This window comes from Stutzerimonas chloritidismutans AW-1, assembly GCF_000495915.1.
Classification (GTDB): Bacteria; Pseudomonadota; Gammaproteobacteria; order Pseudomonadales; family Pseudomonadaceae; genus Stutzerimonas; species Stutzerimonas chloritidismutans.
The window spans coordinates 57,473-115,143 of sequence record NZ_AOFQ01000032.1 but is presented as its reverse complement, the minus strand read 5'-3'; the positions used below and the strand labels follow the sequence as shown (position 1 = coordinate 115,143).

Genomic DNA, 57,671 nt, shown 5'->3' with positions numbered 1-57,671 from the left:
GAAGGCTGGAACGCGCGGAAGAAGGATGAGCCACGGTCATGAACGGGGTTCGCTTGAAAAGGAGCGTGAACCATAAGCAGTCGCGAACCGCTCGCAAAGTGCCTTTACGGCATTTTTACGTATCGGCATGTATGAAGAGCTCCAGACAGGCCGGTGCGCGTCGGAACCATGTGCCGGGTCTTAAGTCTATTTAGCGTTCTTCTCGGGCACCGGGCTGCGAGGGGAAGAGCTGTAAGCAGGCCGTATGGCCTGCCAGCACGTCGAATCGGACATTGTCGTGTCGCTAACGGGCCATCATCGATGGCCAGCAAGGATCAAGGAATGAATGTATCGCTGGTCATTCTGGCGTTGACCGTCGCCAGTTTTCTTCTCGGGTTTCTTCGCGATCTGTTCATCGCCCGCTCCTTCGGCCTCAGCTGGGAAGCGGACCTCATCTTCGTCGCCCTGATCCTGCCGCTGTTCTTCGAGAACTTCCTCGGCCTCGCCTTGCGCGACGCCATGATCCCTTACCTGCAGAAGCTGCGCAGCCAGTCGCAATCGCTGTTCGAGGCGGTCGCACGCTGGCTTTACTGGCGCATCATGCTGCTCGGTGGCGCGGCCTGCCTGCTGATACTGCTGACCAGCTACTGGGTGCTGAACGCCCTGGCACCGGGCTGGACACCGGAACAGGTCGCCAACGGACAACTGGTTTTCTGCGTCGGCGCGCTGCTGATCGGCGTACAGGCCGCGCTGTACTGCCAGGGCGCGTTGCTCAACATGGACAACGTGTTCGTCATGCCGATGACGCGAACCCTGCTGCTCAATGCCGGGGCCATCATCGGGATTCTGCTGTTCGAACCCAGCGGCATGGTGATCTTTCTCGGCATGCTGTTGCCGCAGTTGGCCCTGATCGTCGTGCAGCACCGCCGTATTCATTACCTGCGGGGAGAGGCGCAACCGCTGGAAAAAGGTCACGGCAGTCAGTTCGGCCTGGCATTCGCCCCGGTACTGATGGCCGCTGGCGCTCAGCAGGCGTGCATTTTGGCCGAGCGGATGTTCGCCTCATTCCTTGAGGAAGGCAGCATCACCATGCTGTCGTTCGCCTTCCGCATCGTCACCATCCCGCTGACGCTGTACGCGATGTCCGTGCTTTCCGTGCTCTTTCCGCAGTTCTCCTCCAGCTGGAACGAGCAGGATCACAGCGCTCATGCCGCGGTGATTCGCAAGGGGCTGCTGGCGACCTTGCTGTTCCTGGTGCCGGCCACCGTCGTGCTTTGCTCCTTCCCGGAAGCTGTGGTCGCGGTATTGCTTGAGCGCGGCGAGTTCGGCGCCACGCAAACCCAGGCAACCGCCTCGCTGATGGTCATCTACGCGCTTGGTCTGCCGTCGATGGGGCTCGCCCTGCTCTGGGGCCGCGCCCTGCTCGCCCAGCACCAGGTTCGCCTGTTTCTGGTGATCACGCTGATCAGCTCGGCCATGACCATCGCCCTGGATGCCGCGCTTTACAAGCACTATGGCGCCGCAGGCCTGGCACTGGCCTTCTCCAGCGGTGTCACGCTGCAGGCGCTGTTCATGGGTTTGTTCGTCTATCGCGCCTCGCCCAAGGGCGCCGGTGTGGCTGTGCTCGCGCGCTGGGCCGCGACAGCAGCGGTGCTGGCCGCCGCGCTGCACTTCGTGCCCCAGCCACAAGGCTTTATCGAACTCTGCGTCTATATCGGCCTGGTGCTGATCGGTTTCGCCGCCGGCGTGACCTTGCTCGGCGAGCGCGACCTGTTCAAGCCACGCTACTGGTCCATGCGCAAGGCCTGACGGCAACGCGGCGGTCCTGCATCGCCGCTCTTTCGATCATCACCGACAACAGAAACAAAGAGGCCGCTGACGTCAGACAGCGGCCTCTTTGTTTGAGCGTCGTTCAACCACCGAAGGCGAGCATTCCCATGGTGCTGATGCCAGGTGCGGTCCAGTCTGACGCTTTGCTCTCGACCTGGGTCATGCGCGGCTTGCGCTGCTCCAGCACGATATCCAGCGCGCGACTCGGCAAAATGTCGATGTCGTCGAAGGTGATGATCTGGCCAGGCTCGACGGCGCGTTTGAGCGCAGTCTTGCGCAGCAGACCGATCGGCACGTGATCCGGGTGCTCGGCCAGCTTGATCGCCTCGCCACGGAACTGGAAACCGCCGATGCCGCGCTCGATCAGCTCACCCGGCTTCATGGCGCGCTTGGCGATGGCCGCAACGCCGAGGGTCGGTTCGGTCGAGTTGTTGAGCAGCACACCACCGCCATTCAGCACGCGGCGCACGGTCTTGCCCACTTCCAGCGAGCAGAGGTGGAACGGACGCACCAGCGTGTAGAACGGCCCGCGGCCCAGCTTGAAGTACTCGATTGCCTGCGCCTGATCCTCGTCGTGCCTGCCCACCAGGAACACGCCGCCGGCCGGGTAGCCGGAAGGAATGACGTAGTCGACGATTGGCTGCCCTGCTCGCTCGGCCATCATGCCGAGCAGGCTGGCGCTGTCGTCCAGGTTGGTCGAGGCCAGCCCCTCCATGCCCTGGCGGGTAATGGTGGCGCCCAGGCCGTTACCGATGATCACCTGCTCGATCTGCACCTTGGTGCCGTCGGTGAAGGACGTGGTCTGGTCGACGCTGATCCCCTGTCGATTGGCCCAGTAGGCCATGTCTTCCGGCGACGGATCATGGTTCAGATAGCCCTTCATGTTGCCGTACACCAGCGGCTGAAAGCCCATCTGCAGCGCGTCTTCATGCAGGGCCGCAAGCGAACCTGGCTGGTCGCCTTCGGCTTCGGTGAGGAAACCCCTGCCAGCCAGGAAGGAGCCCGTGGTCACCTGCAGTTCGGCGTTGACCGTCACCACCTGCAAGCCCGCTTCGAAAGCGCGCTCGATGACTGAAGTCCCATGGAACACGTCACCGCTGCACTCGACAATCAGATCGGAATGATCGATCAGCTCGTCCAGCGAGTTGGTGAGGACGTCTGCCAACGGGAAGTCAGCCATCGTTGAGAGCGGCCGGCGTGTCAGGACGCGCGAGATTTCCATGTCCGGATAGTGTTTCTTGATTAGCCGCACGAAGCCGCGGGCGATCATTCCGGTTCCGGAAACACCGATTTTCTTGATCTCTGAGGTAGGCATAAACTGAATCCATTCAATGGGCATCAGCGCTATGACAGCAGCTGAGCGAAAAGATTTTTGAAAAGCTGCCTATTTGCCACTTTTGCAGACTTCTCCACACCCGCGACGCTGAAGCCGGGCGGCATGCCTGAAAGTAGTTGTCTCGGAGGGTTCACGCTAATTGACGACGACGGGCGGTTTCGCACCAACCGATGGATTTCTGTCGCCAGAAAACGAAACGGCGAGTGCTATTGAAAGCCACTCGCCGTTTCGTCGTAGCAAGGCAGATCAGCCAAGCGAGGCGATGGCTGCCTCATAGTTCGGTTCACTGCCGATCTCGTTGACCAGCTCGCTGTGCAGGACGCGATTCTGTTCGTCGAGCACGACTACCGCGCGAGCCGCGACCCCGGCCAGCGGGCCGCTGGCAATCGCTACGCCGTAATCCTTAAGGAACTCGGCACCGCGCATGGTGGACAGGTTGATGACATTCTCCAGCCCCTCGGCGCCGCAGAAGCGCTTCTGCGCGAACGGCAGGTCGGCGGAGATGCACAGCACCACGGTGTTTTCCAGGGCATTAGCCTGAGCATTGAACTTGCGCACCGAGGTGGCGCAGGTCGGTGTATCGATGCTCGGGAAGATGTTGAGAATCTTGCGCTTGCCGGCAAGGCTCGACAGCTCAACATCGGAAAGGTCAGCGCCCACCAAGCGGAACGCCTTGGCCTGCTGGCCGGCCTGGGGGAAGTCACCGGCCACTTGGATCGGTGTGCCTTTCAGGGTGATTTCAGTCATTTGCTTCGCTCCTCGATATGAACAGGCAATAAAAAAGGTCGTGGAACGCGCAGCTCCACGACCTGGGTGGTCGACACGGGCTTGTTCCTGTTGCACGACCGATGCAGCGCTGGTTGGCCTGCACCGGTCGCTATCGGACATCAGCTACGTGCGAAATATTCCTTGGTCAGCTTGACCACTACCGGACTCAGCAGCAACAGCGAAACCAGGTTGGGGATCGCCATCAGGCCGTTGAGGGTATCGGCCAACAACCAGGCGAAGTCGAGCTGGGCAATGGCGCCGAACGGCACTGCCAGAACCCAGATCACGCGGAACGGCCAGATGGCTCGCGTGCCGACCAGGAACTCCCAGCACTTCTCGCCGAAATAGCTCCAGCCAAGGATTGTGGTAAAGGCGAAGACCACCAGCGCGATAGTCAGGATGATGCCACCGATACCCGGCATGGCCGACTCGAAGGCTGCCGCGGACAGCGCCGCACCACTTTCGCCGCTGGTCCAGACCCCGGTGCAGATGATCGCCAGGCCGGTCATCGAGCAGACGATGATGGTGTCGATGAATGTACCCAGCATGCCGATCATGCCCGAGCGCACCGAGCTGGTGGTGGTTCCGGCCGCCTGAGCGATACCAGCGGTACCAAGGCCCGCCTCGTTGGAGAAGATGCCGCGGGCAACACCGAAGCGAATCGCCGCCATGACCGCGGCGCCGGCGAAGCCGCCAGTAGCGGCGATTGGCGTGAAGGCGTGGGTGAAGATCAGGTCGAATGCCGCCGGAATGGCCGAGGCATTGACTACCAGCACCACGGCAGCGGCGATCAGGTACGCCAGGCACATGAACGGTACGAGCGAGGCGGCGACCACACCGATGCGGCGAATACCGCCGAGGATCACCAGGCCGACGATCACCATTGTGATCAGGCCGGTCGCCCACAGCGGCACCGAGAAGGTGGTTTCCAGCGCGTGGGCCATGCTGTTGACCTGCACCATGTTGCCGATACCGAAACCGGCCAGGCCACCGAAAATGGCGAAGGCGGTACCCAGCCAGATCCACTTCTTGCCCAGGCCGTTCTTGATCGCGTACATCGGGCCGCCAACGTGCTCGCCGCGGTCGTCCTTCTCACGGTAGTGGACCGCCAGTACGACTTCGCAGTACTTGGTGGCCATACCCACCAGCGCGGTGCACCACATCCAGAACAGCGCACCCGGCCCGCCGAGGAAGATGGCCGTGGCCACGCCTGCGATGTTGCCGGTACCCACGGTCGCCGCCAGCGAGGTCATCAGCGCCTGGAAAGGGCTGATTTCGCCAGTGGCTTCGTCACCCTTGGTGCGTCCGCGCCACATCAGCGCAAAGCCGGTCGGGATGCGGGTCAGCGGCATGAACTTGAGGAAGATCATCAGGAACAGACCGGTACCAAGGATCAGCACCAGCATGGGTGGGCCCCAGACGAGGCCGTTGACGCTATTGACGAGGTTATTCAGAAATTCCATTCGAGCACCTTATTTCTTATAGGCGAGTTCCCTCGCGTTAGGGTCGCGCTACCGTGGAGCCGTTGAAAAACATGACGCTTGTGGCGGTGGTTTTTCAGCGACCAGGTAACGGCGATTCCGATACGCCTCTGGAGCTTGCGCTGCGCTGAGGTCCGCGAGCGCTTTGCAAGACTCGTGCTAGAGCGTTGCGCGGTTATGACCGCGACGTTCGGAAGCGTGGATGCTACCACTGCATTCGCCCATTGGGCTCGGGGCAATCGCGCCAGATTCGATGATCGAATCGACGCGAAAACCAGACCGAACGGTCAGACCCCGACAGCTCGACTGAGTCGAGCCAGGAATGGCATGGAAAGCGAAATCAGCGTAGCCCAGTCTGGTGCCCCCGCCAGTGCGGATTGATGCAGTTTGGTGCGCCCGACCGATGAGAGCGCGAATGCTTCATCATGCCTCTGCGCCTCCTCGATCATGGCGCACCAGCGGTGTTCCGGCGCCGCGCAATCGATCAGAAGTCGCGGCGATAGAACAGGTCCAACGAGCTGGCCAATCCGCTGGCGGCTTCGAGGAAGATTCGCCGCGTCAGCTGATAGCGCAGCGCAATGGTATTCGACGGCTCGAACACGCCGACGCCATAGCGCAATGCCAGCCGTTCCGTCAGCCGCCCGGTAGCGACCACGCTGGTGCCAACGCCGGTGCCTTCGGTGTCCAGCTGGAAGTCCTGTATGCCCAGGCGCTGCGCCAGACCACCGGTGATGGACGAGCTACCCGCCAGGCCAAGGCCCAGCGCCGCCTGTGCCAGCAGGTTGCTGTCCCCGGTATCGGCACCCAGCGGCCGCCCCAGTACCAGATACGCCAGTGCCTGCTCCTGACTCATGGCAGGCTCGGAAAACACGTCGATGCGTGGCTGCTCGGCGCTGCCGGTGATGCGCAGGCCGGCGATTACATTCTCCGCATCGATACGACGAATCGCCTCGATGTTGAGGAACGGCTGGCTGATCACGCCAGTGAACAGCAACTCGGCGCGGCGGATGGTCAGTCGCTGGCCGTAGGCTCGGTATCGGCCGTTCTTCAGCTGCAGCTCGCCACGTGCATCCAGGTTGTCGCCAATGTGCAGATAGCCGGCGAGATCGGCGGTCAGGCCGAAGCCGGAGAAGCGAAGGCGGTCCTGGCCCACCTCGACATCAATGTCCATCTTCACTGCCAGCGGGGTCGCCGGCTCCTCGGCTTCGCGGCCGATGATCACCGTGTCCTCGGAGACCTTGACCGTCGCCGGCGGTAGCTCGCGAACCGTGATCGCTCCTCGCGGCACTTCGACCCGACCGCTGACCGCCAGGTCCTGCCCGCTAAGCACGATGCGCAGGTCGGGCTCGACTTCCAGGTCGGCGTAAGGCTCGACCACCACCGGCAGGCGACTGCCCTTGATCGCCAGATCCAGATCCAGTTCGTTCCGCCAGTCCAGCGAGCCGGCCAGACTGCCGCGTCCCTGCTCGCCGGCACGCCAGTTGCCGTCGATGTCCAGCCGCTCACCCTCGATCAGCATGCGCACCCGCAGGTCTTCGAACGTCGTCGGCAATTCGCTGCCGGCGATCTCACCGTCACTCAACAGCAGTTGGCCGTTGAGTGACGGCTGCTGCAGGGTGCCGGCCAACTGGCCACTGCCGTTCAGTTCGCCGCGCAAACGCTCGACCATCGGCACGAATGGGCGCGCCACCGACAGATCGAGACCACTCAGGCGAAACTCGCCATCGATCGGCTTGGCCGCGGGCCGCGGATCGATCTGCAGCTGCACGTCAAGCTCGCCCAGCTCGCCGCCCAGAAAGCGCAGCTGGCTGTCGATCCGCTCCGGCAGCAGTCGGCTGTTCAGCACCAGGGTCTGATAGGGGAAGTCGTGCCACTCGTCCACATCGCGAATGCGCAGCACGCCGGGGCCGGCGTCGACCCGAACCCGGCCATTGGGCCCGCCAGCGGGAAGATCCAGTTCGATATCGGCATTCAGTTCGCCCTGCCAGCGGAAATCTTCGGGCAGATAGTCGGCCAGGGTCTGCAGTGAGAAATCGCGAAGGCGATAGCGAATCTGCGGTTCCGGCAGCAGACGCTGATTCTCCGCGCAGAGGCTGGCGGGCCCGGAACGCCAGCAATGCGCACCGAACTCCAGTCGGCCATCGGCGAAACGCTGCAGTGTGGCCGGCCGTTGCAGGGCCCAGTCTTGCTGCTGTGCGCTGAGCTCGCCGCGCGTCAGCCGGCCAAGCCAATCCTCACCGCGCAATCCACCATCGAAAGCCAGCGCCAGGTCGAGCAAGGGACCTTGCAGCTGCAGCTCGGCCTGATGCCGTTCCGCAGTGCCTTCGGCATCGATCCGCAGTGCGCCGAGGTCCGTCTCGCCTGCGCGGATTCGCTCGGCGTTCAGCGCCAGCCGACCACGTTCCCCATCGGATAGCTGACCCTGCAGGTTGAGGCGACGCAGCCGATTGTCCTCATAAGCGAGGTTGCGACCGTTCAGCTCGAGCTGCGCGCTCGGCGCCGCTGCGGTTCCCGCCAGCGTGACCTCACCGTTCAATCGCCCCCTGAGACCGGGCCACAGCTGCGCCAGGCGGCCCAGCTCCAGTTGCAGTCGACCATCCAGCGTCTGTGCCCAGGTGCCGTTGCCCTGTACGCGGTTATCGCCCATGCGCAGGTCGATGACCGGAAGATCCCAGCGCTCGCCCTCGCCGTTGGCTTGCAGCTGCAGACGAGTGTTCTGACCGCGCAGGCGCCCGGCGAGGTCGAGGCTCGCCTCGGCCTGCAGCTGCTCGTCACGCAAGGCGCCCTGGCTCTTCAGCGAACCGCCGAGATTGCCCGGCAGTTCGGCCAGCCAGTACGCCGGATCGAGCTCGCTCAGCGTCAGGTCGGTTTTCCAGTCGATGCCCGCGGCGAAGCCGACGCTCAACGAACCCGTCGCACTGCCCTGCCCGGCTTGCAGCTGCAGTTGCGGCAGATGCACCGCTTGGAGATTGCCGCTGACCGGGCTGTTCAGTGTGAAATCCCCGGCCGGGCCGGTCATGGCCGATTCGAAATTGCCGAGATAGCTGCCGTCGTCGTACTGAATCTGCGCCTGGAGCTCGCGCAGCGTCACCGGCGGCTCTTCGATCACCGGATAGAGCCGTCGCCAGGGAAAATCGCGCCAGAGCAGATCGGCATTCGCGGTCAGGCCATCCTGCCAGTCGACATCGCCACTCAGCCGCACATCGCGCTGCTGCCCCGCATCCAGCTCGAGCATCTCGATCTGCGCTCCGCTCGGACTGACGACGCCCTCCAGCGCCAGCCCCACTGCGCCGCCCTCGCCCGGCAGTTCGGTGGTACCGAGCAGCCGGTAGCCGTCCTGCAGGTTGCCACTCGCTGTCAGCTCCAGATCGTTCAGGCGCAGGGTGTCCGGCAGATCGGGCAGCGGCTTGAACCCGTCGGCGTTCAGCCGGAGCGTCGCCGGCAATTGCTCATCGAGGGCCCGCAGCTGCCCGCTGAGGGTGCCGTCGAGATAGCCCTGGCTTTGCACCTGCACCTGCAGCTGCTCGCGCAGATCGCCATCCACAGCGATCATCAGCGCCCACGGCTGCTCGTCCGGCGACTGCAACGCTGCCTGCCCGTCCAGCGTCAACGGCCAATCACCGCTGGGCTGCAGTCGGCCAGTCACTGACAGGTCCACATCCGCCCTGCGCAGGTCGAGGCGCTGGATATCCAGGCCATCCGCACGCCAATTTGCCTGCAGAGACAGGTTTCGCACCTGCTCGCTTTCATTGAGCGTCACCCGGCCGATTTCGATGCGTTCGACTTGCAGCGCCAGCGGTAGATCGAGCTCAGGCAAGCTGAAGGGCTCCGCCGCCGGGTCAGGCTCGCTGGGCGGGAAGCTGAGGTCGATGTCGCCGGTGACCAGCTCGTCGATGCAGAGCGTGCGCTTTAGCAGGCACGCCGGTGACCAGGCAAGACGGGGCTGTTGCACTTCGACACGACTGCCGTCCTGCTCCCAGATCAGCCGCTCGGCCTGCCAGCGCTGGCCGAGTCGGCCCTCGAACGCTTCGACCGTCAGCCCCGGCACCTGCCCCAGCAGCCAGCGGCTGCCGCTGGCGGTGCCGAGCAGCACGGCGGTGACGATGAGCACGAGCAGTATCAGCCCAAGCAGCGTCCAGCCGAGCCCACGCAGTACCCGCATCACAGTTCCGGCCCCATGGAGAAATGCAGGCGGACGCCACCGTCGCCGTCCAGCGGATGAGCGACATCGACGCGAATCGGGCCAACCGGCGATACCCAGCGCACACCGACGCCAACGGCACTTTTCAGCGTGGGAATTTCCAGCGAGTTGAAGGCGTTGCCCTGATCGACGAAGGTCGCGACACGCCATTTCTCGGCGATCGAATACTGATACTCGGCGCTGACCGCGAACTGATAGCGGCCGCCGATCTTGTCGCCATCGGAGTTGGTCGGTGACAGGCTCTGGTAATCGTAGCCACGCACGCTCTGATCACCACCGGCGAAATAGCGCAGCGACGGCGGCACGTTGACATATTCATCGGTCCAGTTGCCGCCAAGCTGCACGCGACCGAGAAAACGATGCCGCTGGGCCAGGGTGGTCAGCCCCCGCAGCTGCACGTTGGCGTGGACCAGGTCGGCGTCGGAAAGCACCCCGGCCTTCGCTGCGGCCACTTCGAACTGCAGGCGATAGCCGCGGCTCGGATCGATACGGTTGTCGCTACGCAGGTAGCTGTAGGCGACGCCGGGCATGAGCAAGGTGCTGGTTCCGGAATCGTCCCCGAGGCGATATTCCTCGTGCTGCCACTTCAGCGACAGCACGCGCAACCAGCCGCTGGGCAGCTGGCTGTGCCATTCCGGCCCGACCTTGAGCAGGCGGCTGAGGCTGTCGGTGCCGGCGATCTCTTCATACTGGTAGCCGCCGACGAAGCGCAGCTTGTCGGTCAGTGGCGGGTCCAGCGGGATGTCGTACCAGAACCCGACGTTCTGCCGCGGCGCCGACAGTTCCGCCTCGGCCCCGTAGCTATGGCCTTGCGGTTTGACCCAGTGGCGCGTCCAGTCCAGCCGGACCCGCGGGCCGACATCGGTGGAATAACCTAGACCGAAGCCAAAGGTGCGCGGCTTGCGCGTGGTGAGCGCGACCGAAACCGGGATGCGCTGCTGGTTGGCGCCGCTCGGGTTGGCATCGACGCGCACGCCCTCGAAATAGCCGCTCGACTGCAGCGCCTGGCTGAGTTCGGCGATCAGCTCGGAGTCGTACGGGGTATCCGTCTCGAACGGCACCATGCGCGCGAGCAGGTCGTCATCGAATGGCGAATCCCCCTCGAAGCGCACGTCGCCCAGGCGGTAGCGCGGCCCGCTGTCGAACACCAGCTCGACGTCGGCGACGTTCTCCCGCGGATCGACGGCCAGCCGCTGCTGGGTGAAGCGGCCATCGAAATAGCCGAAGCGCGACGCCTGGTTGAGAAACTGCTGCTTCACCTCCTCGTACCGTCCGTGGTTCAGCACATCGCCCTGACGAAGGGTGCGTTCGGCGACGCGAAAGCCGGAGAACTCAGCGGCAGGCCCGTCCAGGCGGACGGTGACGTTGCGCAGCTTCACCGGCTCACCGGTTCGCACACGCAACACCAGCGCCGGTTCCTCGCCCTCACGCACATCGGTGCGGATGCGGCTGCGGTAGTAACCCAGCGCTTGCAACGCCTTTTCCGCCTGACTCTGCGCGACCCGGCTGTAGCGCAGCAGCTCGCGCGCGTCACGGTCGCCCAGGTCGCCAATGTAGTTCTCGATATTTTCCCGGAGCGCCCGGTTCTCGGGCTCGATGCGAACGTCGAGTTCAGCGGCGCTGGCATGGATGCCGCTCAACATCACGAGTGCGGCTACCAGCGGGCCGATTCGGTTCGATTTGCACATGGCCAGCGATGCTAGCACGTGTTTCCGAGCAAGCCCGAACGTGCGGGCTAGACAGTGTGTAAGGCGATCTTGCGGTGGGGTGGGCATCGGCTGACATCGCGTGGCTTCAGACCAGTCAGACTGGCCCGCCCGGATAAAATTCGGCCACACCTAACGCGCCGCTTCCATCCGTCTGGGCGCCGGATGAAAGAAGATGTGTTCGACCACCGGGCCGACGGCGATCTGGCCGATCTCCTCGTAGCCCTGCCGCTGGTAGAAATTCAGGTAGCGTGGGTTGCCGGTATCGATAACCAGCCCCTGGGAGGTTTCATCCTCGGCGCACCACTCGTGCACCGCCTGCAGCAGCTGCTCACCATATTGCTGCCCCTGAAACTGCGGATGCACACCGAGCAACGGCAGCAGATGCACTGCGCCGGTCGGCAGACACGCCAGTACCGCCGCGTGGTAGTCCAGATAGCGCCTGGTGCAGCGGAACCCGGCGGTCAGCAGCATGCGCGCGCGCCAGGCCCAGCTTTCGGTGACATCCAGCCGCCGTTGCGGCGGCGCAATCAGCGCGACGGCTATCAGCCGGTCGTCCAGCAACAGCCCGAGTGCTGGTTGCTGCTGCAGAAAATGCTGGTTTACCAGCTCCCGTACGGTCGCGCGCACGCGCTGCTGATAGCCGGGCCGGTCCGCCTCGAACAGGTAGGCAAAGGTCGGTTCGTGACGGTATGCGTGATACAGCAGCGAACGGGTTTCGCGGTCATAACCACCATCGAGCGTGCGAACCTCGGCAGACATCGGCATGGCAACTCTCGGCTTTTTCCAGAGGGATGCTTGCAACTTAGCAGCGCTTCGCCCGCCCCGCCACGCCGCCGGAGCACCTGCCGTTCACGCTGCTCCAAAGACAATGCCGTTGCTGTCCGTTTCAGCGCGAAACTTGGTAAGCACGGCGCCGCGGCTCTAGAATCGGCGTTCTTTGCCCACGACAGATCGGCATCGGCAGCGCCGCGCCGGGTGTCCTTCCCACTTGAGCCTCAGCCAGCCTTCACGGAATCCCATGAAAATCGTTTCCTTCAATATCAATGGATTACGCGCAAGACCTCACCAGCTTTCTGCGATCATTGAAAAGCACCAGCCGGACGTCATCGGCCTTCAGGAAACCAAGGTTTCTGACGAACAGTTCCCCCAGGCGGAGATCGAGGCGCTCGGCTACCACGTCCACTATCACGGGCAGAAAGGCCACTACGGCGTCGCCCTGCTCTCGCGCCAGGCACCGCTGGAGATCCACAAGGGCTTTCCCAGCGATGGCGAGGAGTCGCAGAAGCGCTTCATCTGGGGCCGCTTCGCCGATGCCGGTGGCCAGCAGGTAACCGTGATGAACGGATACTTCCCACAGGGCGAAAGCCGCGCCCATCCGGTGAAGTTTCCCGCCAAGACCAAGTTCTACGCCGACCTGCAGGCGTTGCTCGAACAGCAGTTCCGCCCTGAGGAATCGCTCGCGCTGATGGGCGACTTCAATATCTCCCCGCAGGACTGCGACATCGGCATCGGCGATGTGAACGCCAAGCGCTGGCTGCGCACCGGCAAATGCAGCTTTCTCCCCGAGGAGCGCGAGTGGCTCGAGCGCCTGAAGGGCTGGGGACTGCAGGACAGCTTCCGCACCCTCAACCCGGAAGTCGTCGATCGCTTCAGCTGGTTCGACTATCGCAGCCGCGGTTTCGAGGACGACCCGCGCCGCGGCCTGCGCATTGACTACATCCTGACCACCGCAGCGCTGCACCAACGCGTGATCGATTGCGGCGTCGACTACGACATCCGCGCGATGGAGAAGCCTTCCGACCACTGCCCGGTGTGGATCGAGCTGCGCTGACGACCGCTGCGCAATTCCGGCAGCGCCGCCCGCGCTGTCATTTATTGGTAACCGAACCGTCTTAATCTCGCGGCCTTCTACAAGGAGGTCGCGAGATGACGTCACGTGTGTTTGGACGGTTCTGGAATCGGGCACTGCCCCTGCTGCTGGTCACGCTGGGCGGCGCCTCCAGCGCCAGCCTCGCCGCCCCACCCACCCCGCCAGACGGATCGGCCGTACTGCGCATCCACGGCTCCAATACCGTGGGTGCCAAGCTGGCACCGATGCTGGTGGGCGGCCTGTTCGAGGCCAAGGGCCTGCAGTCGGTCCGCATCGCCCCGGCCGGCAAGGAAAACGAGCAGCACATCACTGCCCTCGACGAGCGCGGCCGGACCGTGCAGGCACTGGTCGCCGCGCATGGCACCGGTACCGGATTCGCTGGGCTGAAAGACGGTACTGCCGATCTCGCCGCTGCTTCGCGACCGATCAAACAGAGCGAAGCGCAGAGCCTCGCCGCCCTGGGCGACATGCGCAGCGCCGGGAGCGAACAGGTCATCGCCATCGATGGCCTGGCGGTGATCGTCCATCCCGACAACCCGGTGCAGTCTCTCAGCGTGGAGCAGGTAGCCCGCCTGTTCGCCGGCAAGATCACCAGCTGGCGTGAGCTGGGCGGTGCGGACGTTGCCGTCGAGCTGCACGCGCGTGATGACCAGTCCGGTACCTACGACACCTTCAAGGAGCTGGTGCTGAACAGTCAGGGGCAGGCATTGGCCACCAGCGCCGTGCGCTACGAATCCAACGACGCCCTGTCCCAGGCGGTCAGCCGCCGTAGCGGCGCCATCGGCTTCGTCGGCCTCGCCTCCGTCGGCAAGTCGAAAGCGCTGGCAATCACCGACGGCGATTCCCAGCCCATGCCGCCGAGCCAGGCGCTGGTCGCCACCGAGGACTACCCGCTGTCGCGCCGGCTGTTCCTCTACGCCGATCCCCAGAAGCAGTCCGCATGGACCCGCGAGTTCCTGAGCTTCGTGCACAGCCCGGAAGGACAGGCCATCGTCGAGAAATCCGGTTACGTGGCCCAGGCCATCGCGCCGATCAGGCTGCCGCTACAGACGACGATGCCCGAGGCCTATCAGCAGCTGGCCAAGGAGGCACAGCGACTGACCGTCAACTTCCGCTTCGCCGAAGGCAGCGCGCAACTGGACAACAAGGCCCAACGCGATGTGCAGCGTTTGATCGACTATCTCAACAGCCACGACAAGCAGATGAACGCTGCGGTGCTGGTCGGCTTCGGCGACGCCCGCAACGATCCCGCGCGGACTGCATTGCTGTCCAAACTGCGCGCCATGGCGGTGCGTCGCGAACTGGCGCGTGGTGGCATCCTTGTAAAGGAAATCAATGGTTTGGGCGATCAACTTCCAGTGGCATCTAACAGCGAAGCGGGCCGCATCAAGAATCGCCGCGTCGAAGTCTGGGTGTACTGAAACGAGTGCAAGATCGTATCGGCCGCCAGCCGCGGGCGTACTGTCCCGGTGCCGGCGCCGGGTTTAAGCTCGGGCGATTTCCGCCAGCAGGAATCGTCCATGTACCTCGTCTGTGGTGAAGCGCTTTTCGATGTGTTCGCGGCCTCGACCGACAGCCGCAGTCGTCTGCATCTGGAAGCCGTTGCAGGTGGCTCGCCGTTCAACGTTGCTGTCGGGCTGGCCCGGTTGGGCGCGCAGGCCGCGCTGCTCGGTGGGCTCTCCCGCGATCATTTCGGTCAGTGCCTGCTAGAGCTGCTGCAGGAAGAAGGTGTTGCCACCGAGCATCTCGCCATCTTCGATGCGCCGACCACCCTGGCGATGGTCGCCATCGGCGCCGATGGCAGTCCGGTCTACAGCTTTCGCGGCGAAGGCTGTGCCGATCGCCTGTTGCATACCGAACAGCTGCAGCCGCTGCCTGCTGGCATTCGTGGCATCCATTTCGGTTCCTATTCGCTGGTGACGCCGCCGATTGCCGATACGCTGCTGGCCTTGCTGCATCGCGAGCATGCCCAGCGCCTGATTTCACTCGATCCGAACATTCGCCTCAACGTCGAACCCAGCCTCGAACGTTGGCGCGAGCGGGTCGAGGCATTCGCCGAACGCGCACATCTGATCAAGGTCAGCGACGAGGACCTGGCCCTGCTCTATCCGGGCGTTGCGCCAGCGAGCATCGCCCAGCGCTGGCTGGACCATCACGCCGAACTGGTGGTGCTAACCCGCGGTGCCGACGGCGCACAGCTCTTCAGCCGCAAGCACGGCCAGCTGCATGTGGCCGCGCATGCGGTGACGGTGCGTGACACCGTGGGAGCCGGCGACACCTTCCAGGCCGCGTTGCTCGCCTACCTGGCCGAACAGCAGCTTGACTCGCCGCACGGGCTCGCACAGATGGGACCTGCGCAACTGCAGGCCATGCTCGCCTTCGCCAGCAGCGCTGCCGCCATCACCTGTTCCCGGCGTGGTCCGGACCTGCCCTACCGATACGAAATTGTCTGACCGGTTTGGCCGTTGCGCCCTCAGCAGCTATAACCCTTCGTGGCCTTTCACGACAACGGACCCTGCATGAGAGCGTTGAAGATTACCGACCCGTCCTACGAGCTGATGGACGACCACCACGGCAACTCGCTGATCTATCGCGAGCACGGGTTCCCCTGCCCGCTGGTGCGCTGGCACAACCACAAGGAGTACGAGCTGCATCTGATCGTCGCCAGCTCCGGCAAGGTGTTCGTCGGCGACTACGTAGGTAATTTCGGCCCGGACAGCCTGTTCCTCACCGGCCCGCACCTGCCGCACAACTGGATCAGCCAGGTCGAGGACGGCGAGGTCGTGGCCAAACGCGACATGCTGGTCAACTTCACGGACGAGATGCTCGAAGCGGGCCACGCTGTCTTCTCCGAGCTGCGGACCTTCACGCCGATGCTCGAGCGCTCGCGCTACGGCATCGAGTTTCGCTGTCCGCAGACCATCGCCCAGGCACGCCAGCTGATGCAGCAGATCGCCGACAGCCGCGGCGCCACCCGCCTCGGCTATTTCCTGATCATGCTCGAGCTGCTTGCCAGGTGCGACGACTACCAGCTGCTCTCCGGCGCCACTTCGGCACAGTTGAGCGACGAGCAGCAGGCCGACCGGACCAACATGGCGGTCAACTACATCTTCGAACACTACATGCGCGAGCTGCCGCTGGAGGAAGTCGCCAGCCATCTCGGCATGAAGCCCACCTACTTCTCGCGCTTCTTCAAGCGCGCCACCGGGCGCTGCTACGTCGAGTTCGTCAACAGCCTGCGCATCAGCAAATCCTGCGAACTGCTGCTCGATCAGGACAAGCCGGTCACGGATGTCTGTTTCGAATCGGGTTTCAACAACCTGTCCAATTTCAATCGCCGCTTCCAGCAGCTCAAGGGCATGACCCCATCGTGCTATCGACGCCTCGTCGAACAACGTCTGACCGAGCAGAACCTGGCCAGCTGATACGCTTCCGGCCGGCCGGCTCCAGCGCCCTGTTCCTCGCCCGCTACCCCGCTTGCGTCTTTATGATCGTGGCAAAGCCCCGCTCTTGAGCCCTGCGACAGGTCTGGACGGTGCCGCTGCGGGCAGCCCACCGCGGTCAAGCGAGTGCAAAAAAGTATCGAAGCGAGTGCAGTCACGGCTTTGTCGCGCGGCCACTGCCGGCGTTGTAATGCCTGCCAGACGCTCGTAGCGCAGTACGCGGGTAACAACAAAAACAATAAGTGCTTCCAGGCCCTGATCTGGAAGAGGAGTCCACGAATGAAAGCATTCAACTTGCTGCTCGGTACCGCCTGCATGGCCTCGATTGCGCTGGCCCAGGCCGCCGAAACCCTCACCGTTGCCACCGTCAATAACGCGGACATGATCCGCATGCAGCGCCTCTCCAAGACCTTCGAGCAGCAGAATCCCGATATCAAGCTCAACTGGGTGGTGCTCGAAGAGAACGTGCTGCGCCAACGCCTGACCACCGATATCGCCACCCAGGGCGGCCAGTTCGACGTGCTGACCATTGGCATGTATGAAGCCTCGCTCTGGGGCGACAAGGGCTGGCTGGCGCCGATGAAGGATCTGCCAGAAGGCTACGATCTGGACGACGTATTTCCTTCAGTACGCGAAGGCCTGTCGGTAGATGGGACGCTGTTCGCCCTGCCGTTCTATGCCGAAAGCTCCATGACCTACTACCGCACCGACCTGTTCGAGCAGGCGGGCCTGGACATGCCTGAACATCCCACCTGGACGCAAATGGCCGGGTTCGCCGAAAAGCTGCACAAGCCTGGCGAAGACCAATACGGCATCTGCCTGCGCGGCAAGGCCGGTTGGGGCGAGAACATGGCGCTGGTCACGACGGTCGCCAACTCATTCGGTGCGCGCTGGTTCGATGAGAAGTGGCAGCCAGAGTTCGACGGCCCTGAATGGACCAAGGCCGCCAACTTCTATGTGGATCTGTTGAGCAAGTACGGCCCACCGGGCGCCTCAAGCAACGGCTTCAACGAAAACCTGGCCCTGTTCAACAGCGGCAAGTGCGCCATGTGGGTCGATGCAACGGTCGCCGGTTCCTTCGTGACTGACGAATCGCAAAGCAAGGTCGCCGACAAGGTGGGCTTCACCTTTGCTCCGCAGGAAGACACCGACAAGGGTTCCGCCTGGCTGTACTCCTGGGCGCTGGCTATCCCGACCAGCTCGCAACAAAAGGACGCCGCCAAGCAGTTCACCGCCTGGGCAACCTCCAAGGACTACGCCAAGCTCGTTGCCGAAACCGATGGCGTCACCAACGTGCCACCGGGTACGCGCGAATCGACCTACAACGATGAGTACATGGCCGCAGCGCCGTTCGCCAAGATCACCCTGGAGTCGTTGAAGCAGGCTGATCCCGCCTCGCCATCGGCCAAGCCGGTTCCTTATGTCGGCATCCAGCTGGTGACCATTCCGGAGTTCCAGGCAATCGGTACCCAGGTCGGCAAGATGTTCTCCGCGGCGCTTACCGGGCAGATGCCGGTCGAGCAGATGCTGACTGCAGTGCAGCAATCCACCACGCGGGAAATGAAGCGCGCCGGCTATCCCAAGTGAGCATCCCAAGTAGGTAACCCCTTCAACCGAAGGTGAACACCGGACAGGGCTCGCCCGAGCCCTTAAGGCCTTCTTACAGCCGGAGCACCCCCATGGCCACCTCATCCGCAGCCTTGCCCAAGGCACCTGTCACCGAAACGGCAAGCGAGCCGAGCGAGCGTAAGCCACGCCGATTCGGCCCCAGCTGGTTCCTCGTCAGCCCGTCCGTTGCACTGTTGCTGCTGTGGATGCTGGTTCCGCTGTCGATGACCGTCTACTTTTCGGTGATCCGCTACAACCTGCTCTATCCCGGCGACAATGAGTTCGTCGGGCTGGAGAACTTTCACTACTTCCTGACCGACGCCGGCTTCATGCCTGGCATGACCAACACGCTGATCCTGGTGGGCAGCGTGTTGCTGATCAGCGTCGTACTTGGCGTACTGATTTCCGCGCTGCTTGAGGCGGCTGACTTCACCGGGCGCGGGATCGTCCGCGTCATGCTGATCTCGCCGTTCTTCATCATGCCGACGGTCAGTGCGCTGGTCTGGAAGAACCTAATCTATCACCCCGTCTCCGGCATTCTCGCCGCGGTCTGGAAGTTCTTCGGTGCCCAGCCGATCGACTGGCTTGCCCAGCACCCGCTCGCCTCGATCGTGATCATCGTGTCCTGGCAATGGTTGCCCTTTGCGATCCTGATCCTGATGACCGCCATGCAGTCCCTCGACCAGGAACAGAAGGAAGCCGCCCGCCTCGATGGCGCTGGGCCCGTCGCGATCTTCTGGCACCTGACCCTGCCGCATCTGGCACGCCCGATCGCCGTGGTGGTGATGATCGAAACCATCTTCCTGCTATCGGTCTTCGCCGAGATCTTCACCACTACCAGCGGTGGTCCCGGCTACGCCTCGACCAACCTTGCTTACCTGATCTACACCCAGGCACTGCTGCAATTCGACGTCGGGATGGCATCGGCCGGCGGGTTGATCGCGGTAGTCATCGCCAATATCGCGGCGATCATCCTGGTGCGGATGCTCGGCAAGAATCTCACCGAAAAATACTGAGGACAGACCGATGCTGACGCTCAAACAAAGTCGCCGCCTCAATACCCTGGTAGTCGGGCTGTTCGCCTGGGCTGTGGCGCTGCTGCTGTTCTTCCCGATCTTCTGGATGCTGATGACCAGCCTGAAGACCGAAATCGACGCTTTCGCCACACCGCCGCAGTTCATCTTCACGCCGACGCTGGAAAACTACCTGCAGATCCAGGACCGCAGCGGCTACTTCAAGTACGCCTGGAACTCGGTAACCATCTCCTTCGGCGCCACCGCCCTGGGCATGCTGATCGCGATCCCGGCGGCTTACTCGATGGCTTTCTACGAGACCAAGCGCACCAAGGGCACGCTGTTGTGGATGCTCTCGACCAAGATGCTGCCGCCGGTGGGCGTACTGGTGCCGATCTACCTGCTGGCCAAGCAGTTCGGCATGCTGGACAGCCGCGCAGTGCTGATCATCATCTACACGCTGATCAACATGCCGATTCTGGTGTGGATGATCTACACCTACTTCAAGGACATCCCGCGCGACATCCTCGAAGCGGCGCGCATGGACGGCGCCACGCTGATGCAGGAAATGGTTCGCGTGCTTCTGCCGATCAGCAAGGGCGGGCTGGCCTCGACCATGCTGCTGTCGCTGATTCTGTGCTGGAACGAGGCCTTCTGGTCGCTGAACCTGACGTCCTCCAATGCTGCCCCGCTGACCGCCTTGATCGCGTCCTACTCCAGCCCTGAAGGGCTGTTCTGGGCCAAGCTTTCGGCCGTTTCCACCCTCGCCTGCGCCCCCATTCTGATATTCGGCTGGATCAGCCAGAAGCAGCTGGTCCGCGGCCTGTCGTTCGGCGCCGTGAAATAACGCCGCCGAGCTGAGAAGAACAATAGAGGATTCCTAACATGGCAGACCTGAAAGTCCACAACCTGAAGAAAAGCTTCGACGGCAACGACATCATCAAAGGCATAGACCTCGACATTCGCGATCGCGAATTCGTGGTCTTCGTCGGCCCATCCGGCTGCGGCAAGTCCACCCTGCTGCGCCTGATCGCCGGCCTCGAGGAGGTCAGCAGCGGCCGGATCGAACTGGATGGACGCGACATCACCGATGTCAGCCCGGCCAAGCGCGACCTGGCCATGGTGTTCCAGACCTACGCGCTGTATCCGCACATGACGGTGCGCAAGAACATGTCCTTCGCCCTGGATCTCGCCGGTGCGGACAAACAGGAAGTAGCGCGCAAGATCGAGGCAGCCGCCCGCACCCTGGAGCTGGAACCGCTGCTCGAACGCAAGCCGCGACAACTGTCCGGCGGCCAGCGCCAGCGCGTCGCCATTGGCCGCGCCATCGTGCGTAACCCCAAGGTATTTCTGTTCGATGAGCCTCTGTCGAACCTCGATGCCGCCTTGCGCGTGCAGATGCGCCTGGAGCTGTCGCGCCTGCACCAGGAGCTGCAGGCGACCATGATCTACGTGACTCACGATCAGGTCGAAGCCATGACCCTTGCGGACAAGGTAGTCGTACTCAATGGCGGACGCATCGAACAGGTCGGCTCACCCATGGAGCTCTACCACAATCCCGCCAACCTCTTCGTCGCGGGCTTTCTCGGCACACCGAAGATGGGCTTTCTCAAGGGCCGCGCAAGCCGTGTCGAAGCCAGCGGCTGCGAAGTCGAGCTCGACGCCGGTTGCCGCCTGTTCCTGCCGGTGAGCGGCGCCACGCTGAAGGCGGGCGATCCGGTCACCCTCGGCATCCGCCCGGAACACCTCAACCGTGGCAGCGAAGGCAATTGCCAGTTGACCGTGAAGGCCGACGTCAGCGAGCGGCTGGGCAGCGACACCTACTGCCACGTGGTCACCGGCAACGGCGAGCAGCTGACCATGCGCATCCGCGGCGACTTCACCCCGCGCTACGGCGAGTCGCTGTCGCTGACATTGGAAGCCGACCATTGCCACCTCTTCGACAGCAATGGCGTCGCAGTCGGCCAGTCGCTGCAACAGGCGGCCTGACCGCCCCATAGCCACCCGAGCCCTGACTTACCGGCAGATCGCTGCGCCCGCAATGGCAGCGATCCCGCCCCCGGCTTTTCCACATTCAAGCCCAGCGAGGCCCGAGATGAAGTTGAACGAAGCGAATCTGCCACAGCTGCCGGGCCCTATCGCGCGCCCCGACTACCGCCTGGCCGAGGTCACCACCGGCATCGCCCATATTGGCGTGGGCGGTTTTCACCGTGCCCATCAGGCAGCCTACACCGATGCGCTGATGAACACCGGCGAGGGGCTGGAGTGGGGCATCTGCGGCATCGGCACACGCGCCGAGGAGCGCGCGATGCGCGATGCACTGACCGCGCAGGACTACCTCTACACCCTGGTCGAGCTCGATGACCGGCCCGATACCGAGGTCCGCGTGATCGGCAGCATTCGCGACATGCTGCTGGTGGGCGAGGATGGTTCCGAGGCGGTGGTTGCCCGCCTGGCCGATCCGGCGATTCGCATCGTCTCGCTGACCATCACCGAGGGTGGCTATTGCATGGATGACAGCACCGGCGAATTCAACGCCAAGCTGCCGCATATCCAGCACGACCTAGAGAATCCTCGAACCCCGATTAGCGTCTTCGGCCTGCTGTGCGCAGCGTTGGCCAAACGCCGCGGACAGGGCCTACCGGCATTCACGGTGATGTCCTGCGACAACCTCCCCCACAACGGCGACGTGACCCGCAAGGCCACACTGGCCTTCGCCGGCCTGGTCGATGCCGACCTGGCCGGCTGGATCGAGCGCAACGTCAGCTTCCCCAACGCCATGGTCGACCGCATCACGCCCATGACCAGCGCGGCCCATCGCCAGGACCTGGAGCGTCAGCACGGCCTCGATGACGCCTGGCCAGTGGTCTGCGAACCCTTCGTGCAATGGGTGCTGGAAGACCGCTTCGTCGCCGGCCGCCCGGCCTGGGAAAAGGTTGGTGTGCAGTTCACCGATGACGTTTCGCCCTACGAGGAGATGAAGATCAAGCTGCTCAACGGCAGCCACCTCGCGCTGACCTACCTCGGCTTCCTGCGCGGTTATCGCTTCGTCCACGAAACCATGGCCGATCCGCTGTTCGTCGAGTACATCCGCCGCTACATGGACGAGGACGTCACCCCACAACTGGCACCCGTGCCCGGCATCGATCTCGCTCGCTACAAGCAGACGCTGATCGAGCGCTTCTCCAACCGTGCCATCGCCGATCAGCTGGAACGGGTGTGCTCCGATGGCTCGTCGAAGTTTCCCAAGTTCAGCGTGCCGACCATCGACCGCCTGATCGCCGATAACGCCGCCCTGGACCGCGCCGCCCTGGTGGTCGCCGCCTGGGCGCTGTATCTGCGGGGCGCAGATGAAAACGGCGTGCCGTACCACATCCCCGATCCGCGCGCGGATTTCTGCCAGTCCCTTGTTGCGGAGGACGACGGCCTCGCCGAACGTCTGCTCGGGCGCGAGGAGATCTTCGGCACGCAGATTCCCCGTTCGCTCGCCTTCCGCGAAGCCTTCGAGCGCAACCTGCTGCGGCTGCGCACGTTGGGGGTCAGCGGCACCCTTGATCTGTTGCTGACGCAGTGACGGGGTGCGGCATGTTTCTCGGGATCGATTGCGGCACCCAGGGCACCAAGGCGCTGTTGCTCGACGCCAGCAACGGGCGCGTGCTCGGCCAGGGCTCGGCCGGCCACGATTTGATCAGCGGACCCAATGGCCGGCGCGAGCAGGACACCGAGCAGTGGACCGCCGCCTTCGCTAGCGCCACCGCCGCGGCACTCGCCGAGGCCGGAGTCGACGGCGATGCCGTGCTGGGCATTGGTGTATCCGGGCAGCAGCATGGCTTGGTTACGCTCGATGCCGCGGGCCGCGTGTTGCGCCCGGCCAAGCTCTGGTGCGACACGGAGTCGGCTACGGAGAATCAGCGCCTGCTCGACTGGCTGGGCGGTGAACAGGGTTCGCTGCAACGCCTCGGTATCGTCATCGCACCGGGCTACACGGTATCCAAGCTGCTGTGGATGAAGGAGCAGCACCCCGCGCTGTTCGCTCGCATCGCCCATATCCTGCTACCCCACGACTACCTCAATTACTGGCTGACCGGGCGTTGCGTAAGCGAATACGGCGACGCCTCCGGCACCGGCTATCTCGATGTGCGCACCCGGCAGTGGGCGTTCGACATCCTGCGGTATGTCGATCCCAGCGGCCGTCTGGAGGCGGCGCTGCCGGAGCTGATCGAACCCCATCAGCCGGTCGGCCGGCTACGCCCCGAACTTGCCGTCCGGCTGGGCCTGAACTCCCAGGCCATCGTGGCGAGCGGCGGTGGTGACAACATGATGGGCGCCATCGGCACCGACAACATCCGCCCCGGCGCGATCACCATGAGCCTGGGAACCTCCGGCACGCTCTACGCGTTCTCCGGGGAACCTCGGATCAGTCCGCAGCCATCAGTCGCGACGTTCTGCTCGTCCAGCGGGGGCTGGCTGCCGCTGATCTGCACCATGAACCTGACCAACGCCAACGCGGCGATACGCGACCTGCTGGAGCTGGACCTCGATGCGTTCAACGCGCTGGTGGCGCAGGCACCGATCGGCTGCGAGGGCGTCACCATGCTGCCGTTTCTCAACGGCGAGCGCGTCCCCGCCCTGCCCCAGGCCAGCGCCAGCCTGCACGGCCTGACCGCCGACAACCTGACCCGCGCCAATCTCTGCCGCGCGGTGCTCGAAGGCGTGACCTTCGGCCTGCGCTACGGGCTGGACCTGCTGCGCGAAAGCGGCATTCGCGGCGAGCGGATTCAGCTCATCGGCGGCGGCGCGAAGAACCCGCTGTGGCGGCAGATCGTAGCCGACATGATGGCGACGCCGGTGGTCTGCGCCCGCCACAGCGAAGCCGCGGCGCTGGGTGGCGCGATCCAGGCGGCGTGGTGCCATGCCAGACAGCGCGATCCCGCGGCGAGCCTCGCCGAGCTGTGCCAGCGCTGTGTCAGCCTCGACGAGACCACGGCGGTCGCGCCTGACACCGCCGCGGTTCTGGCCTACGAGCAGGCCTATCGGCGCTATCGGCAACTGGTAGCCAGCATCTACGGTCAGCACACGCCACCGGACCTGACGCCGGTCGCCTCCTGATGCGCAGCGCTCGGTCGGCAGGGAAATAGTTCATAAAAAAGGCAAAGCCACGGCGTGTGGCTTTGCCTTTGATCCTGCGCCTGGGACGACGCCTCAGCGGCTGCGCAGCGCCTCGCGCGGCACGTACTTGCCCAGCTCGTGACGGGCGATGGCCACCCGATGCACCTCGTCTGGGCCATCGGCCAGGCGCAGCGTGCGCTGCATCGCCCACCAGTGCGCCAGCGGGAAGTCCTCGGAAACACCAGCGCCGCCGTGAATCTGGATGGCGCGATCGATGACCTTCAGCGCCACGTTGGGTGCGACCACCTTGATCTGTGCGATCTCGCTGGCGGCGATCTTGTTGCCTACGGTATCCATCATGTACGCCGCGTTCAGCGTCAGCAGGCGCGCCATGTTGATCTCGATGCGGCACTCGGCGATGTAATCGAAGTTGGCACCCAGCCGGGCCAGCGGCTTGCCGAAGGCGGTGCGGCTGACGGCGCGTTCGCACATCAGCTTCAGTGCACGTTCAGCAACGCCGATAGAGCGCATGCAGTGGTGGATGCGCCCAGGGCCAAGACGGCCCTGGGCGATCTCGAAGCCTCGGCCTTCACCGAGAATGACGTTCTCGTAGGGCACTCGCACGTTTTCCAGCAACACTTCCGCGTGGCCGTGCGGGGCGTCGTCGTAGCCGAACACCGGCAGAGGGCGCAGCACCTTCACGCCGGGAGCATCCATCGGCACCAGGATCATCGAGTGCTGGGCATGGCGCGGCGCGTCAGGGTTGGTCAGGCCCATGAAGATCATGATCTTGCAGCGCGGGTCGCAGGCACCGGAGGTCCACCATTTGCGACCGTTGATGACCCACTCGTCGCCCTCGCGCACCGCGCGGGCTTCCATGTTGGTCGCGTCGGACGAGGCCACGCCCGGCTCGGTCATGCCGAAGGCCGAACGGATTTCGCCGCGCAGCAACGGTTCCAGCCACTCGCGCTTCTGCGCCTCGCTGCCGTAGCGCACCAGCACTTCCATATTCCCGGTGTCCGGTGCCGAGCAGTTGAACGCCTCCGGGCCAAGCCCCGAGCTACCCATGATTTCCGCCAGCGGTGCGTATTCGGTGTTGTTCAGGCCGGCGCCCAGTTCCGATTCCGGCAGAAACAGGTTCCACAGCCCTTCTGCCTTGGCCTTGGCCTTGAGCTCCTCGACGATAGCGGTCGGCTGCCAGCGGTCACCTTCGGCGACCTGCTGGTAGAACACCTTTTCGGCGGGATAGACGTGAGCATCCATGAACGCTTGCACGCGCTCTCTCAGCTCTTGAACCTTCGGGGAGTAGGCGAAATTCATGGGCGACAACCTTCTGGCAGGTAATGTTTTGTAGTTTTGAATGCTAGAGGAGGCCTGGTGATTTATCTAAGCTATTTTCCTCGTGTATAAACATTCATCACCGATATATGATCGGCGAATTCCGATACACGCCGGAGAGCACAACAATGAACCTGAACAAGGTCGATCTGAATCTATTCATCGTCTTCGATGCCATCTACACCGAAGCGAACCTGACACGCGCCGGGCAGATCGTCGGCATCACCCAGCCCGCCGTTTCCAACGCCCTCGCCCGCCTGCGCGAAACCTTCAACGACCCGCTGTTCGTGCGCACCGCCCAGGGCATGGTGCCGACGCCAATGGCGCAGAACATCATCGGCCCGGTGCGCAATGCGCTGCAGCTGCTGCGGGTGTCGGTGCAGGAAAGCCGGACCTTCAGCCCGGCGCAGGCGAACAAGACCTTCCGCATCAGCATGACCGACCTCACCGAGGCGGTGATGCTGCCGCCGCTGTTCCAGCGCCTGCGCCGACTGGCACCGAACGTGAAGATCGAGAGCATGCTGGCCAAGCGTCGCGAGACGACCAAGGAACTGGCTGCCGGCCGCCTGGATTTCGCCATGGATGCACCGCTCAATACCGACCCGCAGGTGCGCCACGTCAAGCTGCTGGAAGATCGCTACATCTGCGCCATGCGCCGCGGCCACCCGCTGGCCAAGGACAAGCTGACGCTGGAGCAGTACCTGTCGCTGTCGCACATCCATATTTCCAGCCGCCGCAGCGGGCTCGGTCTGGTGGATCTGGCGTTGGGCAAGATGGGTCTGCAGCGCAAGATCGCCCTGCGCTCACAGCACTACCTGATGGCGACCCAGGTGATCGACCAGACCGACATGGCGGTGACCGTTCCCGAGCGTTTCGCCCGGCGCCACAACCTGCACCAGGTCGATCTGCCGGTAGACATCATGCCGCTGGAAACCCACATCTATTGGCATGAAAGCACCGATCAGGACCCGGCCAACCGCTGGATGCGCGAGCAGATGATCGAGATCGCGCAGCAGGTCACCGCGCAGCAGGATCTCTGACGCGCTGGCGGGTGAAAGCCCGCCTCAGGCGCTGTCGCGCATCACCACTTCGAAGCCCACATCGATACAACGCTCCGCAGGCTGCTGACCTCGCATCAGACTCAGCAGCATCTGCGCCGCCAGCTCGCCGATTTCGCCGCGCCGGGTGCGCACGGTGCTCAGCGCCGGATGCATCCAGGCCGCCGCCGGCAGGTCGTTGAAACCGGCAATCGCCAAACGCCCCGGCACGTCGAGCCCCAGCTGATGGGCGCGAAACAGCGCCCCGAGGGCCAGGTCGTCGTTGTTGAAGAACACCGCGTCGATCTGCGAGTGCTGCGCCAGCAGCCGATCCAGCAGCTCCGCGCCGAGGCCTATGGACGACAGCTGCGGCGTCAGCAATTCCAGAGTTGGCTCATAGCGACCCGCCTGGCGCATGGCCTGACGGTAGCCTTCGGCGCGTTGCAGGGTCCGAGGGTCGAGCTGCGCGGCGGCGAAGGCGACGTGACGGTAGCCACGCTCGAGCAAGGTGCGGGTCATGGCCGCGCCGGCTTCCAGTTGCGAGAAGCCTACGCAGTAGTCGTCCGGCCGCTCGCTCAGCTCCATCAGCGTAACCATCGGTGCGGTGTAGTTGGCCAGCACTGCACGGGCGGCATCGCTGCGCTCGAACCCGGTGATCAGCAAGCCGGCCGGCTGATGCGCCAGATAGGCACGCAGCAGTCGTTCGTCCTCTTCGGGGCGATAGTGGCTGACGCCAATCATCATCTCGTAGCCCGCCGGCATCAGCACCCGCTGGATGGCCTCGACGGTGTCGACGAACACCGCGTTGGACAGCGAGGGGATGATCACCGCCACCAGATTGGAACGCGAACTGGCCAGGCTGCGCGCCGCCGGATGCGGCACGTAGCCAAGCGCCTTGACCGCCTGCTCGACGCGCTCACGCAACGCATCGGAAACCAGATCAGGTTGCGACAGCGCGCGGGATGCCGACATCAGCGAGCAGCCAGCGCTGCGCGCGACATCCGAGAGGGTTACCCGCTCGGCAGAGCGGCGTCGGCGTGTGGTCATGCGCGTTCCATTGGTCGAAAGCGGCGGATTCTAGCAGCGGGCATTCTGGGGGCGCCTCCTAAGGTGCGGCCTTTTCCACTTCGGCCTGCACCTGATCGAACAGGTCCTGGCCGACCGCATCGATCACCGTCTGGATCGCCGGCTGCGCCTGCTCACGCATGCGCTGGATTTCCTCGGGACTGACCTCGTTGATCTGCATGCCACGCTCCTTCAGCGCCGCCAGCGCCTGGCTGGCCTCGCGACGGGTATCCTCGCGCTCGGCATCGCGGGCCTTTTCCGCAGCGTCCATGAGGATGCCCTGCTCAGTCGCGGACAGCCCGTCCCACCAGCGCTTGGACACCGTGACGATCCAGGGGCTGTAGACGTGATTGGTCACGCTCAGGTACTTCTGCACCTCATAGAACTTGGACGAGAGGATGGTGTTGTAGGGGTTTTCCTGGCCGTCGACCGCCTTGGTTTCCAGCGCGGTGAACAGCTCGGAGAACGGCAGCGGCACCGCATTGGCGCCCATGCGCTTGAAGGTGTCGATGAACACCGGATTGGGCATCACGCGCAGCTTGATGCCCTCGAAGTCCTCGAGCTTCTCGATCGGCCGCGCACTATTGGTCACGTTACGAAAACCGTTCTCCCAGTACACCAGCCCAACCAGGCCCTTCTCCTCGAGCTTGTCCATCACCTGCCGGCCCACCGGACCGTCCAGTACCTGATCGGCCTGGCGCGGGTCGGTGAACAGGAACGGCGTATCCCACAACGCCATCTCCTTGCTGATGCCGACCAGCGTCGCGGTCGAGCCGACCATCATTTCCTGCGCGCCGCCGATCAGTGCGTTCTGCATCTGGTCGTCCGAACCGAGGCTGGCGGAGGCGAAGGTGCGCACCTTCAGCTTGCCGCCCGAGGCCTTGGCCACCTCCTCGGCCAGCAGCTTGGCTGCCCTGCCCTGGTTGCTGTCTTCGTTGAGGCCGTAACCGAAGCGGATCATGCGTGGGCGGATGTCGTCCGCGGCCTGCGCGTAACCGAGGCTGAGTGTGCTGCCGAGCAAGGCAGCGGCCAGGGTGCTGATGAGAAGTCGTTTCATGTCGCGTTACCTTCTTGTTGTTGGACGTTGGTTTGTTGAGCGCTTGGTTGCACGACCGGCGTTACCGCAGCCAGGCCAGGGGTACGGTGATGATCGAGGGCACGGCGATAAGAAGCCCGACGATCACCAGATAGATAAGGAAGAACGGCATGACGCCGCGCACCAGGGTTTCCATGCGCAGTCGGCCGATGCCGCCGACCACGTTGAGCACCGTGCCCACCGGCGGCGTGATCAGCCCGATGGACCCGATCAGCACGAACATCACACCGAAGTACACCGGATCGATGCCGGCCTTGATCGCGATCGGCGCCAGCACCGGACCGAGGATCAGGATGGTCGGGGTCAGGTCCAGCACCATGCCGACGGCGATCATCAGCAGCATGATGGCGATCATTAGCAGTTTCGGGTCCTGCGCCAGCGGGCCGAGCATTGCAGCGATCTCGTCGGGCAACTGCGCCAGGGTGATCATGTACGCCGACACCGTCGCGGCGGCGCAGAGGAACATCACCGAGGCCGTGGTGCGGCTGGCACGGGTCAGCACCTCGACCAGCCCGGCCCAGTTCAGCTCGCGGTACAGCAGGGTCGAAACGGCCAGGGCATAGACGGCGGCGACCACCGCCGCTTCGGTCGGGGTGAACAGGCCGCCACGCAGCCCGCCGACGATGATCACTGGCAGCATCAGCGCGGCAGCACCGTCGACCAGCACACGACGGCGCTCGGCGGCGCTGGCCTTTTCCTGTTTCGGTTCGTCGATCCGCCGGGCGATCAGCGTCCAGGCAACGATCAGGCCCATGCCCATGATCAGCCCCGGCACCATGCCGGCGAGAAACAACTGGCTGATCGACGTGCCGGTCACCACGCCGTAGATCACGAACGGCATGGAGGGTGGAATGATCGGCGCGATGATCCCCCCCGCCGCCACCAGGCCAGACGACGAACTCAGCGGGTAACCGCGCTCGCGCATCATCGGCAACAGCAGTGTCGCCAGCGCAGCGGTATCGGCCAACGCCGAGCCGGACATGCTGGCCAGCAGCACTGAAGCGGCAATCGCCACGTAACCCAGGCCGCCACGCTTGTGGCCGAAATAGGCCTGCGCCATGGCGATGATGCGCCGCGAGATGCCGCCGGCATTCATCAGCTCGCCAGCAAGGATGAAGAACGGCACCGCCAGCAGCGGGAAGCTGTCAGCGCCGGCCTGAAGATTCTGAGCCAGCAGCTGCACGTCCCAGAAATCCAGGTACCACATCAGCACCGAGCCGGTGAGCAGCAGCGCGAAGGCGATGGGCATGCCAAGCGTCATAAAGCCCAGCAGCGATGAAAGGAAGACGACGACGGTCATACAAGGTCCTCGGTTGGGCAGTGCCCGTATTGTTCTGAATGCGGCGTCGCTTCAGTCCGCGGTGACATTCGCAGCGGCGGTGGCCGATGGCTGATCGCGCCGCCAGACATTGACCAGCTGCACCAGCGCCAATACCGCCAGCGCGACCATGCTGGCGGCCACGGGCAACATCGCCAGGCCCAGCGGATAACCGACTACCGGGCTGTTGATGGTCCAGCCGAACTGCATCTGGTTCCAACCACCCCAGGCCGCCAGGCAGCTCGCAGCTGCCACCAGCAGCCAGCTGAGAGAGTCGACGACGCGGCGGAACAGCCGAGGAAAACGGTCGCGCAGCATGGAAAAGCTCATCAGCTCGCCGCGGCGCATGCTGGAAGCGACGCCAACGAATACCAGCCAGACGAACGCCAGCCGCGACAGCTCCTCAGCGCCGGTCCAGCCAGTGCCGAAGGCATAACGCAGCACCACGCTGGAGAACACAACGATGACCATGAAGGCCATCAACGCGGCCATCAGCCAGTCGGTCAGGCGGTCGAAGTGCTGGGCGACCGTGCCGCTGTAGATCGGCTCGTTGGTCAAAGGTGGCGCCGTGGTAGCGCTATCAAACGGGCGCGAAGAAAGATCGACCCGGGTTTCAATAAGCTCATCCAGACCGGCGCCCTGCATCCAATCGACGATGTGGCGCAGAACGACTTCGCGGGGCTGGCTGGCATCCACGGTCAATACGCCGGGTTCGCCCTCGGGTGATTCGAGGGTGGCGAACTGGCTGTCGACCAGGGAAATCGGCATGAAATGTCCCGGCCTTCCGCCGACGCGCTGCACGGCGGTTTCGTAATCGATGGCCAGATGGGCGAAACGCAGCTCCGGAACCGCACTGCGCAGCAATTCCCGGTAGCTGCGCTTGAGCGCAGAGCAAGCCAGCACGAAGCCGCTGCCTGCCGCCAAAGTGCACTGCATTTCAGCGATCAGCGCGTGCAGCCACTCCACGCGATCGGCGTCGGACAGCGGCGTGCCGGCACGCATGCGCGCCACGTTCTCTGCCGGGTGAAAGTTGTCCGCTTCGATGTGCGGCAGGCCGAGCGCGTCGGCTACGGCGTGGCTGGGGTCCGTCTTGCCGGAACCGCTGACGCCCATGACGACCAGAACCGGAAGCGCGGAAGCCTTTGAGGTATGCACTGAAGGCATGCGAGGAATCCATTGTTTTGCTTGTTTGGCCGAATGTTAGCGCTATCACGCGCCGCGATAAAACTACCACTCGTCGACCGATCGGTCACAAATCGGCTGCATCGAAGCGGTATCCCGGTCGACATTCGCGGCGGCACGACTACAATCGCGCCCCTGTGCAATCGAGGACACCGAGCATGCCCAAAGCCATGTGCCGCCACATTCTGGTCAAGACTGAGGCCGAAGCCGCGCAGCTGAAAAAGCGCATCGCCAATGGCGAAGCATTCGACGTGCTGGCGCGCAAATACTCGACCTGCCCGTCCGGCAAGAAAGGTGGCGACCTCGGCGAAGTGCGCCCGGGACAGATGGTGCGCAGCATTGATCAGGTGATTTTCAAGAAGCCGCTGCGCGAAGTGCACGGCCCGGTAAAGAGCCAGTTCGGCTACCACCTGGTGCAGGTGTTCTACCGCGACTGAGCCAGCGCTCAGCCAAAGCGCTGCAGCTGCATCTCCCGCAGACGGCTGAGCGTGCGACGGAACGGGAATGCCAGATAGCCCTCGGTATACAGCTCGTCCAGTGCCACCTCGGCTTCGATACAGAGAGGAATCCGCCGGTCGTAGCACTCGTCCACCAGCGCGATGAAGCGGCGCACGGCATCATCCCGCGCGGCGAGCCTGGGCAACTGGCGATCACCCGCCGCCACCCGCGCGGCTCCATCCTCGGTGCCGCGGGCAATGCGCCCATCGCGCTGTGTGCCGCCGAGCCTAGGCACGTCACCAATCAGGATCGCCGTGAAACGGTCGCACAGCTCGATGAAGTCCAGTGCCGAAAACGGCTGCTCGCAGAGGTCGGCGAAGCGGCACCAGAGCACCGATTCGCTACGCCGCACGACGTCGAGCTGGCGACGGCTGAGGGCCAATGGCTCGATGCTGAACGCTCCATCGACCAGCGCCTCGAACGTCGCGACCAGTGCGCTGCCACTGTCGGACGGGGCGATCCAGTAGCGCTGCAGCGCAGCGCCAGGACGCAGGCGGTGATCGGCGCCACCATCCACATCCAGCACATGCATGTGCTCCACGATGGCATCGATGGCCGGCAGAAAACGCTCGCGATTGAAGCCGTCTGCGTACAGCTGCTCCGGCGGCTGGTTGGAGGTAGCAACGATCACCACGCCGTGCTCGAAGAGCACCTGGAACAGGCGTCCCAGAATGATCGCGTCGCCGATGTCACCGACGAACAGTTCGTCGAAGCAAAGCACGCGAATTTCTTCCGAAAGCTCTTTGGCCAGCGCCTTTAACGGATCAGCCGTGCCGTTGAGCTGGAACAGCCGGATGTGCACCCAGCGCATGAAGTGATGAAAATGCTGCCGCCGCGACGGAACCGTCAGGCTTGCGTGAAACAGGTTCATCAGCCAGGTCTTGCCACGCCCGACCGGCCCCCATAGGTAGACGCCGAGAGGCAGGTCCGCACCTGAAACCAGTGCCTCATGACAGGCCTGAAGCCGTGCAACGGCGCGCTGTTGAGCCGCATCGGGCACGAAACCGTCTTGCGTAATGGCCTGCTGATAACGTTCAAGGGGCGAGTCGGCGTGCATGATCGTCCGGCGCAAAAGCCGCCATGGTAGCGCGCGACCGCTCAGTTGTGCCCATCCTGCAGCAGTCGCTCGGCCTGGGCGCCGAGCTGCTCGAGCAGCATCGCCTGCGCCGGCAGCAGCTGCTCGTGAACACGGGTCAACGCATAGACCGGCACGCTGATGGCCGGCTCGAGCAGACGGGCCTGCACCTCGCCGCCAGTAGCCGCCAGCGCGGTGAACGGATCGACCAGCGTCACGCCCTGCCCCGACGACACCAGCTGCCGCGCCAGCTGATAGGTCTGCACCCAGGTAACGACGCGCGGCGGCGGATCCAGCTCCTCGATGTGGCCGCGCAACAGGCTGCCCAGTGCATCGCGGGCGTCGATGCCGATCAGCGCTTTACCCGCCAAGGCCTGCAGCCGCAGCGGGCTGTGCAGTTCATCCGGCGGCCACCAGCCAGGCGGCGCGATCACGCGCATGCGTCCCTCGGCCAATAGCTGGCTGCTCAGTCCCGGATGCTCTACCGCCTGCGACGTCAGCCCGAGATCGGCTTCACGCAGCAACAGGGCTTCGACGATTTCCGCCGTGTGCTGCGTGGCGAGCTGACAGACCGTCCGTGGAAATCGCTCGCGCCAGGCGCGCAACGCCTGTGGCAGCAGCGCCTGAGCCAGCGCCGGCGTGCAGATCAGGCGCAGTGCGCACTCCTCGCCCCGGCCGAGGCTGTCTGCAAGCCGCCGCAGATTCTGCAGGTCGATGGCCAGGCGTTCGGTCTGCTGCTGCAACACCCGCGCCTCGGCGGTGGGCTGCAGCTTGCCGCGCACCCGGTCGAACAGCGCAAAGCCAAGTTGCTGCTCTGCATGCTTGAGAATCTTGCTCGCCGCCGGCTGGGAGATATGCAGCAGCTCGGCCGCGGCCGTCAGGCTGCCGGTTTGCAGGATCGCCTGGAACAGTTCGATATGACGCAGCCGCATGCATGTCCCCCTTCAGTCAATCGAGCATAACCGCAGGTTATGGGAACGCTCCATCCTTTCATTGGCCGCCTCGCTGGCACGCGGCCTAGGCTGCGCTGATCGAGTCGGAGGAGCAGTTGCATGCGGGTAGCAGTCATCGGCGCAGGCGTTATCGGGCTTGCCACCGCCTATTCACTGGTGCGCCAGGGGCACAGTGTCGAGCTGATCGAAGGGCGCGACGATGTCGCCTTGGAAACCAGCTTCGCCAATGGCGGGCAGCTCAGCTATCGCTACGTTTCCCCCCTGGCCGATGCCGGCGTGCCGTTGCAGGCGATTGGCTGGATGCTGCGCGGAGCCGATGCCCCGTTGCGTTTCCGACCGCAGGCGAGCCTGCATCAGTGGCGCTGGTGCCTGCAGTTCCTGCTGGCGTGCCGGCGTTCGGTCAACCGGCGCAACGCGGCTCACTTGCTGCGGCTCGCCCTGCACAGCCAGCAGATCCTGCGCAGCTGGCGCGAGCAGGACCAGCTGGACGGCTTCGCCTGGCGCGCCAACGGCAAACTGGTGATCTATCGCGATCAACACAGCCTGCACAAGGGCGCAGCGGCCATCGACGACGAATCAGGGCAGCGGCTGCTGGACGCCGCGCAATGCGTCGACGTCGAGCCGGCGCTGACGCCGTTGGCGGCATCACTGCGCGGCGGCATCTATTCGCCCGGCGACGAGGTTGCCGACTGCCATCTGTTCTGCACCGAACTGCTGCGGCGACTGCGGGCATCGCCTGCGTTTCATCTGCATACCGGCCAATCGGTGAGCGCATTGCGCACCGAAGGCAAGCGCGTCCGCGCGGTCGTGCTCGGGCACGATGACGTCGCCATCGACCATCTGGTAGTGGCGGCCGGCACCGGCAGCGTCGGGCTTCTTCGGCCATTGGGTATCGACCTGCCGATCTACCCGCTCAAGGGCTACAGCCTGACCGTTGCGCTGGCCGACCAGGACCGCGTGCCGCAAACCAACGTCACCGACTACGACAACAAGGTCGTCTATCTCCGCCCGCCTCGATGACCAGCTGCGCGTCGCGGCGATGGTGGATATCGCCGGCTGGGATGCCGGGCTCGACCAGCAACGCATCGCCACCCTGCAACGTCTGGCTGGTGCGACCTTCCCCGGTGCCGGCGACTACCAACGCGCGCGGCAGTGGGCTGGCCTGCGCCCGGCGACGCCCCAAGGTACGCCGCTGATCGGCCGCAGCGGATTCGACAATCTCTGGCTCAACGTTGGCCACGGCAGCCTCGGCTTCACCCTGGCCTGTGGCAGCGCCGACCTGCTCGCCAGCGTAATCGGCGGATCACCACCCGCTGTCTCCCTGGACGGCTTGAGCCTGCCCGCCTGACCACTCAAAGAGGAAACCGATATGCCCGTTCAACGCATCGAGAGCAATCCGCGCATGTCCGCCGCAGTCATTCATGCAGACCTTGTGTTCCTCGCCGGCCAGGTGCCGGACGACCGCGGCCTGGGTGCCGCCGGTCAGACCCGCGAGGTGCTGGCGAAGATCGACCGGCTGCTGGCCGCCGCCGGCTCCAGTCGCGAAAACCTGCTCAGCGCTCAGATCTGGCTGAAGGACATCGACGCCGACTTCGCCGCCATGAACGAGGTCTGGAGCGACTGGCTGCCAGCAGGCTGCGCACCGGCACGGGCGACGGTACAGGCGCGTCTGGCCTCGCCCGAGGTGCTGGTCGAGATCATGGTGATCGCTGCGCGCGCCTGACCACAGCGGTCTATCGTTCCTGCGCCGGCCAACCACAGTTGCAACCACCCACAATACAAACAAGAGGGAACCGCAATGAACCACCAGATCCGTAACGGCCTGTTCGGTATCACCCTGGCCGGCGTGCTCGCCAGCGCCTTGGCGAGCACCAGCGTGCTGGCGCAGGAGCGCTTCGTCACCATCGGCACCGGAGGGCAGACCGGCGTGTATTACACCGCCGGCCAGTCGGTGTGCCGCTTCCTCAATCGTGCCGAGGTGAAGCCCGCCATCAAATGCAACGCACCCTCGACCGCGGGCAGCGTGACCAACATCGTGTCGTTGCACAAAGGCGAGTACGACTTCGGCTTCATCCAGTCCGACCATCAGCACAAGGCGCTGCAGGGTCTGGCGCCCTTCGACAAGGAGGGCGCCGTCGAACTGCGCGCGGTGTTCTCGCTGCAGTCGGAGATTCTCACCGTGGTCGTTCGCAACGACAGCGGCATCACCGATCTGGCCGGGCTCGAAGGCAAGCGGGTGAACATCGGCGTGCCCGGCTCGGGTAGTCGCGACACCTTCGAGGAGGTCATGCAGGCCAAAGGCTGGACCAACGCCAGCTTCTCCCTGGCCGCGGAACTCAAACCGGCGGAAATGGCTTCCGCCTTGGGTGACAACAACCTTGACGCCATCACCTATGTGGTCGGCCATCCGAGCGGTGCGATCCAGGAAGCCTTGACCAATGTAAAGGCCAGCATCATTCCGGTGCAGGGCGCAGAGATCGACAGCCTGCTGGCCAAGGCCGATTACTACAGTGCCGTGGAAATCCCCGCCGGGCTCTACCCGGGTGTGGAAGGCGCCATTCCGTCGATTGGCGGCAAGGCCGTGCTGGCGACCACCAGCAAGACCGACCCGGAGGTGGTCTATCAGCTGGTCAAGTCGGTATTCGACAACCTCGATAGGTTCAAGCGCCTGCATCCAGCCTTTGCCGATCTAAAGGCCGAAGACATGATTCGCGTCGGACTGACTGCGCCACTGCACGAGGGCGCCGAGCGTTATTACAAGGAGAAGGGTTGGCTGTAAGCCGACGAAATCAGCGGGCGTCACTGCCCGCTGAGTACAGGCTCAGAGCTCCACGGACAGGCTAACGCTCAGGTTGCGCGGCTCACCCGGCATGATCCAGACATTGCTGTAGGAGCGCTCGTAGTAGGTCCGGTCGAAGGCGTTGTTCAGGTTCACGCCGAGGGTCAGCTTTTGCGTCGCCTTGTAGCGCGCCAGCAGGTCCACGGTCGTGTACGACGGCAACTCGAAGTCGCTATCGGCCTGCCCTGCCCGATCACCCACGTAGTTCACGGCGCCGCCAAGGGAGAGTCCGCTGAGATCACCATCGAGGAATTCGTAGGTGGTCAGCAGGCTGCCGCTGTGGCGCGGTACGTTGAGCAGCCGGCTGCCGCTGGCCAGGGTGTTGTCGCGAGTCACCTCGGCATCCACGTAGGCGTAACCAACGATCACGCGAATCGCATCGGTCAGCTGCCCGGCCAGCTGCAGGTCAATCCCGCGGCTGCGCACCTCGCCGGCGGCAATCTGAAAACCGTCGTTCGCCGGATCGCTGGTCAGGACGTTTTCCTTGGTCAGATGGAACGCTGCGGCGGTGAGCCCCAAACGGCCGTCGAACAGGTCGAGTTTGACCCCTGCCTCATAACCCACGCCTTCTTCCGGATCGAACGTGGCGCCGCTGAAGTCCGCGCCATTGTTCGGCTTGAACGACTGCGAGGCGTTGGCGAACAGCCCGACCTCCGGTATCAGCTGATAGAGCACACCGACACGAGGCGTGACCTTTTCATGAGTCTGCTCGGTGCGCCGGCCAGCAACCTCATTGTCCAGGCGTTGTTCGTAGTGGTCATAGCGGGCGCCGATGACCCCGAAGAGCTTGTCGGTAAAGCGAATCTGGTCCTGAAGGTTCAGCGCCCGGCTATGCACCAGCTCATTGCGGTTAACCGTACGCGCCGGGTTGAACGCCGGACGCGGTGTACCGTAGACCGGGTTGTAGAGATCGATGGTGCGCAGGTTGTTGGAGCGCAGCATGAACTCGCTCAGGGCGTAGCGCTCGTACTCGGTGCCGATCAACAGCTGATGCTCGATCGAGCCGGTATCGAAACGCCCGCGCAGCTCCAGCTGGGTGATTGCGTCCTGCCAGTCGTAGTCGCGATAACGCAGGTTGCGGGTCAGCGTGCGGTCGTCTCCTGCGACCTCTGCCGCTTCGGTGGCGTAGCCATCCATCCGGCCCTGCTTGTAGTGGCTGGCCAGGCGCAGCGTCCAGACCTCGTTGAGGTCGTGTTCGAGTTCGGCCTGCAGCGTTTCGTTGTCGTTGCTGATCGGCCCATCCGAGGGTTCGCCATAGAACGCTGAGCGGGACACCTTGCCCAGGTCGCCGCCGGGTGCAACCACGCCGCGATCGAAGGTCTGGCGGTTGCGCACCACCTCCGTCTGTACCAGTAATCGGGTATCCGGGCTCAATTCCCAGCTGAAGGACGGCGCGACGAACTGCCGCTCAGCCTCGCGATGATCGCGGAAGCTATTGCCGTCTTCGACTGCAATGTTCATGCGATAGAGCATGTTGCCGTCTTCATCGAGCGGCGTGTTCACGTCCAGCGCAGTGCGATAACGGTCCCAGCGACCGGCGCTAAGATCGAGACGGGCAAAGCTGTCCAGCTGCGGGCGCTTGCTGACGATATTGATCGTGCCGCCGGGGTCGCCGCGGCCGTAAAGGCTCGCCGAAGGCCCCTTGAGCACTTCGACCCGCTCGATATTGGAAGCGTCCGGTGGGTTCATGAAGCCGCGGTTGACGCTGAAACCGTCCTTGTAGAACTCTCCGGTGGTCAGCCCGCGCACGCTGTACTCGTACATGGTCAGGCCACCGAAGTCGTTCTGCCTGGCGACACCGCCGGCGAAGTCCAGCGCCTTCTCAACGCGCGGGCTGTCCAGATCCTGCAGCACGGATGCGGGAACGACGCTGATCGACTGGGGTATTTCCTCGATGGGCGTGTCGGTTTTCGTCGCGCTGCGCGAGCGGTTGGCACGGTAGCCCTGAACCGGTCCGTCGGCGCGTTCCTGATCGGCCGTGATGATGACTGAATCCAGTACCGCCGCGTCCTCTGCCACAGCCAGCGGCGCCCCCGCCAGCATCAATGCCGCTCCGCAACCCGCCCATTTCACTACCGCACTTGCGTTATTCATGCTTAAACTCAGATACCGATGTTATATCGTAACAATGCTCTCTGTTTGGCATCCGGGTGTCAATGAAACGATTCGCATCCGCTCGAGCTCGAAGAGCGCTACCGGGCGATTCCGGGTTGCCTCGTCAGCCTGTCCTTACACCGGCCAGTGCAGCTATGCGACAATGCGCGGCTGAAGTTCGGTAGCCACCCCGCATTCATCCGGCAGCAGGCGCAAACGCCCACCGTTGTCATTCACCTCAAGAATCGCTGGATCGACCAGCTCCCTGTCGGAGCGAGCTGGACCGCTGAGTATTGGTATCGGATCGGTATCAGCCTGATTCACGCAGCCACACGTCATTGATAGGTACGCCCTTGATCTCCACCGCCAACATCACCATGCAGTTCGGTGCCAAGCCGCTGTTCGAAAACGTTTCCGTCAAATTCGGCGGTGGCAACCGCTACGGCCTGATCGGCGCCAATGGCTGCGGCAAGTCGACCTTCATGAAGATTCTCGGTGGCGATCTGGAACCGTCCGCTGGCCAGGTGATGCTCGAGCCGAACGTGCGCCTGGGCAAGCTGCGCCAGGATCAGTTCGCCTACGAAGAATTCAACGTGATCGACACGGTGATCATGGGCCACGAGGAACTCTGGAAGGTCAAGGCTGAGCGCGACCGCATCTATTCGCTACCGGAAATGAGCGAAGAGGATGGTATGAAAGTCGGCGAACTCGAAGGTGAGTTCGCCGAAATGGACGGCTACACCGCAGAATCCCGTGCCGGCGAACTGCTGCTTGGCCTGGGTATTCCGCTGGAACAGCACTTCGGCCCGATGAGCGAAGTCGCTCCCGGCTGGAAGCTGCGTGTGCTGCTGGCCCAGGCGCTGTTTTCCGATCCGGATGTGCTGCTGCTGGACGAACCGACCAACCACCTGGACATCAACACCATCCGCTGGCTGGAAACGATCCTCACGGCGCGTAACAGCACCATGATCATCATTTCCCACGACCGCCACTTCCTGAACTCGGTCTGCACCCACATGGCGGACCTGGATTACGGCGAGCTGCGCCTGTTCCCGGGCAACTACGACGAGTACATGACCGCGGCGACCCAGTCGCGCGAGCAGCTGCTGTCGGACAACGCCAAGAAGAAGGCGCAGATCGCCGAACTGCAGACCTTCGTCAGCCGCTTCTCGGCCAACGCCTCCAAGGCCAAGCAGGCTACCAGCCGCGCCAAGCAGATCGACAAGATCCAGCTGGCCGAGGTCAAGCCGTCCAGCCGTATCAGCCCGTTCATTCGCTTCGAGCAGACCAAGAAGCTGCACCGCCAGGCAGTGACCGTCGAGCGCCTGTCCAAGGGCTTCGACGACAAGGAACTGTTCAAGAACTTCAGCTTCACCGTCGAGGCCGGCGAGCGCGTGGCGATCATCGGTCCGAACGGTATCGGCAAGACCACCCTGCTGCGCACCCTGGTTGGCGAACTGACCCCGGACAGCGGCAGCGTCAAATGGACCGAAAGCGCCGACTACGGCTATTACGCCCAGGACCATGCCCATGACTTCGAGGATGACGTCAGTCTGTTCGACTGGATGAGCCAGTGGACTCAGGGCGGCGAGCAGCTGGTGCGCGGCACCCTCGGCCGCATGCTGTTCTCCAACGACGAGATCCTCAAGTCGGTCAAGGTCATCTCGGGTGGCGAACAGGGCCGTATGCTGTTCGGCAAGCTGATCCTGCAGAAGCCCAACGTGCTGGTGATGGACGAACCGACCAACCACCTCGACATGGAATCCATCGAGGCACTGAACCTGGCGCTGGAGAACTACCCGGGCACGCTGATCTTCGTCAGCCACGACCGTGAATTCGTCAGCTCGCTGGCGACCCGCATCATCGAGCTGTCGGAGAACGGCGTGACCGACTTCAGCGGCAGCTACGACGACTACCTGCGCAGCCAGGGCGTAATCGTCTGATCCTCACCCTGCCCGCGTATCGCAGCGCCTTCATCGAGGGCGCTGCAGATTCATAGGCAACTCCCGGTAACGCGCGGCGCGGTGCTTCAGCTAGGTAAAGCGCCTGCCGAGAAAGTCCAGCAGCAGCGCGTTCACCCTCCCCGCCTGCTCGTTCTGAATCCAGTGGCCGCACGGCGCCAGTTCGTGCCGTTCCAGATCCGGCACCCATTCCGGCATCTTCTTCAGCGTGTAGGCCTCGAGCTCACCAACCGGGTCATGATCGCCGATCAAAAACATGGTCGGCTGCGTGATCTTGCGCCCCTGCAGCGGCTCGGTAACCTGCCAGTTGCGTTCGAAGTTGCGATACCAGTTCAGCGCACCGCGAAAACCGTGCTCGGCGAACGTCTGCCGATACACCGCCAGATCGTCTTCTGAGCACCAGTCGGGCAACGGTCCCGGTTGCATGTCGTCCTCGAACAAGGTGCCGTCGGCAGGCTTGTTCTGCAGCAACAGGTTCCTTTCCTGGTAATACATCAACAGGCGCAGGGTACGATCAATGTCGGCATCCAGTTCACGCTCGGCGCGACCGGGCTGCTGGAAATAGAGGATGTAGTTGAATCGATCACCGCTGGCTTCGCGCATGATTTCGGTCGCGGGCCGCCGCGGTCTTCCGGCGAAGGGCACCGACATGGTCACCAGCGCGGTGACCCGCTCCGGCTCCAGCAACGCGAGATACCAGGCGACCATTGCGCCCCAGTCGTGCCCGATTAGCGCCACCTGCCGGTGACCGAAATGATCCATGGCCGCACGAACGTCCTCACACAGCGTCAGCACATCGTAGGCCGAGACGTCCACTGGCGCGCCGCTGAGCCCGTAGCCACGCATCTCGGGAACGAACACGCGATAACCAGCCGCCACCAGTGAATCGATCTGATTGCGCCAGGAATACCAACACTCGGGGAAGCCATGCAGCAGCCAAACAGGCCTGCCCTCTTCGGGTCCGGCGCTATAAAGGCTGAGGGATATACCGTTCAGGTCGAGCTGGAAATGGTCCGCAGTACTGTTCATGAGGCCTCCTGACTGGAGGCCTCACTATGGCAAAGCCAGGCGCGCGTGTGCGCTGTATCAGTAGGGCGAAGGCCGCGACATCCCGCCGATGGATCAGCCCTGGGCGCTGGCCCAGTCGATCAGCCCGAACTGCCAGGTAGCCAGAATCAGCAGGCCGAAGCCGATCCGGTACCAGGCGAACGCCGCGTAGCTGTGATTGCCGATGAACTTGAGCAGCGCCCGCACTGCAAGCATCGCGAAGATGAACGAGGTGACGAATCCGACCGCGAACACGGCGAAATCGCCCGGCTGAAAGAGCTCGCGGTACTTGTAGCCGGAGTACACCGCCGCGCCGACCATGGTCGGCATGGCCAGAAAGAACGAGAACTCGGTAGCCGCCTTGCGCGACAGGCCGAACAGCAGGCCGCCAATGATGGTTGACCCCGACCGCGAGGTGCCGGGCACCAGTGCCAGGCACTGGGCGAAGCCGACTTTTAGTGCCAATGCCCAGTTCATGTCATCAACGGTTTCGGCACGAATGGTGTGATCACGCCGTTCGGCCCAGAGCATCACGACACCGCCGATCACTAGCGCGGTGGCTACGGTGATGGGGTTGAACAGGTATTCGTGGATCAGGTCGGCAAAAGCGACACCGAGGACAACTGCAGGCATGAAGGCGATCAGCAGGTTCAAGGTGAACTTCTGTGCCTGAGACTCCTTGGGCAGACCAATCACTACGTCCAGGATCTTGCGCCGATACTCCCAGATCACCGCGAGAATTGCCCCGAGCTGAATGATGATGTTGAAGGCCAGCGCCCGCTCGCCACCAAAACCGATCAGGTCCGCAACAATGATCTGGTGACCGGTACTGGATACCGGCAGAAACTCGGTTACACCCTCGACCACGCCCAGAATCAACGCCTGAATCGCAACCCAAAGATCCATCTATTCCCCTAAAGCGATGCAGCCCATCGCGACTCAATGCAACCAAGGTATATGTCAGAAAGCCATCTGGCCGGCTGTTCTGACTCGTTCGAGAGAACTAAATTCCTCTGCAAACGAAACGGGGCTCATTTTTAGCCACGGGCGGCCGAAAAGCTATACAGGGTGCCGCGAAACGACCGCAACCAGAAGGTCGACAGTGGCGCGACAGACCCACCGATCAGCCAGAACAAAACGATAAGAAAGTCCCATCAGGAGCCCTATTCATGAATCTGCTGCGCAACGTTCCCATTAGCAAGCGCCTCTGGCTGATCCCCGTGGTCGCCGTCGTCATGCTGTTCATCCTCGGCATGCTGATGATTCAGCAGGTCCGCTCCGACTTGTATCGTGGCAAGCAGGAGGCAACTCGGAACATAGTCGAGGCTGCATCCGGCGTGCTCGAGTACTACCGGGCACAGGAGACCAGTGGCGCCATGACCACGAGCGAAGCACAGAAGGCGGCCATGGAGCAGATCCGCCTGCTGCGCTACGACGGTCAGGACTATTACTGGATCAACGACCTCGGCCCGACCATGATCATGCATCCGATGCAGCCGAAGCTGGACGGCCAGGACCTGTCGAAGATCAAGGATCCGGAAGGCAAGGAACTGTTCAACGAGATGGTCAAGATCGCCCAGCGGGACGGGGCTGGTCTGGTCGACTACATGTGGGCCAAGCCCGGTGAAGCAGATCCGGTGCCGAAGATCTCCTACGTGCAGTTGTTCAAGCCTTGGGGCTGGATCATCGGCTCGGGCATCTACGTAGACGATGTCGAGCAGGAATTCTGGAACTATCTGACTCGTTTCTCCCTGATCGGCCTCTTTATCTCGGCAATCATGGCCGTGCTGGTGGCGATCCTGATCCGCAGCATCGTGCGCCCCCTGCGCCACACCATGTCGGCGATGGCGAATATCGCCAGTGGCGAAGCCGATCTGACGCGTACGCTGGATGTATCCGGCAACGACGAGCTGAGCACCCTTGGCCGTGACTTCAACCGCTTCACCCAGAAACTGCGCACCGTGGTCGGTCAGCTGTTCGAGACAGCCGGCGCGCTGGACCAATCCTCCCGTTCGCTGAGCCAGCTTTCCGGTCAGGCCCATGAGCAGAGCCAGCAGCAGATGCTGCAAATGGAGCAGGTCGCCACCGCCGTCAACGAAGTCACCTACGCCGTACAGGAAGTCGCGAAGAACGCCGAGCATGCCTCCAGCGAAGTCGGCAACGCCGAAAATCAGGCGGGCCAGGGTCAGCGCAATATCGAAACGAGCCTGCAGCAGATCGACGAGCTTTCCGCGACCATCGGCCAGGCCGTCGACGTGATTCAGTCACTGGCTGATGAAACCACCAAGATCGGTTCGGTACTGGAAGTGATCGGCTCGATCGCCGAGCAGACCAACCTGCTCGCGCTCAATGCCGCGATCGAAGCTGCCCGAGCCGGTGAACAGGGCCGCGGTTTCGCCGTGGTGGCCGACGAGGTTCGTCTGCTGGCGCAGCGTACGCAGCAATCGACTGCCGAGATACATAGCATGATCGAACGCCTGCAGAAGAACTCCGGCGCTGCGGTAAACGTGATCATGGAAAGCAATCGCGCCTCCCAGCTCACCGTAGAGCAAGCCAGCCAGGCCGGCGAGAGCCTTGGCGAAATTGCCCAGGCGCTGCGCAACCTCTCAGGCCTGAACGCATCAATCGCCAGTGCCACGCTACAACAGTCCCACGTGGTCGAGGACATCAACCAGAACGTGACCCAGGCGGCCGGGCTGGCGCAGGAAAGCACCCTGGCTGCCGAGCAGTCCAGTGAAGCTGGTAAGCGCCTTGGCGAACTCGCCGATCAGCTGAATCGTCTGCTGAGCCAGTTCAAGGTCTGATAAACCCTTTGCCTGCGGCCCGCCAGATGAGCAGCCGCAGGCACTTCGACGAAGCAGGCGCCCCGCCCCACGCTCCATCGCGGAGCACGCCCTTAGAGATTCGATACATTTCCCGTCGCGACAGGTTGTCGCACGGGATTTTTTTTGCGTCCCGCGCCGATTCCCTCACGCTGCGCATGGCGTTGCGAAGTTTTTCAATATTTACAGGGAGTTAGCTCAAAAGTACTAAGCCGACTCGGCCAGGCGTCAACGTTATACTTTTGGCTAATTGCAAAGCCCTTCAAATTTTTTCGAACTCACATGTGACTCGTCAGTCCTCTGGGTACATCAACTGCAATGTAAGGCCAACGCCAACGAGCTTGGCTGCAGGTATTTTGGGTATCACACAGAGAGACATGCCCCATGCACACCCCGCTGCGTATCAATGAAGCCCTTTTGATCACCGACCGCGCGTTCAAGCCCTTCCAGTGCGTTGCCTGGACGCTGCCCGAAGGAAACGGTGAAGTCAGCATCACCGTCGTCGACCGCGACGAGGCCCGTCTGCTAGGCCGCTGCAAGATGTCCAGCAGCGTGTTCACCGATCCCGTGAAGCTCGGCGAAACCCTGGAACAGACTCGCGCGCAGCTGAGCCGCGACGGCGCGCATCTGTCGCCCTGGCACATGCCAGAGTAACCATGGCTTGCAACGAACAAAGGCCTGCGGCGGTGCCCCAGGCCTTTTTTCATGCCCCGAATTCGGCTACGCCAACTGCTCTACTGATCCATTCGCGTGTTTAACGGTCCTAAACAACAACACGTGAAACAGGAGAAGCTCATGAAAGGTGCAGAAGCGTACGTCAACGATCAATGGCAAAGCTGCGGCCTCGCCGACCTTGCGCAAGAGCCGGGCGCCCATACCGTCACACTGCACTTCATCGTGCCGCGAGATGTCCAGATGCCGGGCCTGATCACGCATATAGGCGAAATCGCACAGCGGCACCTGAGCGACTTCTATGACGGTCGAGCCGTCAGCCACAAGCCCGCAACCGGCTCGGTGGTGGGCGACGGCAGCGGTGACGGAATCAACCTGGAATTCGAGATAGCAGCCGCGCGCTGACCGTGGTGGACGTCGGCGTCAGCTAAAGCCGAGCTTGAAGAAATCGCACCGAATGCCTGGAAGGACGATTCAAGATGACCCCCTTTGACATGCAGCGCATGCTTCTGCACGAATTTCCATTGATGTTCGTCGCCGAAGTCGCGCTGCGGGCACTGCTGGCCTTCGTTGCCGTGTTCGTCTTTCTCAAGGTCAGCGGCCGTCGCGGCATTCGCCAGCTTTCGGTGTTCGAGCTGGTGATCATCCTGACCCTCGGCTCGGCCGCAGGCGACGTTTCATTCTACGAAGACGTGCCGTTGCTGCCGGTCGCAGCGGTGTTCGCCACCCTGCTGGCGCTGTACCGCCTCACGGTGTTCTTCATGAATCGCAGCCCGCGATTCGGAGCCTGGCTCGAAGGCCGTCCCGTCACCATCATTCGCGACGGCATCTATGAGCTGCGCAGCCTCGACAGCCTGAACATTTCTGCCGATGAATTCTTCATGGAGCTGCGCCAGCAAGGGGTCGAGCATCTTGGCCAGGTCAGGCTCGGTATTCTCGAGAACGATGGCAACGTCAGCCTGTTCTTCCATGAGGACCACGCGGTACGCCCTGGATTGTCCGTCCTCCCGCCGGAGTACCGACCGGTCTTCCACCAGGTGCCGGCGGCCGGTATGTACGCCTGCAGCCGCTGCGGCTTCCCCCAGGCGCTGGAAAGCCAGCAAAGCCAACAATGCCCGCGGTGTTCCAATCCAACCTGGTCGAAGGCGCTTTCCACACAGAGATCGCGCTGATACACGGTCAGAACCGCCATCCTGCTGGCCGGTCAGTTGTTAGAGGCGCCGGAACCCGCTTCCTGGTTACGCCTTCTCTACTCACTGCAGCAGGAGCACACCATGCTTGGCGACTATTCATCGATCAACGATCACCTCGATACCGCGCGCAAACATGCCGATCAGGCTGAAACCGAAGCCAAACCCGAGCTCTATCGCGAAGCCATCGACGAGCTGGTCGCAGCCATTCGATTGCTGATGCGCAACAGCAACGAAAAGGACAGTTGAGCCCATCCAAAAGCCTCGCCGGTCGCTACCCCGGCGAGGCCATAGCGGGAACGGTCATACATGCGCAACGACATCCTGATGGACGACCCGGTGCCTCTGGCCGAGGGCACTCGCCCTGTTCCTGCCGATGAGACCGGCGACACCGGTACGCTGCTGTGCCCAACACTGCCGCCGGACCTGCATTACGTCGATGATTCCCAGCCAGGCATCCGCCGCAGGCGACTGCGCGGCAAGTTCGTCTACTTCGAGCCGAACGGCGAGCGCATTCGCGATGAGGCGGAAATTCGTCGCATCAACAAGCTGGCGATTCCACCCGCTTATCGTGACGTTTGGATATGCCCGGATGCTCAAGGGCATCTTCAGGCGACCGGGCGCGACGCCCGTGGACGGAAGCAATACCGCTATCACACGCGTTGGCGAGAGATTCGCGACAGCGACAAGTACGAACGAATGCTCGAGTTCGGTGAAGCCTTGCCGAAACTGCGCCGCGATCTGGAAAAACACCTGGCTAGACCCGGCATGGCGCGTGAGAAGGTCATGGCCCTGGTGGTCATGTTGCTGGAGTCGACCTTGATCCGGATCGGCAACTCGCGCTATGCGAGGGACAACCGATCCTACGGGCTGACGACCCTGCGTACGCGTCACGTGAATGTCAAAGGAACCTCGATCCGCTTCCACTTTCGAGGCAAGAGCGGCGTGGAGCACGAAGTCACCCTGCGCGACCGTCGGCTGGCCAGGCTGATGCGCAGCTGCATGGAGCTGCCGGGCCAGCAGCTGTTTCAGTACCTGGATGAAGATGGTCAGCGCCGCGCGGTCAGCTCCAACGACGTGAACCTTTATCTTCGCGAGATGACCGGTCGCGACTTCACTGCCAAGGACTATCGCACCTGGGCCGGAAGCGCGCTGGCACTGGAACGGCTACGCAAGCTGGACGCATCCACGGAAGCCGTCGCCAAGCAGAATCTGGTCGAGACGGTGAAGCAGGTCGCCAGCCAGCTGGGCAACACCCCTGCGGTCTGCCGCCAGTGCTACATCCACCCGGCGATTCTGCAAGCCTTCAGCGCAGGCGAGCTGGCTGATGTGCGCGCCGCGCGCAAACGCAAGTGGCTCAGCGCCGAAGAGGTTGCGTTGCTGGCTTTTCTCCGCAAAGCGGCGGGCTGAAGCGCTAGTGCTGATGCAGGGTGACGCGATTGCGACCGGCCGCCTTTGAGGCATAGAGCGCCGAATCGGCCCATTCGATCAGTTGCGCATGACTGTGGGTGGGGACGCTGAGGTCCGCAACACCCAGACTGATGGTGAAGCGAATGCGGTGCTGCTCGTGCTGAACCTCGCGGCTCTCCACCGCATGCCGCAAACGCTCCGCAAAGGTCATTGCACCCTGTTTGTCGGTATCCGGTAGCAGTACCACGAACTCTTCACCGCCGTAGCGGCCAGCCACGTCCGAATCGCGCAGATTTTCGCGAATCAGCTCCGCGACCTGCTGAATCACGGTATCGCCGACCTGATGCCCATAGGTATCGTTGATCGCCTTGAAGTGGTCGATATCGAACATGACCAAAGCCGCCTGGCTGTCATAGCGGCGATGACGAGCGTAATCCAGGCGGAGCATCTCTTCCCAGTGCCCGCGGTTGTAGAGCCCGGTCAACCGGTCAGTGCTGGACAGGCGCTGCAACTCGGCATTCGCCGCCTGCAACTGGCGGCGGTTCACGGCGACATCGGTGACGTCATAGATGATCAGGCACACCTGGTCGATGCTGCCGTTGACGCCCTTGAGAGGCAGCAGCGTGGTGTTCTGGTACATGAAGTCTTCCAGCCCGGTGATCGGCTGGTAGTTCTTGAAGCGCAGCAGATAAGGGCGCTGCTCCCAGATGGTGAAAGATGGCGTACCGAGGGTCATCACGCTTTCCACCTTCCGGCGGAACCAGTCTTCATCGACTTCGGGAAACAGCGTGAAGAACGACCGATTGCGCGCATTCTCCGGCTGCAAGCCGGAACGGTTTTCCATGAAGGTGTTCCAGACCTCGACACGGTAGTCGCGGTCCAGCACGACGACGCCCACGTCGATGCTCTGGACGATCGCCAGCAACCAGTGAAGCTCGTTCAACTCGGCAGAATTGCTCATGCTCAATCCATCAGGTGGGCAAGCTTGCGTGTCAGCAGCTCGACCGAATCTTCCGTGAACAGCAGCAGCAGGTCAAAGTGGATATCGTGCCCTTCCAGGCTGTAGCTGATTTCCACCGCCAGGGTCTTCTTCCATCTGGCACTATTGAGCCGGATCAGCTCGTCGATCGATGCGTGCTGCCCCAGCACCTGCGGGTGCCCCTGGGAAAACACCACTTCGATCTGCTCGGCGATTCCGCTGAGGCATGCGCTGATCAGCAGGCTCGACAGATCCAGGAGCATCTCCATCTCCAGATAGTCCTGCCGCCGCATCAGGCGTGCCATGTCGGCCACTTCGGAGTCATGGAACAGCAGCAGCGCCTCGCCTGCGATACCACCGCCAATGTAGCCCTGGCAGACGGCAGTCAACTTCTCGCCACGCGCCGCATCGGCCAGCGCCATATGCAGCTCGCCGACTTCGAGAATATTTACATTGGGAATCGGCAACTGGATGAACACACCCAGCACGCGCGCCAGGAGCGCCGCAGCCCGGCCCATGGCTATGTTGACCACCTCACGAAAGGTATCGCGAAAACCGATCTTTTCCCCTGCGACCCTGGCGATCAGAGGCGACACATCATCCAGCAGGCCAAGGCTCGCCAGCGTCTGGTGCAGGTGCACCGGATCGGCGGGCTTCTTGATGAAAGCCAGCGCGCCGAGGGCCAGGACACGGCGCACGGCCTCATCCTGAATGTCGGCGGATATCACGATGGTCTTGCACTGCAGCCGTTCTTCGCGCAGCTGCGCGAGGACCTGATAACCATCCAGCTCGGGCATGGTGAGGTCGAGCAAGAGGACGTCGACGCCACCCTCGCGGACCTGCTCCAGCGCTTCGAGGCCGGTGGCCGCCTGACTGACGTCGACCGGCCAACCGGCAGGCAGCGCTTGCAGAAGCTGCTTGCGCGCCAGCGCGGAGTCATCGCAGATCAACAGGGAAATGGCAGACATGTGGTACGAGCTCTCGTTGCCCGATTAACCTTGGCACGAGAGCTTATCGCAGGAAAGGCGCGCTGTGCGCACCATGAAGGCAAAATAGTGGCATTTCACCTTAAAAACTGCCGAGCGGCCCGGCGGTGCTGCTCCGACGGGCTGTTTCGGATCAGTAATAGGCGTTCTCGCGATTGGTGTGATCGGTCACATCGCGCACGCCCTTGAGCTCTGGAATCCGAGCCAGCAGGGTCTTCTCGATACCTTCCTTGAGGGTGACGTCAGCCTGCCCACAGCCCTGACAACCACCGCCGAACTGCAGCACTGCGATGCCTTCCTCGACCACATCGATCAGCGTGACCTGCCCGCCATGGCTGGCCAGGCCCGGATTGATCTCGGTCTGCAGGTAATAGTTGATGCGCTCGTTCATCGGGCTGTCTTCATTGACCATCGGCACCTTGGCATTCGGCGCCTTGATGGTCAGCTGGCCACCCATCCGGTCGGTCGCGTAGTCGACCAGTGCATCCTCGAGGAAGGGTTCGCTGGTGCCATCGATCCAGGCCGTGAAGCTCTTCAGCGCCAGTGCAATGTCGTCAGGCTTCTCCTCGCCCGGCTTGCAGTAGGCGATGCAGGTTTCAGCATAAGGGGTGCCCGGCTGGGTAATGAAGATGCGAATGCCGATGCCGGTGGTGTTCTGCTTCTCGAGCAGGTCGGCCAGATAATCGTGTGCAGCTTCGGTAATGGTGATCGCGCTCATGGGAACTCCTCGCAGACATGCGCCGCAGTGTACGCCAAACCACTGCCGCGGTTAAGTCCTAGTATTTTAGTCGGGTTAAACGTGGTCGAGTTCCGGCCGCAGTCGCCGCTCACGGCGAATCAGAGATTTTCGTAGCGATTCATATCCAGTACGCCCGCTTCCAGTGGCTCGGTTTCTTCGAGATAGCGGGTCAGATCGTTGAAGTAATCCCAGAAACGCGGATGGCTGCGCCGCACGCCCCAGCGGTCGACCAGGCGCTCCAGCTGATCACTCGCCCTGACCTCCTCCAGTGCTGCGACAAATGCCGGCACCTCGGCGGCAGGCACATTGAAGAGGAAATTCGGATAGCTGCTGAGAACCCCTGGATACACCGTCAGGGTGTCCAACCTCGGCTGCCAGCGCAGCGACTCGCCGTACATGAAGGCGACGTTGCTGTGGGCGCGGTTGCGCAGCAGGCTGTATATCTCACGCCGATCGCCGTCGTGCTCGATGCGCAGCAGCGTGGCTTCCGGCAGATGCTGGATCGCCGGCAAGGCTCCGGCGAGTCGGTTGGTCAGACGACTGAGCGCCTGCTCGGCCCCTTGCAGGCTCGCGGGCTGCCCTGCGCGGTAGCACTGGGTACCCTGGCAACGGTTGATCGGATCGGTGGCTGCGTTGATGCCGGCGTACCTTGCCAGCATCTCTCGAGCGAACGCGCGCTTCGGATCAGCCCTGTTCAGCGTCAGCAGCGAGGGTGTCGAATCGTCGATGGAGGTGTAGGCCAAGAGCAGCTTCAGCTGCCCACCCTGCTCGTACCAGCCATCGAGGATGGCCTGGCGTGAGGCGGCCGGCAGCAGCCGAAGGAAGTTCAGCTCCGCGCCGTTACGAATCAGGTCGAAGTAAAGCCGTGTCTGGCCCTGATGGGAGACGTTGCCGAATACGTCGAAATTGACCACGAGCTGGTAATAGGTGCGCTCGAGCAGCGGATAGTCCATCCACCAGAGCGTCTGCGGAATCTCGCCGATCAGCCCTTTGCGCACCGAGGCGCTGTCATGCTGGCGGAAGATGCTCAGCAAGGCATTGTCATTGCCGGACCAGATCTGCTTCCACTGCGCGGGCTTGCCCGCATACGCATTCATGCGCAGCTGTTCGTAGTGGTTGCGCTTGACCCGGTAGCTCTTCCAGAACGCAAGCAGGTCGCCCATTTCATCGAACTGCCCGGGCATCGCCAGCAGCGGCGTGGTCTGTTCGCGATAGCGCCGGTCGGTAATGTACAGATCGTGCTGCGGGTCCTGGAAGAACACCCAGAAGTTGTCGCGAATCACGTCCGTGGCGATCTGCCCGCGGCACACCGGCCCGCGGATAAAGGTGCGGACGAAATACTCGGCGTTATCCAGCATGAACTGGTACCGCGCCTCGGCGGGAATAGCCTGGAAAGTCTTGAACGGATTGGCTCTGTGATCTGCGCCGTAACCGGGGATGGCATCCACCGTCGAGTCACCGCTGAAGAACAGCGAACGGACCCGCGCCAGCTTCGCAGCGCTGAGTGGATAGGTGATGTGCGTCTTGTGCACGATCACGTCGGTAATCGGTCGCAGGCGATAGCTGAACCGGGTACCCGGATCATCGTTCGGCCGTCGCGTCGCAATGGCGTCGACCGGCTCGCCACTGGGCGTGCGCGAACGCACCAGCTGATAGAAACGACCGCCTCCCTCCCCTTCGAAGTACAGATGCGCGATGAAAAGGTGCTCATACAACCAGCGGCCAACCAGATTGCCGCGTGCACCGGGAGTGTTGAGCAAGCGTTCCCACTCGTCGATCTGCACGGACTCGGTTGCCGAAGGCTCGGGCGGCGAACTCGCCTCGACTGACGCGCCCTGCTCGAGCCAACGCTGCAGGAGTGCGTACTCGGTATCGCTCAGCCCGGTTACGGCGAAAGGCATGCCGCCATGCATGTTGCGTCGGGCGTAGCGGTCGAATTCATCCGGCAGCGGGCAGGTGTTTTCCCGGCCGATGCCGATCTCCAGCGCCGACGGCAGCTTGGCATTGGGCGTCAGCGGCTGGCTGCGACCGAGCTCGAGCATTCGTGCCATCAGCGCAGCCTGGTTGCCCTCGCCATCGAGTACCGAATTGAAGCCCTTGCGCCGCCACGCGGCGTCGTGATCGGCGTCGAGAAACAGGCGCGTGGGCTCCTGGGCCTTTACCCGTACGCCGTTGTATACCGGCAGCTTGTTCGCGCCGCGGGATGCGCCCTCACCACTGCCGAGATTGAGCTGGCAGGGCGAGTCATAACAGGCGTGGCAAGCGACGCAGTTGGCGGTGAATATCGGCTGGATATCACGCTGATAAGAGAGGGCTTCGGCGCGCGCAGCGGTGAACGAGAGGAATAGAAGGCAAGCGAGCCAGAAACGAAATGACATGCATCGAACGCCTTGAGATGAGCGCGCATTCTATTCGCCTCTGCCGGGTCACGGCCAACGCCTCCCAACCTGAATAATCTTCATGCAAAAGCGCGAAGGCTAAAAAAGCATGCAGCTTTGCTATCATTCGCACTCTTTTGTCCCAGCTTTTCAGGTAGTCCCCATGTCCACTCGCAGCTCCCGTCTTCAGGCCCTTCAGCAAGCGCTCAAAGAGCGCATCCTGATTCTCGACGGCGGCATGGGAACCATGATCCAGAGCTACAAGCTGGAAGAGGAAGACTACCGCGGCGCGCGCTTCGCCGACTGGCCGCAGGACGTCAAAGGCAACAATGACCTCTTGCTGCTGAGCCGCCCGGATATCATCCAGGCCATTGAAAAGGCCTACCTAGACGCCGGCGCCGACATCCTCGAAACCAACACCTTCAACGCTACCCAGGTTTCTCAGGCCGACTACGGCATGGAATCGCTGGTGTATGAGCTGAACGTCGAAGGCGCACGCCTGGCGCGTGAAGTGGCCGACGCCAAGACCGCCGAAACGCCGGACCGTCCGCGCTTCGTCGCAGGCGTACTCGGCCCGACCAGCCGCACCTGCTCGATCTCCCCGGACGTCAACAACCCCGGCTATCGCAACGTCACCTTCGACCTGCTGGTAGAGAACTACGTCGAGGCCACGCGCGGCCTGATCGAGGGCGGCGCCGATCTGATCCTGATCGAAACGATCTTCGACACGCTGAATGCCAAGGCGGCGATCTTCGCCGTGCAGCAGGTGTTCGAAGACGAAGGCGTCGAATTGCCGATCATGATCTCCGGCACCATCACCGACGCTTCCGGCCGCACGCTGTCCGGGCAGACCACCGAGGCATTCTGGAACTCGGTGCGCCACTCCAAGCCGATCTCCGTGGGCCTGAACTGCGCTCTGGGCGCCAAGGACCTGCGCCCATACCTGGAAGAGCTCTCCAGCAAGGCCGAAACCTTCGTTTCCGCGCATCCCAACGCTGGCCTGCCGAACGCCTTCGGCGAATACGACGAAAGCCCGGCAGAGATGGCCGCGGTGGTCGAGGAATTCGCCTCCTCCGGCTTTCTCAACATCATCGGCGGCTGCTGCGGTACCACGCCTGCTCACATCCAGGCGATTGCCGAGGCTGTCAGCAAATACCCGCCGCGCGTCATTCCGGACATCCCCAAGGCCTGCCGACTCTCGGGTCTGGAGCCGTTCACCATCGACCGCAGCTCGCTGTTCGTCAACGTCGGCGAGCGCACCAACATCACCGGCTCCGCCAAGTTCGCCCGCCTGATCCGCGAGGAGAACTACACCGAGGCTCTGGAAGTCGCCCTGCAGCAGGTCGAAGCCGGCGCCCAGGTGATCGACATCAACATGGACGAGGGCATGCTGGATTCGAAGGCGGCCATGGTCACCTTCCTCAACCTGATCGCCGGCGAACCGGACATCTCCCGCGTGCCGATCATGATCGACTCCTCGAAGTGGGAAGTGATCGAGGCAGGCCTCAAGTGCATCCAGGGCAAGGGCATCGTCAACTCGATCTCGATGAAGGAAGGCGTCGAGCAGTTCAAGCACCACGCCCACCTGTGCAAGCGCTATGGCGCCGCCGTGGTGGTCATGGCCTTCGACGAAGCCGGCCAGGCCGATACCGCCGCACGCAAGCGCGAGATCTGCCAGCGCAGCTACGACATTCTGGTCAATGAAGTCGGCTTTCCGCCGGAAGACATCATCTTCGACCCGAACATCTTTGCCATCGCCACCGGCATCGAGGAACACAACAACTACGCAGTCGACTTCATCGAGGCCTGCGCTTTCATTCGCGACAACCTGCCCTACGCGCTGACTTCGGGCGGCGTATCCAACGTGTCGTTCTCCTTCCGCGGCAACAACCCGGTGCGCGAAGCGATCCACTCGGTATTCCTGTTCCATGCGATCAAGGCGGGCCTGACCATGGGCATCGTCAACGCCGGTCAGCTGGAGATCTACGACGAGATTCCCAAGGAGCTGCGCGACGCGGTCGAGGACGTGGTACTCAACCGCAGCGCCAACGGCACCGAAGGCTTGCTGGAGCTCGCTGACAAATACAAGGGCGACGGCTCCGTGAAGGAGGCCGAAACCGAAGAGTGGCGCAGCCTGCCGGTGGACAAGCGCCTCGAGCACGCACTGGTCAAGGGCATCACCGCCTTTATCGTCGAAGACACCGAGGAATGCCGCCAGCAGTGCAAGCGACCCATCGAGGTGATCGAAGGCCCGCTGATGAGCGGTATGAACGTGGTTGGCGACCTGTTCGGCGCCGGCAAGATGTTCCTGCCACAGGTGGTCAAATCCGCCCGTGTGATGAAGCAGGCCGTCGCCCATCTGATTCCCTTCATCGAAGCGGAAAAAGGCGACAAGCCGGAAGCCAAGGGCAAGATCCTCATGGCCACGGTGAAGGGCGACGTGCACGACATCGGCAAGAACATCGTCGGCGTGGTGCTCGGCTGTAACGGTTACGACGTGGTCGACATGGGCGTGATGGTGCCGGCGGACAAGATTCTGCAGACCGCCATCGCCGAGAAGTGCGACATCATCGGCCTCTCCGGCCTGATCACGCCTTCGCTGGACGAAATGGTCCACGTCGCCAAGGAAATGCAGCGCCAGGGCTTCAGCCTGCCGCTGATGATCGGCGGCGCCACCACCTCCAAGGCGCACACCGCGGTGAAGATCGACCCGCAGTACCACAACGATGCAGTGGTCTACGTCACCGACGCCTCGCGCGCGGTGGGTGTCGCCACTACTTTGCTGTCCAAGGAACTCAAGCCGGCCTTCGTCGACAAGACCCGCGAAGAGTACGCCATGATCCGCGAGCGCACCGCCAACCGCAGTGCGCGCACCGAGCGCTTGAGCTATGCCCAGGCCGTCGCCAACAAGCCACAGTTCGACTGGGCCGGCTACACGCCGGTCAGGCCGAGCTTCACCGGCCGCCAGTTGCTGGAAGATATCGACCTGCGCACGCTGGCCGAGTACATCGACTGGACGCCGTTCTTCATTGCCTGGGACCTGGCCGGCAAGTACCCACGCATTCTCGAGGACGAAGTGGTCGGCGAAGCGGCCACCGCGCTGTTCAGCGATGCCCAGGCGATGCTGAACAAGCTGATTGATGAAAAGCTGATCCGCGCCCGTGCGGTGTTCGGCTTCTGGCCAGCCAACCAAGTGCAGGACGATGACCTGGAAGTGTACGGCGACGGCGGCGAAAAGCTGGCCACCCTGCACCACCTGCGCCAGCAGATCATCAAGCCGGATGCCAAGCCGAATCTGTCCCTGGCCGACTTCGTCGCGCCGAAAGACAGCGGCATCACCGACTATGTAGGCGGCTTCATCTGTACCGCCGGCATCGGCGCCGAGGAGCTGGCCAAGGCCTATCAGGACAAGGGCGACGACTACAACTCGATCATGGTCAAGGCGCTCGCCGACCGCCTCGCCGAGGCCTGCGCCGAATGGCTGCACGAACAGGTGCGCAAGCAGTACTGGGGCTACGCCAAGGATGAGCAACTGAGCAACGAGGAACTGATCCGCGAGCAGTACAAGGGCATCCGCCCTGCCCCTGGCTACCCGGCCTGCCCGGACCATACCGAGAAAGGCACGCTGTTCCAGCTGCTGGATGCCGACGGCATCAGCCAGGTCACCCTCACCGAGCACTACGCCATGCTGCCGACCGCAGCGGTCAGTGGCTGGTATTTCGCCCATCCCGAGGCGCAGTATTTCGCCGTCGGCAAGATCGACAAGGATCAGGTGGAAAGCTACAGCCAGCGCAAGGGCGAAGACATCGCCGTCAGTGAACGCTGGCTGATGCCGAATCTGGGCTACGACAACTGATCCCGCGGCGGGCGCTTGTGAACGCCCGCCGTCGTTCCGCTCAATGGAGCTTGCACCATGTCATCCGAAACACCGCTGCTGATCGACGAACTCGAAACCGCCGACATGCTGATCATCGACGACCTGCATGCCTGGCAGTTCGCGTTAAACGAGGCGCTGCTCGACGATGCCGACGCCGCGGCTGAAGCCAATCAGCCATTCGCCAGCGAAGACATCCTGCTGACGATCGATCTGGTCGACGGCCGCACACGCCGCCAGTGGCAGTTCAGCTACAACCAGATCATGGAAGCCCAGCGCCAGCCCGATGGCGAAAACTGGCTGCTGGAAGGCCCGCACCGCCTGCAGTGCCTCAGCGCCATCGGCGGCGAGGACGAGGACGAGTAACGCGTCTCTAGCCGCCTCGCCCTGCGCGGGCGACGGCTATTGAACTCGCAGTCGTCCCCTCTTCGGCGGCTGCCGCCGACTTCGCACCCTCCATCAGCGGCCGTTCGATATAGCGATAGCTCAGACCGGCGACGATCAGCGACATCGTTACGCAAACCGCCACGCGCGGTAGCAGCGGCTGGCCGTCGAGCCAGCTCATGCACAGCAGCCAGACAGGGATGTGGCACAGGTACAGCGAGAACGATGTCTGGCCGATCGCCTCGAACGGTCGCGACAACGCGCCGAATACCGCGTCGCTAGAGCAGGCCGCGAGTATGAAGGGCACGGCCAACACCAGCGTCGTTGCCGCCCAACGAAACGACGCGTACGGCTCCAGAGCGATGGCCAGAATGCTCGCCGAGACCA

46 protein-coding genes and 1 pseudogene (2 of these 47 running past the window's edge) are annotated in these 57,671 nt (G+C 63.1%); 25 read left to right on the top strand and 22 right to left on the bottom strand.

Annotated elements, in window-relative coordinates; all coding sequences use genetic code 11:
* Nucleotides 1-40 carry the 5' end (the start) of an MdtA/MuxA family multidrug efflux RND transporter periplasmic adaptor subunit gene (locus tag F753_RS36395; protein WP_023445347.1) on the bottom strand. Its footprint begins 1,202 nt before the window's first position, so 40 of the gene's 1,242 nt are visible here — the first part of the coding sequence; its start codon is at nt 38-40; the stop codon falls past the left edge of the window.
* A gap of 281 nt (nt 41-321) precedes the next feature.
* Between F753_RS36395 and F753_RS36390 the strand changes: the two genes are divergently transcribed.
* The gene (locus F753_RS36390) at nt 322-1,788 is read left to right on the top strand and encodes a lipid II flippase MurJ (protein ID WP_023445346.1); all 1,467 of its coding nucleotides are present in this window, start codon (nt 322-324) and stop codon (nt 1,786-1,788) included.
* Between the two features lie 103 nt (nt 1,789-1,891).
* On the opposite strand, the gene F753_RS36385 is transcribed toward F753_RS36390, so the two are convergent.
* The 6 genes from F753_RS36385 to F753_RS36360 form a co-directional block, all read right to left on the bottom strand.
* Nucleotides 1,892-3,079, bottom strand: a complete 1,188-nt coding sequence (locus tag F753_RS36385; protein ID WP_023445345.1) for an NAD(P)-dependent oxidoreductase — start codon at nt 3,077-3,079, stop codon at nt 1,892-1,894.
* 312 nt (nt 3,080-3,391) lie between these two features.
* Nucleotides 3,392-3,892 carry a thiol peroxidase gene (gene tpx / locus F753_RS36380; protein WP_023445344.1) on the bottom strand — a complete coding sequence of 167 codons (501 nt, stop codon included), beginning with the start codon at nt 3,890-3,892 and terminating at the stop codon, nt 3,392-3,394.
* A gap of 140 nt (nt 3,893-4,032) precedes the next feature.
* Nucleotides 4,033-5,376, bottom strand: coding sequence for an alanine/glycine:cation symporter family protein (locus tag F753_RS36375; protein ID WP_023445343.1), 1,344 nt, complete (start codon nt 5,374-5,376; stop codon nt 4,033-4,035).
* A 502-nt stretch (nt 5,377-5,878) separates the two neighbouring features.
* The gene (locus tag F753_RS36370) at nt 5,879-9,556 is read right to left on the bottom strand and encodes a translocation/assembly module TamB domain-containing protein (RefSeq protein WP_023445342.1); all 3,678 of its coding nucleotides are present in this window, start codon (nt 9,554-9,556) and stop codon (nt 5,879-5,881) included.
* Nucleotides 9,556-11,238, bottom strand: a complete 1,683-nt coding sequence (locus F753_RS36365; RefSeq protein ID WP_209320148.1) for an autotransporter assembly complex protein TamA — start codon at nt 11,236-11,238, stop codon at nt 9,556-9,558. Before F753_RS36365 ends, F753_RS36370 begins: the two co-directional genes overlap by 1 nt.
* A gap of 195 nt (nt 11,239-11,433) precedes the next feature.
* Nucleotides 11,434-12,069 (bottom strand): GNAT family N-acetyltransferase, encoded by a 636-nt coding sequence (locus F753_RS36360; RefSeq protein WP_014820178.1) that lies wholly within the window; start codon nt 12,067-12,069, stop codon nt 11,434-11,436.
* A gap of 253 nt (nt 12,070-12,322) precedes the next feature.
* Between F753_RS36360 and xthA the strand changes: the two genes are divergently transcribed.
* From xthA to xylB, 10 genes are all read left to right on the top strand, one after another.
* Nucleotides 12,323-13,135, top strand: a complete 813-nt coding sequence (gene xthA / locus F753_RS36355) for an exodeoxyribonuclease III (RefSeq protein ID WP_023445340.1) — start codon at nt 12,323-12,325, stop codon at nt 13,133-13,135.
* A gap of 95 nt (nt 13,136-13,230) precedes the next feature.
* Complete coding sequence (locus F753_RS36350) at nt 13,231-14,595, top strand: substrate-binding domain-containing protein (protein WP_023445339.1); 1,365 nt, start codon at nt 13,231-13,233, stop codon at nt 14,593-14,595.
* A 99-nt stretch (nt 14,596-14,694) separates the two neighbouring features.
* The gene (locus F753_RS36345; RefSeq protein ID WP_023445338.1) at nt 14,695-15,627 is read left to right on the top strand and encodes a carbohydrate kinase family protein; all 933 of its coding nucleotides are present in this window, start codon (nt 14,695-14,697) and stop codon (nt 15,625-15,627) included.
* A gap of 66 nt (nt 15,628-15,693) precedes the next feature.
* Entirely contained in the window at nt 15,694-16,599 is a 906-nt protein-coding gene (locus tag F753_RS36340; RefSeq protein WP_031297659.1) for an AraC family transcriptional regulator, read from the top strand.
* A 297-nt stretch (nt 16,600-16,896) separates the two neighbouring features.
* On the top strand, nt 16,897-18,204 hold the full coding sequence (locus F753_RS36335) for an ABC transporter substrate-binding protein (protein WP_023445337.1): 1,308 nt from the start codon (nt 16,897-16,899) through the stop codon (nt 18,202-18,204).
* 92 nt (nt 18,205-18,296) lie between these two features.
* Nucleotides 18,297-19,241 (top strand): carbohydrate ABC transporter permease, encoded by a 945-nt coding sequence (locus F753_RS36330; protein WP_023445336.1) that lies wholly within the window; start codon nt 18,297-18,299, stop codon nt 19,239-19,241.
* A gap of 10 nt (nt 19,242-19,251) precedes the next feature.
* Nucleotides 19,252-20,085 carry a carbohydrate ABC transporter permease gene (locus F753_RS36325; protein ID WP_023445335.1) on the top strand — a complete coding sequence of 278 codons (834 nt, stop codon included), beginning with the start codon at nt 19,252-19,254 and terminating at the stop codon, nt 20,083-20,085.
* Between the two features lie 38 nt (nt 20,086-20,123).
* Complete coding sequence (locus F753_RS36320; RefSeq protein WP_023445334.1) at nt 20,124-21,227, top strand: ABC transporter ATP-binding protein; 1,104 nt, start codon at nt 20,124-20,126, stop codon at nt 21,225-21,227.
* A 106-nt stretch (nt 21,228-21,333) separates the two neighbouring features.
* Nucleotides 21,334-22,812 carry a mannitol dehydrogenase family protein gene (locus F753_RS36315; protein ID WP_023445333.1) on the top strand — a complete coding sequence of 493 codons (1,479 nt, stop codon included), beginning with the start codon at nt 21,334-21,336 and terminating at the stop codon, nt 22,810-22,812.
* Nucleotides 22,813-22,823: 11 nt separating this feature from the next.
* Nucleotides 22,824-24,347, top strand: a complete 1,524-nt coding sequence (gene xylB, locus F753_RS36310) for a xylulokinase (RefSeq protein WP_023445332.1) — start codon at nt 22,824-22,826, stop codon at nt 24,345-24,347.
* Between the two features lie 93 nt (nt 24,348-24,440).
* Here the strand turns inward: xylB and F753_RS36305 are convergent, their stop codons facing one another.
* On the bottom strand, nt 24,441-25,667 hold the full coding sequence (locus F753_RS36305) for an acyl-CoA dehydrogenase (protein WP_023445331.1): 1,227 nt from the start codon (nt 25,665-25,667) through the stop codon (nt 24,441-24,443).
* Between the two features lie 146 nt (nt 25,668-25,813).
* Between F753_RS36305 and F753_RS36300 the strand changes: the two genes are divergently transcribed.
* Nucleotides 25,814-26,725, top strand: a complete 912-nt coding sequence (locus tag F753_RS36300) for a LysR family transcriptional regulator (RefSeq protein WP_011913327.1) — start codon at nt 25,814-25,816, stop codon at nt 26,723-26,725.
* Between the two features lie 24 nt (nt 26,726-26,749).
* On the opposite strand, the gene gntR is transcribed toward F753_RS36300, so the two are convergent.
* From gntR to F753_RS36280, 4 genes are all read right to left on the bottom strand, one after another.
* The gene (gene gntR, locus F753_RS36295; RefSeq protein WP_023445330.1) at nt 26,750-27,769 is read right to left on the bottom strand and encodes an HTH-type transcriptional regulator GntR; all 1,020 of its coding nucleotides are present in this window, start codon (nt 27,767-27,769) and stop codon (nt 26,750-26,752) included.
* A 58-nt stretch (nt 27,770-27,827) separates the two neighbouring features.
* Nucleotides 27,828-28,844, bottom strand: a complete 1,017-nt coding sequence (locus F753_RS36290) for a TRAP transporter substrate-binding protein (RefSeq protein WP_023445329.1) — start codon at nt 28,842-28,844, stop codon at nt 27,828-27,830.
* 61 nt (nt 28,845-28,905) lie between these two features.
* Nucleotides 28,906-30,183, bottom strand: coding sequence for a TRAP transporter large permease (locus tag F753_RS36285; protein ID WP_023445328.1), 1,278 nt, complete (start codon nt 30,181-30,183; stop codon nt 28,906-28,908).
* A 51-nt stretch (nt 30,184-30,234) separates the two neighbouring features.
* On the bottom strand, nt 30,235-31,365 hold the full coding sequence (locus tag F753_RS36280; RefSeq protein ID WP_023445327.1) for a gluconokinase, GntK/IdnK-type: 1,131 nt from the start codon (nt 31,363-31,365) through the stop codon (nt 30,235-30,237).
* A gap of 176 nt (nt 31,366-31,541) precedes the next feature.
* Here F753_RS36280 and F753_RS36275 point away from each other — a divergent pair, with 176 nt between their 5' ends.
* The gene (locus F753_RS36275; protein WP_003285081.1) at nt 31,542-31,820 is read left to right on the top strand and encodes a peptidylprolyl isomerase; all 279 of its coding nucleotides are present in this window, start codon (nt 31,542-31,544) and stop codon (nt 31,818-31,820) included.
* Nucleotides 31,821-31,828: 8 nt separating this feature from the next.
* Here F753_RS36275 and zapE read toward each other — a convergent pair whose 3' ends face one another.
* Together zapE and F753_RS36265 are read right to left on the bottom strand one after the other, a co-directional pair.
* Nucleotides 31,829-32,938, bottom strand: coding sequence for a cell division protein ZapE (gene zapE, locus F753_RS36270; protein WP_023445326.1), 1,110 nt, complete (start codon nt 32,936-32,938; stop codon nt 31,829-31,831).
* Between the two features lie 41 nt (nt 32,939-32,979).
* Nucleotides 32,980-33,888: a LysR family transcriptional regulator gene (locus tag F753_RS36265; RefSeq protein WP_023445325.1), complete on the bottom strand. Its 909-nt coding sequence runs from the start codon at nt 33,886-33,888 to the stop codon at nt 32,980-32,982.
* A gap of 120 nt (nt 33,889-34,008) precedes the next feature.
* On the opposite strand from F753_RS36265, the pseudogene F753_RS36260 reads away from it, so the two are divergent.
* From F753_RS36260 to F753_RS36250, 3 genes and pseudogenes are all read left to right on the top strand, one after another.
* Nucleotides 34,009-35,257: pseudogene (locus tag F753_RS36260) on the top strand (D-amino acid dehydrogenase).
* A 21-nt stretch (nt 35,258-35,278) separates the two neighbouring features.
* The gene (locus F753_RS36255; protein WP_023445322.1) at nt 35,279-35,632 is read left to right on the top strand and encodes a RidA family protein; all 354 of its coding nucleotides are present in this window, start codon (nt 35,279-35,281) and stop codon (nt 35,630-35,632) included.
* Nucleotides 35,633-35,707: 75 nt separating this feature from the next.
* Nucleotides 35,708-36,688, top strand: a complete 981-nt coding sequence (locus tag F753_RS36250) for a TAXI family TRAP transporter solute-binding subunit (protein ID WP_023445321.1) — start codon at nt 35,708-35,710, stop codon at nt 36,686-36,688.
* A 42-nt stretch (nt 36,689-36,730) separates the two neighbouring features.
* Here the strand turns inward: F753_RS36250 and F753_RS36245 are convergent, their stop codons facing one another.
* Complete coding sequence (locus tag F753_RS36245; RefSeq protein WP_023445320.1) at nt 36,731-38,791, bottom strand: TonB-dependent siderophore receptor; 2,061 nt, start codon at nt 38,789-38,791, stop codon at nt 36,731-36,733.
* A gap of 404 nt (nt 38,792-39,195) precedes the next feature.
* On the opposite strand from F753_RS36245, the gene F753_RS36240 reads away from it, so the two are divergent.
* The gene (locus tag F753_RS36240) at nt 39,196-40,785 is read left to right on the top strand and encodes an ABC-F family ATPase (RefSeq protein WP_014820158.1); all 1,590 of its coding nucleotides are present in this window, start codon (nt 39,196-39,198) and stop codon (nt 40,783-40,785) included.
* Between the two features lie 90 nt (nt 40,786-40,875).
* Here the strand turns inward: F753_RS36240 and F753_RS36235 are convergent, their stop codons facing one another.
* Nucleotides 40,876-41,832, bottom strand: a complete 957-nt coding sequence (locus tag F753_RS36235; RefSeq protein ID WP_023445319.1) for an alpha/beta fold hydrolase — start codon at nt 41,830-41,832, stop codon at nt 40,876-40,878.
* A 93-nt stretch (nt 41,833-41,925) separates the two neighbouring features.
* Nucleotides 41,926-42,756 (bottom strand): undecaprenyl-diphosphate phosphatase, encoded by an 831-nt coding sequence (locus tag F753_RS36230; RefSeq protein ID WP_023445318.1) that lies wholly within the window; start codon nt 42,754-42,756, stop codon nt 41,926-41,928.
* 263 nt (nt 42,757-43,019) lie between these two features.
* Between F753_RS36230 and F753_RS36225 the strand changes: the two genes are divergently transcribed.
* The 6 genes from F753_RS36225 to F753_RS36205 all read left to right on the top strand — a co-directional run bounded on the left by F753_RS36225 (nt 43,020) and on the right by F753_RS36205 (nt 47,944).
* Nucleotides 43,020-44,654: a methyl-accepting chemotaxis protein gene (locus tag F753_RS36225; protein WP_014820155.1), complete on the top strand. Its 1,635-nt coding sequence runs from the start codon at nt 43,020-43,022 to the stop codon at nt 44,652-44,654.
* A 402-nt stretch (nt 44,655-45,056) separates the two neighbouring features.
* Nucleotides 45,057-45,326 carry a hypothetical protein gene (locus F753_RS36220; protein ID WP_003300411.1) on the top strand — a complete coding sequence of 90 codons (270 nt, stop codon included), beginning with the start codon at nt 45,057-45,059 and terminating at the stop codon, nt 45,324-45,326.
* Nucleotides 45,327-45,467: 141 nt separating this feature from the next.
* On the top strand, nt 45,468-45,749 hold the full coding sequence (locus F753_RS36215) for a hypothetical protein (RefSeq protein ID WP_023445317.1): 282 nt from the start codon (nt 45,468-45,470) through the stop codon (nt 45,747-45,749).
* 74 nt (nt 45,750-45,823) lie between these two features.
* Complete coding sequence (locus F753_RS36210; RefSeq protein ID WP_023445316.1) at nt 45,824-46,516, top strand: DUF421 domain-containing protein; 693 nt, start codon at nt 45,824-45,826, stop codon at nt 46,514-46,516.
* A gap of 102 nt (nt 46,517-46,618) precedes the next feature.
* On the top strand, nt 46,619-46,783 hold the full coding sequence (locus F753_RS49720) for a hypothetical protein (protein WP_003300414.1): 165 nt from the start codon (nt 46,619-46,621) through the stop codon (nt 46,781-46,783).
* Between the two features lie 60 nt (nt 46,784-46,843).
* Nucleotides 46,844-47,944, top strand: coding sequence for a DNA topoisomerase IB (locus tag F753_RS36205; RefSeq protein WP_023445315.1), 1,101 nt, complete (start codon nt 46,844-46,846; stop codon nt 47,942-47,944).
* A gap of 4 nt (nt 47,945-47,948) precedes the next feature.
* On the opposite strand, the gene F753_RS36200 is transcribed toward F753_RS36205, so the two are convergent.
* The 4 genes from F753_RS36200 to F753_RS36185 form a co-directional block, all read right to left on the bottom strand.
* A complete protein-coding gene (locus tag F753_RS36200; protein WP_023445314.1) occupies nt 47,949-48,905 on the bottom strand; it encodes a sensor domain-containing diguanylate cyclase in 957 nt (318 codons plus the stop codon).
* 2 nt (nt 48,906-48,907) lie between these two features.
* A complete protein-coding gene (locus F753_RS36195; protein WP_023445313.1) occupies nt 48,908-49,891 on the bottom strand; it encodes a response regulator in 984 nt (327 codons plus the stop codon).
* Between the two features lie 151 nt (nt 49,892-50,042).
* Nucleotides 50,043-50,627, bottom strand: coding sequence for a Fe-S biogenesis protein NfuA (nfuA, locus tag F753_RS36190; RefSeq protein ID WP_003300421.1), 585 nt, complete (start codon nt 50,625-50,627; stop codon nt 50,043-50,045).
* Nucleotides 50,628-50,746: 119 nt separating this feature from the next.
* Nucleotides 50,747-53,026 carry a fatty acid cis/trans isomerase gene (locus F753_RS36185; protein WP_023445312.1) on the bottom strand — a complete coding sequence of 760 codons (2,280 nt, stop codon included), beginning with the start codon at nt 53,024-53,026 and terminating at the stop codon, nt 50,747-50,749.
* A 163-nt stretch (nt 53,027-53,189) separates the two neighbouring features.
* On the opposite strand from F753_RS36185, the gene metH reads away from it, so the two are divergent.
* A complete protein-coding gene (gene metH, locus F753_RS36180) occupies nt 53,190-56,882 on the top strand; it encodes a methionine synthase (protein WP_023445311.1) in 3,693 nt (1,230 codons plus the stop codon).
* 57 nt (nt 56,883-56,939) lie between these two features.
* Nucleotides 56,940-57,266, top strand: coding sequence for a DUF5629 family protein (locus F753_RS36175; RefSeq protein WP_023445310.1), 327 nt, complete (start codon nt 56,940-56,942; stop codon nt 57,264-57,266).
* Nucleotides 57,267-57,273: 7 nt separating this feature from the next.
* Here the strand turns inward: F753_RS36175 and F753_RS36170 are convergent, their stop codons facing one another.
* Nucleotides 57,274-57,671: the final stretch of an acyltransferase family protein gene (locus tag F753_RS36170; RefSeq protein WP_031297652.1), read on the bottom strand. Its footprint extends 715 nt past the window's final position; 398 of the gene's 1,113 nt are visible here — the last part of the coding sequence; its start codon lies off the right edge, out of view; it ends in the stop codon at nt 57,274-57,276.

Excerpts from the sequence above, each read along its gene's own strand:
- F753_RS36390 (WP_023445346.1), top strand. The coding sequence starts at position 322 with ATGAATGTATCGCTGGTCATTCTGGCGTTGACCGTCGCCAGTTTTCTT.
- F753_RS36385 (WP_023445345.1), bottom strand. The coding sequence starts at position 3,079 with ATGATCGCCCGCGGCTTCGTGCGGCTAATCAAGAAACACTATCCGGAC.
- tpx (WP_023445344.1), bottom strand. The coding sequence starts at position 3,892 with ATGACTGAAATCACCCTGAAAGGCACACCGATCCAAGTGGCCGGTGAC.
- F753_RS36375 (WP_023445343.1), bottom strand. The coding sequence starts at position 5,376 with ATGGAATTTCTGAATAACCTCGTCAATAGCGTCAACGGCCTCGTCTGG.
- F753_RS36370 (WP_023445342.1), bottom strand. The coding sequence starts at position 9,556 with ATGCGGGTACTGCGTGGGCTCGGCTGGACGCTGCTTGGGCTGATACTG.
- F753_RS36365 (WP_209320148.1), bottom strand. The coding sequence starts at position 11,238 with ATGTTGAGCGGCATCCATGCCAGCGCCGCTGAACTCGACGTTCGCATC.
- F753_RS36360 (WP_014820178.1), bottom strand. The coding sequence starts at position 12,069 with ATGCCGATGTCTGCCGAGGTTCGCACGCTCGATGGTGGTTATGACCGC.
- xthA (WP_023445340.1), top strand. The coding sequence starts at position 12,323 with ATGAAAATCGTTTCCTTCAATATCAATGGATTACGCGCAAGACCTCAC.
- F753_RS36350 (WP_023445339.1), top strand. The coding sequence starts at position 13,231 with ATGACGTCACGTGTGTTTGGACGGTTCTGGAATCGGGCACTGCCCCTG.
- F753_RS36345 (WP_023445338.1), top strand. The coding sequence starts at position 14,695 with ATGTACCTCGTCTGTGGTGAAGCGCTTTTCGATGTGTTCGCGGCCTCG.
- F753_RS36340 (WP_031297659.1), top strand. The coding sequence starts at position 15,694 with ATGAGAGCGTTGAAGATTACCGACCCGTCCTACGAGCTGATGGACGAC.
- F753_RS36335 (WP_023445337.1), top strand. The coding sequence starts at position 16,897 with ATGAAAGCATTCAACTTGCTGCTCGGTACCGCCTGCATGGCCTCGATT.
- F753_RS36330 (WP_023445336.1), top strand. The coding sequence starts at position 18,297 with ATGGCCACCTCATCCGCAGCCTTGCCCAAGGCACCTGTCACCGAAACG.
- F753_RS36325 (WP_023445335.1), top strand. The coding sequence starts at position 19,252 with ATGCTGACGCTCAAACAAAGTCGCCGCCTCAATACCCTGGTAGTCGGG.
- F753_RS36320 (WP_023445334.1), top strand. The coding sequence starts at position 20,124 with ATGGCAGACCTGAAAGTCCACAACCTGAAGAAAAGCTTCGACGGCAAC.
- F753_RS36315 (WP_023445333.1), top strand. The coding sequence starts at position 21,334 with ATGAAGTTGAACGAAGCGAATCTGCCACAGCTGCCGGGCCCTATCGCG.
- xylB (WP_023445332.1), top strand. The coding sequence starts at position 22,824 with ATGTTTCTCGGGATCGATTGCGGCACCCAGGGCACCAAGGCGCTGTTG.
- F753_RS36305 (WP_023445331.1), bottom strand. The coding sequence starts at position 25,667 with ATGAATTTCGCCTACTCCCCGAAGGTTCAAGAGCTGAGAGAGCGCGTG.
- F753_RS36300 (WP_011913327.1), top strand. The coding sequence starts at position 25,814 with ATGAACCTGAACAAGGTCGATCTGAATCTATTCATCGTCTTCGATGCC.
- gntR (WP_023445330.1), bottom strand. The coding sequence starts at position 27,769 with ATGACCACACGCCGACGCCGCTCTGCCGAGCGGGTAACCCTCTCGGAT.
- F753_RS36290 (WP_023445329.1), bottom strand. The coding sequence starts at position 28,844 with ATGAAACGACTTCTCATCAGCACCCTGGCCGCTGCCTTGCTCGGCAGC.
- F753_RS36285 (WP_023445328.1), bottom strand. The coding sequence starts at position 30,183 with ATGACCGTCGTCGTCTTCCTTTCATCGCTGCTGGGCTTTATGACGCTT.
- F753_RS36280 (WP_023445327.1), bottom strand. The coding sequence starts at position 31,365 with ATGCCTTCAGTGCATACCTCAAAGGCTTCCGCGCTTCCGGTTCTGGTC.
- F753_RS36275 (WP_003285081.1), top strand. The coding sequence starts at position 31,542 with ATGCCCAAAGCCATGTGCCGCCACATTCTGGTCAAGACTGAGGCCGAA.
- zapE (WP_023445326.1), bottom strand. The coding sequence starts at position 32,938 with ATGCACGCCGACTCGCCCCTTGAACGTTATCAGCAGGCCATTACGCAA.
- F753_RS36265 (WP_023445325.1), bottom strand. The coding sequence starts at position 33,888 with ATGCGGCTGCGTCATATCGAACTGTTCCAGGCGATCCTGCAAACCGGC.
- F753_RS36255 (WP_023445322.1), top strand. The coding sequence starts at position 35,279 with ATGCCCGTTCAACGCATCGAGAGCAATCCGCGCATGTCCGCCGCAGTC.
- F753_RS36250 (WP_023445321.1), top strand. The coding sequence starts at position 35,708 with ATGAACCACCAGATCCGTAACGGCCTGTTCGGTATCACCCTGGCCGGC.
- F753_RS36245 (WP_023445320.1), bottom strand. The coding sequence starts at position 38,791 with ATGCTGGCGGGGGCGCCGCTGGCTGTGGCAGAGGACGCGGCGGTACTG.
- F753_RS36235 (WP_023445319.1), bottom strand. The coding sequence starts at position 41,832 with ATGAACAGTACTGCGGACCATTTCCAGCTCGACCTGAACGGTATATCC.
- F753_RS36230 (WP_023445318.1), bottom strand. The coding sequence starts at position 42,756 with ATGGATCTTTGGGTTGCGATTCAGGCGTTGATTCTGGGCGTGGTCGAG.
- F753_RS36225 (WP_014820155.1), top strand. The coding sequence starts at position 43,020 with ATGAATCTGCTGCGCAACGTTCCCATTAGCAAGCGCCTCTGGCTGATC.
- F753_RS36220 (WP_003300411.1), top strand. The coding sequence starts at position 45,057 with ATGCACACCCCGCTGCGTATCAATGAAGCCCTTTTGATCACCGACCGC.
- F753_RS36215 (WP_023445317.1), top strand. The coding sequence starts at position 45,468 with ATGAAAGGTGCAGAAGCGTACGTCAACGATCAATGGCAAAGCTGCGGC.
- F753_RS36210 (WP_023445316.1), top strand. The coding sequence starts at position 45,824 with ATGACCCCCTTTGACATGCAGCGCATGCTTCTGCACGAATTTCCATTG.
- F753_RS49720 (WP_003300414.1), top strand. The coding sequence starts at position 46,619 with ATGCTTGGCGACTATTCATCGATCAACGATCACCTCGATACCGCGCGC.
- F753_RS36205 (WP_023445315.1), top strand. The coding sequence starts at position 46,844 with ATGCGCAACGACATCCTGATGGACGACCCGGTGCCTCTGGCCGAGGGC.
- F753_RS36200 (WP_023445314.1), bottom strand. The coding sequence starts at position 48,905 with ATGAGCAATTCTGCCGAGTTGAACGAGCTTCACTGGTTGCTGGCGATC.
- F753_RS36195 (WP_023445313.1), bottom strand. The coding sequence starts at position 49,891 with ATGTCTGCCATTTCCCTGTTGATCTGCGATGACTCCGCGCTGGCGCGC.
- nfuA (WP_003300421.1), bottom strand. The coding sequence starts at position 50,627 with ATGAGCGCGATCACCATTACCGAAGCTGCACACGATTATCTGGCCGAC.
- F753_RS36185 (WP_023445312.1), bottom strand. The coding sequence starts at position 53,026 with ATGTCATTTCGTTTCTGGCTCGCTTGCCTTCTATTCCTCTCGTTCACC.
- metH (WP_023445311.1), top strand. The coding sequence starts at position 53,190 with ATGTCCACTCGCAGCTCCCGTCTTCAGGCCCTTCAGCAAGCGCTCAAA.
- F753_RS36175 (WP_023445310.1), top strand. The coding sequence starts at position 56,940 with ATGTCATCCGAAACACCGCTGCTGATCGACGAACTCGAAACCGCCGAC.